The sequence below is a fragment of the Paracoccus gahaiensis genome (genome assembly GCF_005048225.1).
Classification (GTDB): domain Bacteria; phylum Pseudomonadota; class Alphaproteobacteria; order Rhodobacterales; family Rhodobacteraceae; genus Paracoccus; species Paracoccus gahaiensis.
Genome location: NZ_SUNI01000019.1, coordinates 1 through 57,671 on the forward strand (window position 1 = coordinate 1; position 57,671 = coordinate 57,671).

51 protein-coding genes (1 of these 51 running past the window's edge) are annotated in these 57,671 nt (G+C 63.6%); 21 read left to right on the plus strand and 30 right to left on the minus strand.

The annotated features are described in order from the left end of the window. Positions 1–803: 803 nt before the first annotated feature. A complete protein-coding gene (locus tag FA743_RS16085; protein ID WP_136887123.1) occupies positions 804–1,847 on the minus strand; it encodes an IS5 family transposase in 1,044 nt (347 codons plus the stop codon). 83 nt (positions 1,848–1,930) lie between these two features. After that, the gene (locus FA743_RS16090; RefSeq protein ID WP_169308919.1) at positions 1,931–3,064 is read right to left on the minus strand and encodes a helix-turn-helix transcriptional regulator; all 1,134 of its coding nucleotides are present in this window, start codon (positions 3,062–3,064) and stop codon (positions 1,931–1,933) included. Positions 3,065–3,529: 465 nt separating this feature from the next. Between FA743_RS16090 and FA743_RS16100 the strand changes: the two genes are divergently transcribed. Then, the gene (locus FA743_RS16100) at positions 3,530–4,138 is read left to right on the plus strand and encodes a LysE family translocator (protein WP_136887126.1); all 609 of its coding nucleotides are present in this window, start codon (positions 3,530–3,532) and stop codon (positions 4,136–4,138) included. Between the two features lie 291 nt (positions 4,139–4,429). On the opposite strand, the gene FA743_RS16105 is transcribed toward FA743_RS16100, so the two are convergent. Together FA743_RS16105 and FA743_RS16110 are read right to left on the minus strand one after the other, a co-directional pair. Next, the gene (locus tag FA743_RS16105) at positions 4,430–5,719 is read right to left on the minus strand and encodes a PQQ-dependent sugar dehydrogenase (RefSeq protein WP_136887127.1); all 1,290 of its coding nucleotides are present in this window, start codon (positions 5,717–5,719) and stop codon (positions 4,430–4,432) included. A 177-nt stretch (positions 5,720–5,896) separates the two neighbouring features. Then, positions 5,897–6,760, minus strand: coding sequence for a CHRD domain-containing protein (locus FA743_RS16110; protein ID WP_169308920.1), 864 nt, complete (start codon positions 6,758–6,760; stop codon positions 5,897–5,899). 77 nt (positions 6,761–6,837) lie between these two features. Between FA743_RS16110 and FA743_RS20855 the strand changes: the two genes are divergently transcribed. After that, positions 6,838–7,473, plus strand: coding sequence for an ATP-binding protein (locus tag FA743_RS20855; RefSeq protein ID WP_211242300.1), 636 nt, complete (start codon positions 6,838–6,840; stop codon positions 7,471–7,473). On the opposite strand, the gene FA743_RS16120 is transcribed toward FA743_RS20855, so the two are convergent. The 4 genes from FA743_RS16120 to FA743_RS16135 all read right to left on the minus strand — a co-directional run bounded on the left by FA743_RS16120 (position 7,470) and on the right by FA743_RS16135 (position 12,647). Continuing rightward, positions 7,470–8,282, minus strand: a complete 813-nt coding sequence (locus FA743_RS16120) for an inositol monophosphatase family protein (protein WP_136887129.1) — start codon at positions 8,280–8,282, stop codon at positions 7,470–7,472. The two genes, FA743_RS20855 and FA743_RS16120, sit on opposite strands and share 4 nt — an antisense overlap. An 8-nt stretch (positions 8,283–8,290) precedes the next feature. Beyond that, a complete protein-coding gene (locus FA743_RS16125) occupies positions 8,291–9,346 on the minus strand; it encodes an ABC transporter ATP-binding protein (protein ID WP_136887130.1) in 1,056 nt (351 codons plus the stop codon). Then, a complete protein-coding gene (locus FA743_RS16130) occupies positions 9,343–11,538 on the minus strand; it encodes an ABC transporter permease (RefSeq protein ID WP_169308921.1) in 2,196 nt (731 codons plus the stop codon). The genes FA743_RS16125 and FA743_RS16130 overlap by 4 nt, the downstream gene beginning before the upstream one ends. A gap of 86 nt (positions 11,539–11,624) precedes the next feature. Beyond that, positions 11,625–12,647, minus strand: coding sequence for an ABC transporter substrate-binding protein (locus tag FA743_RS16135; protein WP_136887131.1), 1,023 nt, complete (start codon positions 12,645–12,647; stop codon positions 11,625–11,627). A gap of 197 nt (positions 12,648–12,844) precedes the next feature. Between FA743_RS16135 and FA743_RS16140 the strand changes: the two genes are divergently transcribed. Beyond that, positions 12,845–13,867 carry a LacI family DNA-binding transcriptional regulator gene (locus tag FA743_RS16140; protein WP_136887132.1) on the plus strand — a complete coding sequence of 341 codons (1,023 nt, stop codon included), beginning with the start codon at positions 12,845–12,847 and terminating at the stop codon, positions 13,865–13,867. Between the two features lie 17 nt (positions 13,868–13,884). On the opposite strand, the gene FA743_RS16145 is transcribed toward FA743_RS16140, so the two are convergent. Continuing rightward, positions 13,885–14,514: a TenA family protein gene (locus FA743_RS16145; protein WP_136887133.1), complete on the minus strand. Its 630-nt coding sequence runs from the start codon at positions 14,512–14,514 to the stop codon at positions 13,885–13,887. Positions 14,515–14,537: 23 nt separating this feature from the next. Beyond that, complete coding sequence (locus tag FA743_RS16150) at positions 14,538–15,374, minus strand: BtpA/SgcQ family protein (RefSeq protein ID WP_136887134.1); 837 nt, start codon at positions 15,372–15,374, stop codon at positions 14,538–14,540. A gap of 44 nt (positions 15,375–15,418) precedes the next feature. On the opposite strand from FA743_RS16150, the gene FA743_RS16155 reads away from it, so the two are divergent. Further along, a complete protein-coding gene (locus FA743_RS16155) occupies positions 15,419–16,288 on the plus strand; it encodes a PfkB family carbohydrate kinase (protein WP_246055001.1) in 870 nt (289 codons plus the stop codon). An 8-nt stretch (positions 16,289–16,296) separates the two neighbouring features. On the opposite strand, the gene FA743_RS16160 is transcribed toward FA743_RS16155, so the two are convergent. The 12 genes from FA743_RS16160 to FA743_RS16215 form a co-directional block, all read right to left on the minus strand. After that, positions 16,297–17,058 (minus strand): glutamine amidotransferase, encoded by a 762-nt coding sequence (locus tag FA743_RS16160; RefSeq protein ID WP_136887136.1) that lies wholly within the window; start codon positions 17,056–17,058, stop codon positions 16,297–16,299. Between the two features lie 21 nt (positions 17,059–17,079). Continuing rightward, positions 17,080–18,144 carry a phosphotriesterase family protein gene (locus tag FA743_RS16165; RefSeq protein WP_136887137.1) on the minus strand — a complete coding sequence of 355 codons (1,065 nt, stop codon included), beginning with the start codon at positions 18,142–18,144 and terminating at the stop codon, positions 17,080–17,082. Beyond that, positions 18,141–19,142, minus strand: a complete 1,002-nt coding sequence (locus tag FA743_RS16170) for an ABC transporter permease (RefSeq protein WP_136887138.1) — start codon at positions 19,140–19,142, stop codon at positions 18,141–18,143. The genes FA743_RS16165 and FA743_RS16170 overlap by 4 nt, the downstream gene beginning before the upstream one ends. After that, entirely contained in the window at positions 19,142–19,897 is a 756-nt protein-coding gene (locus FA743_RS16175) for an ATP-binding cassette domain-containing protein (protein ID WP_228461853.1), read from the minus strand. The genes FA743_RS16170 and FA743_RS16175 overlap by 1 nt, the downstream gene beginning before the upstream one ends. A gap of 14 nt (positions 19,898–19,911) precedes the next feature. Then, the gene (locus tag FA743_RS16180; protein ID WP_136887140.1) at positions 19,912–20,841 is read right to left on the minus strand and encodes a substrate-binding domain-containing protein; all 930 of its coding nucleotides are present in this window, start codon (positions 20,839–20,841) and stop codon (positions 19,912–19,914) included. 2 nt (positions 20,842–20,843) lie between these two features. After that, the gene (locus FA743_RS16185; protein ID WP_136887141.1) at positions 20,844–21,887 is read right to left on the minus strand and encodes a LacI family DNA-binding transcriptional regulator; all 1,044 of its coding nucleotides are present in this window, start codon (positions 21,885–21,887) and stop codon (positions 20,844–20,846) included. 291 nt (positions 21,888–22,178) lie between these two features. Then, on the minus strand, positions 22,179–22,859 hold the full coding sequence (locus FA743_RS16190; protein WP_136887142.1) for an RraA family protein: 681 nt from the start codon (positions 22,857–22,859) through the stop codon (positions 22,179–22,181). Continuing rightward, entirely contained in the window at positions 22,852–24,483 is a 1,632-nt protein-coding gene (locus tag FA743_RS16195) for an ABC transporter ATP-binding protein (protein ID WP_136887143.1), read from the minus strand. The genes FA743_RS16190 and FA743_RS16195 overlap by 8 nt, the downstream gene beginning before the upstream one ends. Then, a complete protein-coding gene (locus FA743_RS16200) occupies positions 24,480–25,295 on the minus strand; it encodes a creatininase family protein (RefSeq protein WP_136887144.1) in 816 nt (271 codons plus the stop codon). Before FA743_RS16200 ends, FA743_RS16195 begins: the two co-directional genes overlap by 4 nt. 17 nt (positions 25,296–25,312) lie before the next feature. Further along, positions 25,313–26,899, minus strand: a complete 1,587-nt coding sequence (locus tag FA743_RS16205; protein WP_136887145.1) for an ABC transporter substrate-binding protein — start codon at positions 26,897–26,899, stop codon at positions 25,313–25,315. A gap of 25 nt (positions 26,900–26,924) precedes the next feature. Further along, positions 26,925–27,770, minus strand: coding sequence for an ABC transporter permease (locus FA743_RS16210; protein WP_246055002.1), 846 nt, complete (start codon positions 27,768–27,770; stop codon positions 26,925–26,927). Next, positions 27,767–28,690 (minus strand): ABC transporter permease, encoded by a 924-nt coding sequence (locus tag FA743_RS16215; RefSeq protein ID WP_136887146.1) that lies wholly within the window; start codon positions 28,688–28,690, stop codon positions 27,767–27,769. The genes FA743_RS16210 and FA743_RS16215 overlap by 4 nt, the downstream gene beginning before the upstream one ends. Positions 28,691–28,780: 90 nt before the next feature. Between FA743_RS16215 and FA743_RS16220 the strand changes: the two genes are divergently transcribed. Continuing rightward, positions 28,781–29,716 (plus strand): LysR substrate-binding domain-containing protein, encoded by a 936-nt coding sequence (locus tag FA743_RS16220; protein ID WP_136887147.1) that lies wholly within the window; start codon positions 28,781–28,783, stop codon positions 29,714–29,716. Here FA743_RS16220 and FA743_RS16225 read toward each other — a convergent pair. From FA743_RS16225 to FA743_RS16235, 3 genes are all read right to left on the minus strand, one after another. Next, positions 29,713–30,672: a 2-hydroxyacid dehydrogenase gene (locus FA743_RS16225; RefSeq protein ID WP_136887148.1), complete on the minus strand. Its 960-nt coding sequence runs from the start codon at positions 30,670–30,672 to the stop codon at positions 29,713–29,715. The genes FA743_RS16220 and FA743_RS16225 overlap by 4 nt on opposite strands. A gap of 14 nt (positions 30,673–30,686) precedes the next feature. After that, the gene (gene ggt, locus FA743_RS16230; protein ID WP_136887149.1) at positions 30,687–32,351 is read right to left on the minus strand and encodes a gamma-glutamyltransferase; all 1,665 of its coding nucleotides are present in this window, start codon (positions 32,349–32,351) and stop codon (positions 30,687–30,689) included. A 460-nt stretch (positions 32,352–32,811) separates the two neighbouring features. Beyond that, positions 32,812–33,723, minus strand: coding sequence for a LysR family transcriptional regulator (locus tag FA743_RS16235; RefSeq protein ID WP_136887150.1), 912 nt, complete (start codon positions 33,721–33,723; stop codon positions 32,812–32,814). A 61-nt stretch (positions 33,724–33,784) separates the two neighbouring features. Here FA743_RS16235 and FA743_RS16240 point away from each other — a divergent pair, with 61 nt between their 5' ends. Further along, a complete protein-coding gene (locus FA743_RS16240) occupies positions 33,785–36,604 on the plus strand; it encodes an FAD-binding and (Fe-S)-binding domain-containing protein (RefSeq protein WP_136887151.1) in 2,820 nt (939 codons plus the stop codon). 6 nt (positions 36,605–36,610) lie between these two features. Here FA743_RS16240 and FA743_RS16245 read toward each other — a convergent pair whose 3' ends face one another. Next, entirely contained in the window at positions 36,611–37,288 is a 678-nt protein-coding gene (locus tag FA743_RS16245) for a GntR family transcriptional regulator (protein WP_136887152.1), read from the minus strand. Between the two features lie 190 nt (positions 37,289–37,478). On the opposite strand from FA743_RS16245, the gene FA743_RS16250 reads away from it, so the two are divergent. The 11 genes from FA743_RS16250 to FA743_RS16300 are packed head-to-tail and all read left to right on the plus strand — an operon-like array spanning position 37,479 to position 50,564. Beyond that, positions 37,479–38,456, plus strand: a complete 978-nt coding sequence (locus tag FA743_RS16250; RefSeq protein ID WP_246055003.1) for a zinc-dependent alcohol dehydrogenase — start codon at positions 37,479–37,481, stop codon at positions 38,454–38,456. A 5-nt stretch (positions 38,457–38,461) separates the two neighbouring features. Further along, positions 38,462–39,463 carry an NAD(P)H-quinone oxidoreductase gene (locus FA743_RS16255; RefSeq protein WP_342774409.1) on the plus strand — a complete coding sequence of 334 codons (1,002 nt, stop codon included), beginning with the start codon at positions 38,462–38,464 and terminating at the stop codon, positions 39,461–39,463. Between the two features lie 4 nt (positions 39,464–39,467). Further along, positions 39,468–41,174 (plus strand): acetolactate synthase catalytic subunit, encoded by a 1,707-nt coding sequence (locus FA743_RS16260; protein ID WP_136887155.1) that lies wholly within the window; start codon positions 39,468–39,470, stop codon positions 41,172–41,174. Positions 41,175–41,198: 24 nt separating this feature from the next. Continuing rightward, positions 41,199–42,398, plus strand: a complete 1,200-nt coding sequence (locus tag FA743_RS16265) for an ABC transporter substrate-binding protein (RefSeq protein WP_136887156.1) — start codon at positions 41,199–41,201, stop codon at positions 42,396–42,398. A 51-nt stretch (positions 42,399–42,449) separates the two neighbouring features. Beyond that, a complete protein-coding gene (locus FA743_RS16270) occupies positions 42,450–43,334 on the plus strand; it encodes a branched-chain amino acid ABC transporter permease (RefSeq protein ID WP_136887157.1) in 885 nt (294 codons plus the stop codon). 10 nt (positions 43,335–43,344) lie between these two features. Continuing rightward, the gene (locus tag FA743_RS16275) at positions 43,345–45,177 is read left to right on the plus strand and encodes a branched-chain amino acid ABC transporter ATP-binding protein/permease (RefSeq protein WP_136887158.1); all 1,833 of its coding nucleotides are present in this window, start codon (positions 43,345–43,347) and stop codon (positions 45,175–45,177) included. Beyond that, the gene (locus tag FA743_RS16280; RefSeq protein ID WP_136887159.1) at positions 45,164–45,868 is read left to right on the plus strand and encodes an ABC transporter ATP-binding protein; all 705 of its coding nucleotides are present in this window, start codon (positions 45,164–45,166) and stop codon (positions 45,866–45,868) included. Before FA743_RS16275 ends, FA743_RS16280 begins: the two co-directional genes overlap by 14 nt. Before the next feature lie 3 nt (positions 45,869–45,871). Further along, a complete protein-coding gene (fabG, locus tag FA743_RS16285; protein WP_136887160.1) occupies positions 45,872–46,669 on the plus strand; it encodes a 3-oxoacyl-ACP reductase FabG in 798 nt (265 codons plus the stop codon). A gap of 7 nt (positions 46,670–46,676) precedes the next feature. Next, on the plus strand, positions 46,677–47,486 hold the full coding sequence (locus FA743_RS16290; protein WP_136887161.1) for a shikimate dehydrogenase family protein: 810 nt from the start codon (positions 46,677–46,679) through the stop codon (positions 47,484–47,486). Between the two features lie 2 nt (positions 47,487–47,488). Beyond that, positions 47,489–49,105 carry a GMC family oxidoreductase gene (locus FA743_RS16295; RefSeq protein ID WP_136887162.1) on the plus strand — a complete coding sequence of 539 codons (1,617 nt, stop codon included), beginning with the start codon at positions 47,489–47,491 and terminating at the stop codon, positions 49,103–49,105. Beyond that, on the plus strand, positions 49,095–50,564 hold the full coding sequence (locus tag FA743_RS16300; RefSeq protein ID WP_246055004.1) for an NAD-dependent succinate-semialdehyde dehydrogenase: 1,470 nt from the start codon (positions 49,095–49,097) through the stop codon (positions 50,562–50,564). The genes FA743_RS16295 and FA743_RS16300 overlap by 11 nt, the downstream gene beginning before the upstream one ends. Positions 50,565–50,620: 56 nt before the next feature. Here the strand turns inward: FA743_RS16300 and FA743_RS20860 are convergent, their stop codons facing one another. Further along, positions 50,621–50,932 carry an MOFRL family protein gene (locus FA743_RS20860; RefSeq protein WP_342774410.1) on the minus strand — a complete coding sequence of 104 codons (312 nt, stop codon included), beginning with the start codon at positions 50,930–50,932 and terminating at the stop codon, positions 50,621–50,623. 373 nt (positions 50,933–51,305) lie between these two features. Here FA743_RS20860 and FA743_RS16310 point away from each other — a divergent pair, with 373 nt between their 5' ends. The 4 genes from FA743_RS16310 to FA743_RS16325 are packed head-to-tail and all read left to right on the plus strand — an operon-like array spanning position 51,306 to position 55,386. Continuing rightward, positions 51,306–52,514, plus strand: a complete 1,209-nt coding sequence (locus tag FA743_RS16310; RefSeq protein WP_136887163.1) for a carbohydrate kinase family protein — start codon at positions 51,306–51,308, stop codon at positions 52,512–52,514. Then, on the plus strand, positions 52,507–53,430 hold the full coding sequence (locus tag FA743_RS16315; RefSeq protein ID WP_136887164.1) for a carbohydrate kinase family protein: 924 nt from the start codon (positions 52,507–52,509) through the stop codon (positions 53,428–53,430). Before FA743_RS16310 ends, FA743_RS16315 begins: the two co-directional genes overlap by 8 nt. Beyond that, positions 53,423–54,388 (plus strand): eIF2B alpha/beta/delta subunit family protein, encoded by a 966-nt coding sequence (locus FA743_RS16320; protein WP_169308922.1) that lies wholly within the window; start codon positions 53,423–53,425, stop codon positions 54,386–54,388. The genes FA743_RS16315 and FA743_RS16320 overlap by 8 nt, the downstream gene beginning before the upstream one ends. Next, complete coding sequence (locus FA743_RS16325; RefSeq protein WP_136887166.1) at positions 54,385–55,386, plus strand: SIS domain-containing protein; 1,002 nt, start codon at positions 54,385–54,387, stop codon at positions 55,384–55,386. The genes FA743_RS16320 and FA743_RS16325 overlap by 4 nt, the downstream gene beginning before the upstream one ends. A gap of 26 nt (positions 55,387–55,412) precedes the next feature. Here FA743_RS16325 and FA743_RS16330 read toward each other — a convergent pair whose 3' ends face one another. The 3 genes in view from FA743_RS16330 to FA743_RS16340 are tightly spaced (each overlapping or abutting the next) and all read right to left on the minus strand, a layout consistent with a single transcriptional unit that may run on beyond the window. After that, a complete protein-coding gene (locus tag FA743_RS16330; protein WP_136887167.1) occupies positions 55,413–56,381 on the minus strand; it encodes an ABC transporter permease in 969 nt (322 codons plus the stop codon). Continuing rightward, on the minus strand, positions 56,378–57,367 hold the full coding sequence (locus FA743_RS16335; RefSeq protein WP_136887168.1) for an ABC transporter permease: 990 nt from the start codon (positions 57,365–57,367) through the stop codon (positions 56,378–56,380). Before FA743_RS16335 ends, FA743_RS16330 begins: the two co-directional genes overlap by 4 nt. Beyond that, positions 57,345–57,671 carry the end of an autoinducer 2 ABC transporter substrate-binding protein gene (locus tag FA743_RS16340; RefSeq protein ID WP_136887169.1) on the minus strand. Its footprint extends 657 nt past the window's final position, so the window shows 327 of its 984 coding nt (coding positions 658–984); its start codon lies off the right edge, out of view — the gene reads right to left on this strand; its stop codon occupies positions 57,345–57,347. Before FA743_RS16340 ends, FA743_RS16335 begins: the two co-directional genes overlap by 23 nt.

Below are 57,671 nucleotides of genomic sequence, written 5' to 3' on the forward strand. Positions count from 1 at the left end.
GCCGACGACGGCCAACCTCATCGGCGGCGAAAATCTCGATTGGTGAAACAACTGAAGCGTATGACATAAGGCAATGCCTTAAGACTATTTGCTCAATCAGAGCAGACGGCCCTCACCGCAGGCTTACGTTGTCCATGAACAGGGTTTGGAATAAGTATTCGGACAACTTGATTATTGGATGAGTTTGTGGACATTTGCAGCAGCAAGGCATCCAAAACTACACTGTTCGGGGAAATGCGATGTCACTCGTAGGGTAAGCGCGGGTCTCGGCCTTCGAACATTTATTACCCGACGATACCTGTTGTCCTGCCAGGATCGGCACTTCGTAGGTTCAAGAGCCTGTCCGCAACAGGCTTGCCGCGTCACGATGATGTCGATGTCAGCAACCTTGGTCTCATAATGACCATGCAGCACCATTGCTGCACCCCCGAACACCGTCCAGCGGATACCCTCCTGATTTAGGCAAGTGGCCGCACGTTCAAGGACAGCTTCCGGTTCAAGACAATCTCAGCTGCGACAGCCCGCAAGAGAAGGGAGGATAGTCACGCCTTGACTACTGAATGACCCCGAAATCATAATTAAATGTCGGTCAGTTCTCGGTGGAAAACCTGGGTAGGTTCTGGGTAGAAATCAACATGAGGGCACCTCGATTTTTGCGCTTTCCGGCCTCGAATAACAGGTTGGGCGGCTTGAGACAGGGATGATGTCACCCGTCGGCGTCCTTGCGTGCTGTGTGGTCTTCGGTGCTGCGCCTGCCACGCGCGGCGTTTCCTGCCTCTTGGCCTGATTGCCGTGCCCTGGGGTCAGGCCGGGCACGGGTTCAGGCGGCGCAACTGACCAAGGCGCCGCATGTTGTAAGCCAGGTTCTTCATCCCGATCTTGGCCTTTGCCCGCACCATGCCGATCGTGCGCACCAGCGTGCCGCCCATGTCGTTGGCTTGCGCGCCAAAGATATGCTCGACCCGCGCACGCACCGAGGATTTGGTCCGATTGCTCCCCTTAGCCTGTTCGGTCAACGGCTTGCCGCGCTTGCCCTTGCGGTGGATGTGGCTCTTCAGCTTCAAGGCGCGCAGCTTGGCCTCCATCTCCTCGGACCGATAGGCGGGATCAGCCCAGACCCCCGCGCCGGTATTGCCCCGCATCAGCAGGTGGTCCACCGCTTGGCTATCGTGCAGGGCCGCATCGCTGACATAGTAACGCCGCACCAGCTTGTGCTTGCTGTCCATGTTCACATGGTTTTTGTAGCCGTAATGGGATTTCCCGTGCTTCTTGGTCCAACGCGCATCAACGTCCTTCTGTGACCGCTTGGCGGGCTTGTCGGCCCAGTCTTCGGGCACCTCACCGTTCTTGATCGCCTTGTTTTCATCACGCGTATTATGGTTGCGCGGCACCGGGACAATAGAGGCATCGAGGATCTGCCCGCCCCGCGCGATGTAACCCTGTCGCGCCAGATAGCTGTCGAACTGCTTGAACAGCGTTTCCACCAGGCCTGCCTGCGCCAACGCCTCGCGATAAAGCCAGACTGTCTTGGCATCGGGCACCCGGTCCTCGAGCCCCAGGCCCAGAAACCGCATGAACGACAGACGGTCGCGCACCTGATACTCGATCTGGTCGTCGGACAGGTTGTAAAGCGCGCCCAGCACCAGTGTTTTGAACATCAGCACGGCATCCATGGGTTTGCGCCCGGCACGTGACTTGCGCTCTGCATCCGGCTTGCGCCAGACACGCTCCAGCGTCGGGCGGAACTCATCCCACGGCACGACAACGTCGATCTCGACCAGTGGGTCCCTATTGGCGTCCAGGCTCGCGTAGCGGTCCGAAAGATCAAAAAAACCCAACTGCGCCATCGTCAAAATCCAAGCCGCCGATAACCCTCACTCATACCGCAGCAAGACGGGTCAGGCAATTTTTCGAGGTGCCCATGAGTAGATCAAAACACTACTTTAGTGCCCATCACTACGGCAACATGTCGCATAATATCGGCTTGCCTGCTGCAGCCGGTCTTCCTGTATATGTTCTTGATCTGTGTCTTGACCGTGTCTGGTGAGGTCCCACGTTCCGCGGCAATTTGCTCCAAGGTAAGGCCATCAACCATGCGTGCCACAATTCCCGTCTCTGCCGATGATAAACGATGCATGGCCCCGAACCTGCGCGCGCCGTCGCGAAGAGAGGTACTGGGACATTCCAACCGGATAAAGCAGTCGGCGGAACCCACATACGCGCTACCTGCACGCCCGGGACGATAGATACACACACGCAGCGGCAACGTGTCGTCCCTCCGCTTGATATAGGCATAATGCACCGCCGGGTTCGCCGGTCCTTCACGGCCAGACGCGAGCACGTGCTGAATCATCCGCAAGATGTCGGTATCTGCGCAAGCAAGTCGTCCGAAAGGACCAACAGAAAAACCTTCGGCCCCCTGTATCAACTCGAGCGCACCGCCGTCAGCCGAAACCACCCTCAAACTGCTATCGATCCGCAAAGTTCCTGACAGACGCCCTTCCGTCGTGGCAGCTTTTAGGACGCCAGACGCCCGTGTCAGATGCGGCACGATGGAGGAAATCGTTCGTTTCGCGTTCTCGATCAGATCTGAGTCCGCGTTCGAGCAGACAATACTGAAAAAGAAGTGACGATCCTCGTCACGGCTGAGTGTCACACCAAGGCCTGTAATGATGTCCTGGGGGCGCAGGTACTCGCGGTAGAAGTCGGTCTGCAGAAGATGGTTACGGGGGAGCATCTCGTCCGCTTGCATGACCCGCCCGAGCGGCCGGACCGTGGCGTGGTCCATCCACGGGTTTACGGCGTGATATTTGTGGTTATACCTATCCACCATCCCCTGATCCAAGCCGCTAGCCATGGAAAAGGCGCCTCGTTGGGAAGCCTTGTCATGATAGAAGAGGACTGTCTGGCCATTAGGTAGCAGGTTGCGGCTGTGATCCATGAAAGCCTGCCATGGCGCCTCGCCAAACATGGCGGCGTAAACGTGATCGATCAGTTCACTCGTTAGTTGCGAGTCATTCGGAGCGTGCATCGGCAACTCTCCATCGTCGTATTCGCCAACCATACCCTGTCCGGGGTATTCATGCACGATTATCTATACGTTATTTTTAAACAAGCGTTTTCTTACACAGATTAATCGCTGCCGCGAAAGCGCGAAAGGGCCTGCCTTTGCCGCCTACACCGCGCAAAGGCATGAACTGTTTTGTGTCGTGTAAATGGAGTGCTTATTATGATCGAACTGTTAATCAGCGCCTGCACGCTTTCGACCCAGCTATCTCACCCCCTCCCTCAGTGTCGCGAGTTCAGCCTTTTGTACGACGCCCGAGAGGTTAGCGTCATGACTTGCATGGTCCATGGACAGCCTCAGGTCGCCCTATGGAAGGAAGCGCATCCAGCATGGGACGTGGAGCGTTGGCAGTGCCGCACGCGCGATTTTCGCGAAAGCCGCGTCTGAGGACTTCGCTGGAGCCGACATCAGAGATATGTGCGCTTGTTATGCTTCAAAAGGCTCGTGGCGCGGGAGGAGATCATGGAATCGACCTCACTTTTGACCTACATGACAACCTTGGTAGCGCTTACCCTTACGCCAGGACCACTTGTCGCCGTGCTGGCCGCGCGATCTGCCAGTAGGGACCGGCAGGGCGCCTGCGCTTTAGCAATTGGCATTTGCGCAGGCGACGTTCTAGTTATTTTAGCCATCTGCGCCGGTTTCGGACTTTGGCTTCAGGCGCATCCCGAGGTTTTCGCCGCTGCAAAATATATCGGCGTCGGATTGCTTCTGTGGCTTGCTCTTCGAATGTGGACCACACCGACAGTGACAGCGGATCATCCAGCGCAAACTGGAGGTGTTATAGCCTCAGCCTTGCTAGGCTTCACTATTTGTCTTAGTAGCCCACAGACCGTCATGATGTATCTTGTGCTTCTGCCGCGAGTTGCCGACCTGACCCTTATCCGTGCACAGGAAACGATTCTTTTGGTCGCTGCCACGACTGCAGCACTGCTTAGTGTGTTTCTTTTGGTCATCCTTTTCGCCGGGGCGACGCAAAAGATCCTGAACTCTTCTGCTGGCGTCGTCGTGTGGGCACGTGGGATGTCTCTCACCATAACTGCGTCGGCGGTGTGCGTTTTATTCTATTGACGGCTCCACTCAGGCTTGCTGCCATCATCTTCGCACGTGCGTCGCACTGGCGGCAGTTATGCGGGCCTCAGCGGACATTCACATCGAAATTTATCCGCCGGCATCAAGGCAGCATCTCTCGCGCAGGACAACATCGTGACATAGATAAGCAAGGCCAAGCGGGCGCTCATCGGGTAATTTTCAAACGTTTCGGCTGCTGACGTCCCGCCCACGAAGACGCTCGAAGTGAAAAAAGACCCCCGCAGCACTGGGCGCTGCGGGGGTCTTCAGTTGAGGAGCTGCAGAGGTTCGTCAAGGCGTAAGCTTGTGGATCATTCCCTCATCAATGGTGGCATACAGGCTGCCATCTGGGCCAAGCACCAGAGACCGGAAGCGTCCCGACTCCATCGGCAGCGTCATCTCTGTCACATCGACTACCGACGTGCCGTCTTCGTCGAACTCAACAACGTCGATGCGCTGCCCGAGCGGGGTGCCGCCGAAGCCGATGCCCATGATCCCGACGACCATGTGGCCGTTCCAGTCCCCCCACTGCTCTCCAGTCAGGAACTCACCCGATGACGAGCCCTGTGACCAGCCGTTGTTGTTCCAGACCGGAGGCATGGCGTCGGGATAGGTCGCGAAATCGGTCATCGGCATCGAGGCCGCCCGCTCGAAGCGATTCATCCCTTCATTCTCGTTAGGGCTGTAACCGCAATAGTTGTCAGTGCATTCGCCCCGGCCGGCCATGTTCGGCCGCGGGTCCCAGCCACCGTTGCCGCCGTTCTCGAGAACCGTGATCTCGTCGGAATGCCAAGGACCGTGCTCGACGACGATCGGCGTGTTCGTCTCAGGATGGAAGGCGATCCCCTGCACGTTCCGGTGGCCATAGGTGTAGGTGCGCGGGTCGAAGCCCTCGGGCGGCGCGTTTTCGGGAGCGGCATTGCCGTCGGTGTCGATGCGGATGACTTTGCTTCCCATAAGGGTAGGGCTCTGCGGGATCTCGGAATTGTGGTTGTCGCCCGTGGTCAGGTAAAGGTAGCCGTCTCCGGGGTTGAACCGCACGCGACCGCCGTTATGGGCGCCCGGTCCGCCGAAGGGGTGATCGGTGGCCTCCATTTTGTAGGGCACGTCGTCCACAATGTCGGTGCGGTCGGCTACATCTGTGAAATCATCGTTTACCGACAGGCGCAGCAGGCGGTTTGTGTGCGGGTCCGACATGTTTGACGTTGAGTAAACGTAGATGCGCCGGTTCTCCGAGAAGTTTGGATCGACCGCGACACCCATCATGCCCCCCTGCCCTTCGCAGAAGAGGTCGTCGGCCGTGCTGGCAAAGCCTTCGGTGCCCGTCATCCCAAGAAGCGCGTTGACGTCACCCGAGGGCATGCGAACCGATAGGCCCCTGCATTTTTCGGTGAAGAACATTGTCCCGTCTTCAAGGAATGCCATGTCCCAGGGGTTATCGAGATCGTCCAGCACGACTTCATGGTTCATACTGGTCGTGTTCATCCCAGTCTGGGCCAGGGCACCTGTCGATAGCGCCGCGGTCGACACGGCTGCCGTGAGGCAGGCAAGCGCGCTGCGGCCGAAAATCGTGGTTCTCATGAAGCATCTCCTCCCAAAAGATCGACGGCCCGCATTCAGCCTGCCATCACGGGTTTCGTCCCGCTCATCAAAGGTAAGGCCGATCCCCTTCGTTCTTCAATGGGAATTCCGGCCGTCAAAGAGCACGCTCAGGCAGACCCCGGGCAGTCTACCCGGAGTTCTTGGGCTGGTCAGCTCTCAGTTGAAGGCCGATGCGATGTAGGCCGAGACATCTCTCATCTCAACTTCCGAGAGATCTTTGGCCACCGGGATCATCAGCGCGGAGCCGGGGCCGACCTTCTCGCCAGCGTGATACTGCTGAAGCCGGCCGAGAAGGTAGTCGGCCTCACGTCCGTCCAGTGGCGGGAAGCTTGCCATCCCCTGCGCTCGTGGACCGTGGCAGCTGCGGCAGCTCTGCGTGAAGATCTGCTCGCCCGCATCTAAGTCTGCATCCGCAAACGCGGTTGCGGAGTCGGCCGAGCCCTCAAGGGCCGCCGAGTCCGAACTCGCCTCTCCCTCGACAACTTGGCCGCGGATCTCGCCGTCGGGATGTGCCTCGGTGTGAATGTTGACGTAGTAGCGACCGGCCTGAAGATCGGCCAGCTGCTCCTCGGGCACCTCGATCGTGCCTTCCATTATGTTCGGGGCCATGTCGTCGCCGTCAGCCGCGTCGGTACTGGCCTCGGCTTCGGCATCGGAACCAGTATCGGCTTGGGCGTCCGCATTCTCGTCATCCTCCACCTCGCGGGTGGCCCCATAGGCTCCGTCGCCCATGTCGATCAGGGGCGGGGCATTTTCATCCGGCGAGGCGGGGCCATGGAAGTGACCCGCGATGGGCGTGCCGGACAGGCCTTCATGGGTAATGCGCCAAGTCAGCGTCATCGTCTCGGTATCAACGGTGATGTCTGCCATTCCCCGAGCCTCGGTCTCTACCGGTGGGACCTGGGCCTCTCCGGTGAGCTTGGCCATGTACTTCACCTCTTCCGCCGCAGCTGGAAGCGTGAAGATGCTCAACGCGGCAAGTGCCACGGCTGCGGGGCGGGCTGTGCCATAGAATGTCATGAGGGTTTCCCTGTCAGAATGGACCGTGTGGATCACAGTTTCGGAGTGCATCAAGCCTGAACCGGAACGAGCCCGGAATGTTCCTCCGGGCCCGCTCCTCTCGGTCTCATGCGGGCTGCCGGGGCGACAGGTACGTGCGCGACATTGCCGGGTTCGACTTCGACGCTCAGCCTTCCATCGACAAAGCACAGGTCCGGGAGCTTTCGACCGGCAGGTTCGTGGCCAACAGAGAGGCTGTCTTGTTGCCTGGCCCACCCGGGGTCGGAAAAACACACCTTGCCACAGCTATCGGACGGGAAGTCATCGTTGTCGGATATACCGAGCTGTTCGTTCCCGCTACGACGCTGGTCGCAATCCGAAGCGACCACTGGCAGCCCGTGAGTGTCAAGCAAAAACGTCATTTTGACTTTTTGTCGGACCAAAAGGTCAAACTGCTTTCGCAGGCGGGCAGACCCATCCACATACGGCAGTTCCAAAGCTGCAACGCGGATCAACGAATGCCCGCCTCCCCGGCCCCTTTCTCGAAGTGTCCAAAACCGATCATTGATGCAGCAGTGCCAAACGTGTTGCAAAATCCGTCAAATGAGCGAGTTTTGCGACATGCCCACTATAGGGCGACTTATGTATCAAATATTGCTAGAACACGCGAAGGCTTCGGTCGATCTGACCTACTCTTGCAGGTCTGCAGGCAACAAGAGCCACCGTGCCGCTAACCCTCCCAATAGACAATATCATCCACCCGGGTCAGGCGCAGCACCTCGTCGAAGGTGCCAGGACGCGCGCCCGCCACGGGGGCTGGCCGGGTGATCGCCTCGTCAAGCGGAAAGGCCAGAACCTGCCCGCCCGCCTGTTCGATTAGGCAATAGGCGGCCATGCAGTCCCATGCGCTCATCCTTGGTTCAACATAGCCGACCAGCCGACCGGCAGCGACCCAGGCTAGCATCAGCGCGCCAGAGCCATAGCGGGTCCAGTTTGCGCCAGCAGCCATCAGATCGCTCAGCATCAAGCCCACCTTGGGCGCAGGAACCCGGTCATTCGCTCCGATCCCCACAAGTCCGGTAGTCAAGTCCAGCCGGTCAGCCACCCGCACCTCGATCCCGTTCAGCCGGGTGGGCACGCCGCGGGCCGCCGTGAAGGTTTCGTCCAGAACCGGTGCCACGATCACGCCGATCACCGGACCATCCGCATCGCAGGCGCCGATGGACACGCACCACCCGGGCAGGCCCGCAAGAAAGGGGGCGGTGCCGTCGATCGGGTCGATCACCCAGGTCAGGCCCGAGGTTCCGGGACTGATCCCATGTTCCTCGCCCAGCAGCGCGTCGTCGGGAAAGGCGGCGGACAGGGCGTCGCGGATCAAAGTCTCGACCTCTCGATCGGCCTCGGACACCATGTCCTGCAGGGTGCGCTTGGCCTCGATATGCAGGCTGTCGCGGTCGTGGAAATAGCGCAGGGCCAGCGCGCCCGCGCGGGCGGCGATCGTCTCGGCGACCGCGAGACGGCGGGTGAGTTCGGTGATCTGCATGATGTCCTTTAGGCGATAAGGGCAAGGCCGCGCGGGCGAAAGCTAAGCGTGACGGGGGTGCCGGGCGACAAGGGGGCGTCACCTTCGGCGTCGACGGCGAAAAGCGGACCGATCGCGGTCTCGATCTCGTATTCCAGATGATCGCCCAGATAGGCCGAAGTGGCGATGCGGCCCATGAACGGCCCCTGCCCCGTCTGCACCGTGATCGCATTGGCGCGGACCGATAACCGCGCCGGTCCCAGCACGGCATGGCGCGCGGGCACCTGCTGCACAAGACCGCCGACACGGACCGTTGCGGCACCTTCGCTCAAGCCTTCCACGGTGCAGGGCACGACATTAGATTCTCCGATAAAATCGGCAATGAAATCCGAGGCGGGCTGTTCATACAGTTCCCGGGGCGGGCCCTGCTGAGCGATGCGCCCGTTCTGCATCACCACGATCCGGTCGGATACGGCCAGCGCCTCTTCCTGATCATGGGTCACATAGACGGCGGTAAAGCCAAGCCGCTGCTGCAATTCGCGGATCTCCGTCCGAACCCGGCGGCGCAGCCGGGCATCCAGATTGGACAAGGGCTCGTCCAGCAACAGAACCTGTGGCTCCAGCACCAGCGCGCGGGCGACGGCCACCCGCTGCTGCTGACCGCCCGACAGTTCCGATGGCAGCCGCGCGCCCATGCCGCCCAGACCTACCAGATCCAGCCCCGTTTCAACGGCGTCGCGCACGGCGCCGCCCTTCATGCCGCCGGACTCCAGACCATAGGCCACGTTCTGCGCCACGCTCATATGCGGAAACAGGGCGTAGGACTGAAAGACCATCGACACATCGCGCCGGTTTGCTGGCAGGCGCGTCACATCCTCGCCGCCAATCAGGATCCGGCCCGCGGTCGGCGTCTCCAGCCCCGCCAGCATCCGCAAGGTGGTCGTCTTGCCGCAGCCCGACGGGCCCAGCAGGGTGACAAGTTCGCCCGGCTCGATCCGCAGGGTCAGATCAGGGATGGCGGTGAAGGCGCCGAAATCCTTGCGCACCTGCTCGAATGCGACGGCGCCGCGTGTCTGAGTCGTCATGCGGGGGTCTCCTGACAGTTGATCCTTGGGGCGGGCTGGACGGGGGCACGCAGACGGCGCTCGCCCACCAGCAGCTGGAAAGTGCCGATGATGCTGATCATCACCACGATCAGGACCGAAGAATAGGCGATGGCGACGCCGTATTCCCCGTTCTCTACAAGGCCCACGATATAGGCCGTCGCCATGTTGTATTTGGCCGAGACAAGAAAGATCACCGCCGATATCGAGGTGATCGCCCGGACGAAGGAATAGACCAGCGCCGCCAGAATCGCCGGGCGCAGCAGCGGCAGGATGATCTTGCGCAGGGTCCGGGGCGACGACGCGCCCAGGGTCAGCGACGCCTCGTCCAGCGAACCGTCCAGCTGAGCCATCGCCGCGACCCCGCCGCGCACGCCGACCGGCATGTTGCGGAACACGAAACAGAAGACCAGGATCAGCGCGGTTCCGGTCATCTGCACCGGCGGCAGGTTGAAGGCCATGATATAGCTGATGCCGATGACCGTGCCGGGGATCGCAAAGCTCATCATCAGGGCGAACTCAAAGATCCCTCGCCCGGGAAACCGCTGCCGCACGATCAGCCATGCGGTTAGCAGCCCGACGATGGCCGTCAGGGGCGCCGCGATCATCGCGATCGTCATCGTCGTCCAGAAGCTGTTCCAGGCGACGCCTGTCCAGACGAACCCGCGATCGAAGCCCACCGAAAAGGCGCGGGCGTAATGCGCGAGGGTCAGCGAATGATCCAGCCCCCAAGTCTTCACGAAGCCGCCGAACAGGATCATCCCATAGACGAAGACCGTGAACCCTGCCCAGAGAAAGGCGATACAGGCCACCGGCCCGGCCACCCGGCGCGGCAGGGCGGCATGCCTGCCGCCATCGCCCTTGCCCGACACGGTCGCGAAATTGCGTCGCCCCAGCCACAGCCGCTGCGCCAGAAAGGCCGACAGCGTGAACCCCAGAAGCACCGTAGCCAGAACGGCCGCGCGGGACGGATCATGCTGCGCGCCAACGACCGCAAAGAAGATCTCGGTCGACAGGACGCCGCCATTGCCGCCCAACACCAGAGGATTGCCAAAATCCGCCATCGATTCGATGAAGCCGATCAGGAACGCATTAGCGATGCCTGGCGCCATCAGCGGCAGGGACACCTTGCGGAACGTCCGCCAGCGAGAGGCGCGCATGGTCTGGCTGGCTTCTTCCATCGACGGGCTGACGCCTTCGACCACCCCGATCAGGACCAGGAAGGCGATCGGCGTAAAGGACAGCATCTGCGCGATCCAGATCCCGGTCAGGCCATACAGCCACCGGCCCAGTTCCCATCCGGTAATGTCCTCGATGAATTCGGTCACGAAACCCGCGCGGCCCAGCATCAGGGTCAGCGCAAGCCCGATGACAAAGGGTGGGGTGATGATCGGCAGGACCGTCAACAGACGCAGCCCCTTTTTGAAGGGCAGGCGCATCCGCGTCGCCACCAGTGCAAAGGCCAGACCCAGCAAGGTCGTTCCGGTGGCAGTGCAGATCGCCAGAAAGAAGGTTCGCCACGCCACGCCGCAGCCCCCTGACCCGGTCAGGCAGCCAAGACTCCAGATATTGGGGTCGCCGATATTGCGTGCGACGCCCTCGGCGGTGAACGAGCCGTCAAAATCCTGAAAGGCGCCGGTGAACATCGACACCAGCGGATAAAAGACGAACAGCGCCACCAGCAGGATCAACAGCGTGATCGCGCTCAGAACGAAGGCATCGCCTTTCAGCGCGCCGCGTTCCGCCAGACCAAAGGCGATCATCGCGGCGAAACACAGCAGCATGAAGATGGCCCCGGCGCCGAAGGCCTGCTGGCCGCCCACCTCGCCCAAAGCCTCCAGCGCACCCCAGTTCCAACCGCGCAGGCCCACCGACAGGCCCTGCGTCATCATCCAGACGATCCCCGCAGCGCCGATCACCGCCAGCCAGCCACCCCGCCGCGAGGGCGGCAGAGTCAGACGCAACCCCGCCGCCAGCAGGACCAGAGCCGGTACCGGCCACAACCACCATTGCCCCAGCTGCGCCACGCCCGGCCAGATGCGATCATCGCCAAGGTAATCCCCAACCCAGCCCAGCCCGAAAAAGCCGCCGCGCAGCCGATACCACGGCACCAGTAGGAATGAGATCGACGCAGCAAGCAGCAGAAAGTTCAGACGACGGTTGTCCCGCATCATGTCGGTCGGTCCTTTTGGCTAGTCCCGTTGTCGTCACAGCCCGGGGGCATCACGGCACGGGGGCGTCGCCGCCCCCGACCAGAGCCCTATTGGGCGGCGACGCCCCCGATCTCCGCGCCCCACCGGGCCAGCAGTTCTGACCGCCGCTCGGCGCTGCCATATTCGGCGAAATCATAATCGATCAGCGTGATATCGGCGAGATCGGGTGCCGCTTCTGGCGCCTTGGCCGCCTTGTTCGACGGGATCTGGAACGATCCGGCCTCGGGCATGATCGACTGGACCTCGGCGCTCAGGACCCAGTCATAAAAGACTGTCGCCTCGTCGGGGTTCTGGGCGCCTTCGATCATCGACATCGATCCGATCTCATAGCCGGTGCCCTCGCAGGGGGCGACCACGGCGATTGGAAATCCCTCTTCCGCTTGTGCCACGGCATCATGCATGAAGACGATGCCCAGGCCCGCCTCGGCCCGCGCCGCAGCCTTGACTGGCGCCGATCCCGATTTGGTATATTGAGAGACATTGGCATTGAGCCCCTTGAAATAGGCAAAAGCCTCATCCTCGCCCATCAGCTGCACAAGGGTGGCAATCGCCGTATAGGCAGTCCCCGAAGAGTTCGGATCGGCCAGCTGAATCTCTCCCGCCAGTTCGGGATCAAGCAGATCGGCCCAGCAGGCGGGCGGCGTCAGGCCGCGTCTTTCAAAGATCTCGGTATTATAGCCCCAGCCAAGCGCACCGGAATAGACGCCGACGGTGCGATATCCGGACGTCTCGGCCTGCGCGACCGCCCAGGGCTGCAATTCGGCCAGCATGGGCGATTCGTATTCCGATGTCAGCCCGTCCGCCGCCGCCTGCAGATGCGGATCGCCGGTGCCGCCCCACCACAGATCGGTCTGCGGATTGCGCCCCTCGGCGCGGACCTTGGCATAGGCCTCGCCCGAGGACAGGCGCACCATGTTTACGTCGATCTCGTGGCTGCCCTCGAATTCCTGAACCAGCCTTTCGCAGATCACGACATCGGCGGAACAGATCAGGTTCAGTTCCTGCGCCGCCGCCCCAGTGCCTGCCGTCGCCGCAATACCACCCAGCAGGGCGATCACAACTTTCGTCATTTCGGGTCTCCTCCCATAAGCCGTGCCTCGCCTCCCCGACATTGCACAGGCGTGCATTAGCGTCGTCCTCGACAGGCTCTCTTGTCAAGAAACAATTGGGTAGGATAAGTCTGGTGGATTAGCGGCATCCCGATTTCAGTTGCACAGCCGTGCAACAAAGGAACGTGCCGGTGGCAGAGCTGCAGGAGATATAAGCGATGCAGAAGACAGCCGTCAGTGCTCGGGACGTCGCTGAGGCAGCCGGCGTATCCCGCACCGCTGTTAGCCGCACTTTCACTCCCGGAGCCAGCGTTGCACCAGCGACGCGCGCCAAAGTGGTCGCAGCGGCCGAGGCGCTTGGCTATCAAGTCAACAGTCTTGCCCGAGGCTTGACCCGCGCCGAGAGTGGCCTTGTCGCGCTGATCGTGGCCGAATTGGACACGCCATACCGGTCCTGGCTAGTTAGCGCCCTGACCGAGCGGCTGCAGGTTGCCGGTAAGCTGGCCATGATCATCAACACCGACCGGTCAGATGCAAGCGTTAAGGCCGCCCTGCGGCAGGCCATCGGATATCGCACCGATGCGGCGATCGTCCTGTCGGGCATGCCCGATCCCGCGCTGGCCGACCTGTGCCTGCGCAACGGGTTGCGGCTGGTCTTGATCAACCGAGACGAAGCATTGCCCGGCACAACCCGAATCCGTCTGGATGATGAAGATGCGGGAGCGGCAGCGGCGCGTACTCTGTTGCGGGCAGGCTGCACCCGTCTTGCGCTGGTGACCTCGGCCCCGGCCACCACCAGCCTCGCCGCCCGGGCCAGCGGCTTTTTGGCGGCCCTGCAGGAAGAGGGGATCACGCCGATCATCGCGGCGCAGGGTCCGACCCATTACAATACCGGTCTTGCTCTGGGGACACAGCTACTGACCCGCGCCGATCGACCGGACGGGGTGTTCTGCGTTACCGACCTGCTGGCCTTCGGTGTAATGGATGCCGCGCGCCACCGCTTTGGGCTGCGGATCCCGCAGGATCTGTCGGTGATTGGGTTCGACGACATCCCACAAGCCGGGTGGGAAGCTTATGGCCTGACCACCTTCGCCCAGCCCGTCAGCGGCATCGTCGACGCTTGCGTCGCCTGGCTGTCATGCCCGACCGAGGGAGACACTGCAGAGACAGTGCATCTATCGGCGCAGATGATCTGGCGCCAATCGGTGCGCGCGCCGGCCCCCATCAGTAATCCGGCTTGACCCCTTGCCGTGGCGTGTCAGGCCGCCCCGGACCACGCGGCATCGTGAAACGAAAACTCCAGCCGCTGGACATGGCCGAACAGCGCGACCAGCTCGGTCTGGCGTTCATTGGGCAGGGTCGCGCCCATCAGGTCCAACCGGTCGCGCAGCCAGCGGGCCTGCGCCTGGAAGTCCGGCGCAGCATGCAGGCGGATCCAGCTCTGGCGCATCGGGTCGACCAACTGCGCATCGCGATGCGCGTCGCACCAGGTCCAGTACATCCATTCGGCCGCGAACATTGCGGTCAGAATATCGGCGAAATCGCCGTCTCGGGCGATGGCCAGCATGCCGTCGCGAAACGCGGCAACTCGCGGGTCAGCCTGCAATTCCGGGTCCGGGGCCAGACGCCGTCGGGCATAAGCATCGCGGAAATAATCCATCTGCGCATGCGCAAGCCCGTCCAGCGAGGCGATCAGCTTGCGCCGGTCGTCCAGATCGGACGCCTTTGCGACCGCATAACCGAAGATAGCGATGGCGGTCTCGACGAAGGCTCCTTCGATCAGCAGGTAGCGGTTGAAGGCGGTCTCTGGCAGCCTGTCCGCCACCAGATCCCGCACGAAGGGATGTGCGACCATCGCCTCGAAGGCTGCCGCCTGATCGGACAGCATTCGGTCGCTGAGGCTACCTGCCGTCACAATCCGGCCTGTGCGGCATCCACGAACCGGCGGACGCGCTCGGGTTCGACCGGGTTCCACCAGACCCCGCCCTCCTTCAGCGACGAGGCCACGATCACGCCATTAGTGCGTGACAGAATGGCCACGATATTTGCCTCGGTCACACCGGAGCCCACGAGCAGAGGCAGGTGGGTCGCGCCGCCGATCTCATCGATCTCGCCCATGCTGGCGCTGTCGCCGGTGCGCTGGCCGGTGGCAATGATACAGTCGCTGTCGAAGAAGCCCAGATCGCGGGTTAGTTCCGGGATGGATCGGTCGGCCACGATGGCGTGGCTGCCGTGCTTGACATGCGCATCGGTGAACACCCGCACATGTTCGGCCCGCAGCAGAGAGCGGTATCTCAGGGCTTGAGCAGCGCGGCCCTCCATGAAGCCTTCATTGGCGACATAGGCATTGGCCCATTGGTTCACGCGGATGAAGGCGGCGCCCCCTGCCACGGCGGTGGCCAGCGCGGGCAAGGGCGCATTGGCCAGCACGTTGATGCCAATGGGCAGACCGAAGGCGCGCTTGATCCGGTCGGTGACGACGGACAGGAAGGCGGGGGTCTCGGGGCCGATCTCGTCGGGTTTGGAAAAGGGGATGTCGCCGTGGTTCTCCACGATCAACCCGTGCATGCCCCCTTGCACCAGACGTTCCGCATCGCGCATGCAGGTGTCGTAGATGTCGTCCATCGACGCCCCGCGATAGCGCGGCGCACCGGGAAAGGCGGGGCAGTGGATCATCCCGATCAGCGCCTTGTCACGTCCGAAGATGTCGCGGATGGCGCCTGCGGGTCGGTCGGAAATCAATGTCATGGGCTGCCCTTTCGAAGAAGCGGAGATTGGCAATGAAGGCTTTTGTGATCGGAAATGCAGCCATTGACGAGACCGTGTCGGTCGAGGATTTCCCCCGGCCCGGCGCCTCGATCTTTGGCCGCGCACTGTCGCAGGATCTTGGCGGCAAGGGCGTCAATCAGGCGGTGGCCATTGCCCGCACTGGGCTGGCCTGCCATCTGGTCGCGGCTGTGGGTCAGGATCCGCGCGGGCGCGAGATCGCCGCCAGGCTGGCGGCCGAGCCGGTGATGGCCCAGTTGATCGCGCTGCCCGGCGTGGCGACCGACAATTCGATCATCCTGATGGCGGGACATGGCGAGAATGCCGTCATCACCACCCGCGCCGCCGCAGGCGCGATGACCCCCGACCATGCCTCCGTCGCGTTGGACAAGGCCGCCTCTGGCGATCTGCTGGTGCTGCAGGGCAATCTGGGCGCGGCGACGACCGCGGCGGCCCTGCAAGCGGCCCGGGCAAGGGGGATGCGGACCGTGCTGAACCCCTCGCCCCTGCAAGCTTATGTGGCCGATCTGTGGCCATTGATTGACTGCGCTTTTCTGAACGAGGACGAGGCCGCGATCCTCGGCGGCGACGCGCGCCTGCTGTCCCATGGCGTGGCCGAGGTCGTGCTGACCATTGGCGCGCGCGGCGCGGCGCTGGTGCGGCCCGACGCGCGGATCGAGGTTCCCGCAACCCCCTGCACGGTGGTGGACACGACCGGGGCGGGCGATTGCTTCATGGCGGTCGCGCTGGCCTCGGCGGCCCTGCGCGGGGTGGCCCTGGATGCCCGCGCCCTGCGCCATGCGGCGGTGGCGGCCGCATGGACGGTAGGCCAGGCGGGCACGGTCAGCGCCTTTCCCGACGCGGACCGGATGCGCGCGATCCTGGCAAAGGGATAGTCCGGGGATCACCGGGCGACCAGCCAGCCGAACAGGTTCTTCCACAGCGTCGGATACCCCTCCCACGCGCAGAATTCCGGCGACAGCCAATGCGGCCCCACATCCGACGTCCATGCCGCCGTTCGCCCCTGCCCATAGGTTCCCAGCACCAAGAGCGGATGGCCGCCCTGATCCTCGGGCAGGCGAGCCACCACGGTCGCGCCGTCGCGGACCATCACCTCGTTCACACCCAGAATGGGCGGCCATGCGGCGGGCATGCCCGTCATGGTCGGGTGGTCGGTCAGCACTATCTCGGCCTGCGCGCCCTCGGGGATCTCGACCCGGTCGTCCCACGGATGGCAGGTGACGGGCAGCGTGTCCTCGACCGCGGTGTTGCGCCACCGCGCCTTCCCGTCGATGCCTTGGAACGAGAAGTAGCCCCCGATCATCAGCAGGTTGCCCCCCTGCCCCACCCAGTCCCGCAGCATGCGTAGCCGGTTCGGTACCGTCTTCGACCGAAGCCAGACATCGGGCGGCAGCAAGAAGGTGTTCGCGCCAATATCAGACAGGATCACAATGTCATAATCAGCCAGCCCGTCGACATCGAACGGGAACCCCTCTGCAGCGTCGTGGGCGGTCATGTAGTCGATCTGGAACGCGCTGTCCTTCATCGCCTCCAGCAGGGGCGTCGCGCCGGTATGGAAGCGGACAGAGCCGAACTGATCGAAGCCCTTGTAATGCGTTTCCGAGGTGGTCCAGCTTTCGCCCACCAGAAGCACGCGGGTTGTCATGGGAAGATCCTTTCGACTGTCTCAGAAGGTCGCGTCGAAGACGCGGCGCGGGTTGGTGACCATCAGCCGGTCGCAATCGGCGGCAGACAGGCCGTGCCGCATTAGGCGCGGCAGGAAATGGCGGGTGACGAAGGCGTATCCGTTGCCGCCGTAGCGGGTCAGCATCATCTTGATGAACACGTCTTGCGACAGCAAGATGCGGTCCAGAAAGCCCTGTTCCGCCAGCCCCATAACCGCGCGGGCCACGTCATCATCGGGCGGGCACTGCACGCCTTGGTCGGCGTAGAAAAAATCCATGCCGATCATGTCGAATTCGACGAAGGCGCCCCGCTGCGCCAGCGTCGCCTGATAGACCGGATCACCGTGCGAGGGGTTCATGTGGCACAGCACCGTGTGGCGCAGATCGGCGCCTTCGGATTCCACGATATCCAGCACCAGGTGGCCAAGCCGGAACCAGCCCGGCAGATGCACCATCAGCGGCAGGCCCGTGCGGGCCTGCGCCCGGGCAGCGCCGCGCAGGGATTTTTCCTCCTCGGGCGTGAAATCCGACGACACGCCGATCTCGCCGATCAGGCCGATGCGCGCGTCGGTGCCGTCGGTGCCGGTCAGCGCCTCGACCACGATCTCATCGGCGATGTTGTCTATGGACAGATGCGCCACCTGATCGGGCATCGAGCTGGCCAGATAGTAACCCGCGCCCATGACGATGTTCAGCCCTGTGTCCCTCGCGATGCGGCGCAGGGTTGTGGGATTGCGCCCGATGCCGCGACAAGTCGGGTCCACCACGCTGCGCCCGCCTGCGGCGGTGAAGGCGTGCAGCTCCTCGATGGCCAGATCCGGGTCGTCCAGCGCGATGTTGTGGCGATTTACGAAGGGATCCTGGCGCAGCTCTGACAGGATCTCGATGCTGATGGGACGGTCGGCCAGATGCTGACGCGCGGGGTCGGTCGGCGCGTTCCACCAGCAGCGGCAGTCGTTCTGCAGATGCTCGTGCATCAGGGTATGGCCCAGATCGGCGGATGGAATGGGACCGGTGACGGTCATCACCTGACCCGACCGGACGTGGCAGGGGGACAGGTCGCTCATGTCCGGGCCCTTCCGAAGCGAAAGCCCCGGTCGAACAGCTTGGTGTTCAGCCAGATGGCGATCAGGATGATCGCGCCCGTGACGATCTGCGTGAAGAAGGGCGAGATATGCAGCAGGATCAGTCCGTTGCCGATCACAGCGATGGTCATGGTGCCCAAGACCGTGCCCAGCATCGATGCCTTGCCGCCCATCAGCGACGTACCGCCCAGCACCACGGCTGCGATGACCTGCAATTCGAACCCCTGCGCGGCATTCGACGACCCCGACCCAAGCCGCGCCGCGATCAGCATCCCTGCCACGGCCGAGGCCAGCCCGGCCACCACATAGACCGAGGCCAGCACGCGCTTGGCGGGCATGCCTACGCGGCGCGCGGCCTCCATGTTGGACCCGACGGCGATGACCTGCCGGCCATATTGCGTGCGCAGCATGACGACGAAACCAAGCGCCGCGATCAGCAGCGCGATCAGCGCCGGGACCGGAAAGCCCGCCAGCGTGCCGCGCCCCAGCCAGAAGAAGCCCGGAACCCCGGTGATGGGGATCGAATAGCCCTCGGTCAGGTACAGCGCAAAGCCGCGTAGGATCGACAGGCCAGCCAGCGTGACGATGAACGCGGGGATGCCCTGATAGGAAATGAACCACCCCTGAGCCGCTCCCACGGCCGCGCCAAGTGCCAGCATCAGCACCACGACCACCGGCCACGGCAGACCCGCAGCGATGGCGATGGCGCAGACGGCATTGACCAGCGCCACCTGCGATCCGACTGACAGGTCGATGCCTGCGGTGGTGATCACCAGTGTCATCGCCACCGCCACAATTAGTATCGGCGCCGCCTGCCGCAGCACATTGAGCAGGTTGCCCGTGGTGAAGAATGTCGAACTGCTCAGCCCGAAGATGGTCATGCACAGCAGAAAGAACATCGCGATCGACAGGACCTGCGCGTGCTCGCCGATGAAATCAGCTAGTGCGGACCCCGCCTTGCGTTCGGTATAGACAGCCATCAGTGGCCTCCCTTGCCGACGATCAGGTCGACCAGTTCCTGCAGATTGGTGTCAGGCGTCAGTCGCTCGGCGACCTTGGTGCCCTCGTACATGACGGCGATGCGGTCGCAGACGCGGAACAGATCCTGCATCCGGTGCGTGACCAGCACCACCGCCACGCCGCGCGCCTTGACGCGGTTGATCAGGGCTAGCACCGCCTCGACCTCGGCCACGGCCAGTGCCGAAGTGGGTTCGTCCATGATCAGCACTTTTGGATCGAAGCTGGCGGCGCGGGCGATGGCGATGGCCTGGCGCTGGCCGCCCGACAGCTTTTCGACCTTGGCGGTCAGACGGGGAATCCGGATTTCAAGCGCGGCCAGCATCTTTTCGGCTTCGGCCAGCATGCGGGGCTGGTCGAGAAAGGGGCCCCGTTTCAGCTCGCGCCCCAGAAACAGGTTGCCGACGACATCGACGTGATCGCACAGCGACAGATCCTGATAGACCATCTCGATCTTCTGGGCGCGCGCTTCGGAGGGGGTCGAGAACCGCACCGGACGGCCGTCCAGCAGGATCTGCCCGCCATCGGGGACATAGGTTCCCGACATAACCTTTGACAGGGTTGATTTTCCGGCGGCATTGTCGCCAATTAGGCCGATGCATTCGCCCGCGCGGATATCCAGATCAACGCCGCGCAGCGCCTGGTGCGAACCGAAGGTCTTGGTGATGCCGCGCAGTGATAAGATGGCGGGGGGATGATCCCCCCGCGCCGCTGTCATGGGGGCGGCCTGCATCACTCGAAGGCCGCGCGGAAATCGTCCACGTTTTCGGAGGTGACGATGGTCACGGGGACCGAGATCTCGGCCTCGACCGTGCCGCCATCGGACAGCGTGCCAAGAGCATCTACCGCAGCGGCGCCCATTCCCGCCGGGTCCTGCTGGATCACCGCCTTGACGTAGCCCGCATCGATCCCGGCAATCGCCTGCGCGGTCAGATCCCAGCCATAGACGGCCAGATCGGCCTGCCGCCCCTGGCTTTCCACCGCCGCGACCGCACCCAGCAGAGCAGGCTCGCCTGTGGCATAGATCGCGGTCAGGCCGGGATTGGCGGTCATCAGGTTTTCCGCCGCCCCCAGGGCGGTGTCCTGCACGTTCTGGCCGTCGACCGTGCCCGCGACCGAGACCTTGGCGCCGTCCAGCGCCGCCTCGAACCCGTCCTTGCGCACGTTCTGGATGAACGAGTTCAGCGCGCCCACGATGCCCAGGGTCGAGCCCTCGGCCAGGCTTTCATTCACCACGGCGGCCAGATCGGCCCCGGCCTGCGCGTTGTCCACGCCGATCTGCGCCGACTGAGGGCCTTCGGGCAGGGTCGCGTCGATCGCCACGACCGGGATGCCCGCATCCACGGCCTGCTGCACGGCGGGCATGATGCCGTTCACGTCGATGGCCACGACCGCGATGCCGTCCACGCCTTCCTGGATATAGGTCTCGATGGCGCTGTTCTGGGCCGCCGGATCGTTGTTCGCGTTGAAGATCAGCAGGGTAGCGCCCGCGGCATCCGCAGCCTCTTGCGCGCCGCGGTTCATGTCGTTGAAGAACAGCGCCTGCTGGTTGATCTGGACCAACGCAAAGGTCTTGCCCTCCTGCGCCAGCGCGGGGAGGGCCGCGGCGATCAGGCCGGTGGTCATCAGCGCACCCAAGGTGCGGCGGGTCAGGGTGGTCATGGTCAGTCCTCGCTGTTGGGGTTGCGGTGGAAAGGGCGGATCGGCGGCGCAACAGAATTCCGTTCGATCAGCGTGACATCCAGGAGCTCCTCTGACGGGGGCTTGTCCGGATCGGTCCCGTCCATGGCCAGCAACCGCCGTAGCGCGCGCTGGCCTAGTTCGCGGACAGGCTGACGCACCGCGGTCAAGGCGGGTGCGAACAGGTGCAGAGGCCCGACATCGTCGAAACCGATGACCGAAACCTGATGGGGGATGGCGATGCCCGCTTCGGAAAGGATCTCGTAAAGACCGATCAGCAGTTCATCCGAGGTGGCAAAGATCGCCGTGGGCCGAGAGGCCGGATCCCGGGCGACAAAGGCATGCCCCGCGTTGCGGCCGGCCTCGACGGTATAAGGGCCGCAGGTTCGTTCGATCCTGTAGTCTGGCCCTGCGACCTCGTTCATCGCAGAGGCGAACCCCGCGAAACGATGAGCTCCGCTGACCATTTGATCCACTCCGCCAATGAACAGCACGTGTCGATGACCGGTCTGGGCCAGATGGCGCCCCGCCAGCCAGCCACCTTGCCGGTTGTTGCAGAATATTTTGGGGACATGCGTGCCGACCACGTTTTCGTCCACGACCACGCAGCGGGGCAGCCGATTTATCTTGGCGGCCAACATGTCAGTGCCGGCATGGTTCGTGATGAAGATCAGGCCGTCGGCATGCCCCGTGCGCACGAGGTCCAGATAGGACAGCTCTCGGTCCGGACGGTTCAGCGTCGCATAGAGCGCCAGTGCCAGCCCCATATCGCTGGCCTCTGCTTCGACCGCAGCTACAAGCGCCGCGAAAAAGGGGCTCGAGATATTGGGAACGATCAGCGCGATGGTATCCGAGCGCCCCAGGCTGAGACGCCGGGCATGGGGGTTGGGGGTATAATCCAAGTCAATGATCGCGGCATCGATCAGCTTTGCGGTCCTGTCCGGAAGCTCCAAAGATCTGTTCAGGTAACGCGATACAGTCGCCTTGGAGACGCCGGCAGCAGTGGCAACATCCTGCAAATTGGCCAAGCAATCTTTCCCCAACGCTCAATAAAGCGGTTTAGTAAACTGGTTTATAAGAGAACGATGAGGGGAGAGGCAGCGCCTGTAAAGAAAAATTTCACCGGCAGGATGGCCACTGCTCGTTTTCTCAGCTGCGAAGACAGTGAAGGAATGATTGAAACAGTCGGTAGAGTTCCTTTTAACGGCGGCGGCAAACAGTCGCAGAAACGTCAGCTATAAGGAGTCCACCTTGGTGGCAACGTCGGCTCGGCCTGAGTGCTGCAACTACCTACATTGCATTCTGCTTCATATGCGTCCTTATTCAGCGATATTAAGAGAATGCTCAACCAGACGGGAGGCACCCGAAAGGTCACCCAGTTTCTCCCCCGCAGCGATGCGGGCCCTGTTGCGGTTGGCGCGCGCTTGCCGGGCTGCTCCTTCATCGAGCACCTCCTGCGCCTCGTCCAATGGAAGAATCAGAATCCCACAGCCATCAAGCAGCACCAGATCACCGGGGATGACCGGAACGCCGCCGCAGCTGATGGGAAGGTTCAGGGCGCCGCCCAAATCATTTAGCCGTGTCGTAATGGGCGACACGCCGGTGCAAAAGACCGGCAGCCCGACCTCGACAATCTCGTCAGGGTCCGTGCAAGGACCGTCAAGCACCACGGCAATCGCGCCTGCCGTCTTTGCAGCAAAGGCCACCCCACCACCAAGGCAGGCATGGCGCACGTCGCCCAAGCGATCAATGACAACCACATCGCCGGGCCGCACGACCGACATTGCGTGATGCAGCATCGTGGAATCAGTACCTGGGATCGCCACGGTGATCGCCGTGCCCGCCAACGTTCCCAAGACGGGCGCCAGTGGGCGCAGATTGCTTCGGACAAAGCCCCGATGACGAAAGTGGCCGATGGTCGCAATCTCGATGGTCGTAAATCTCTCAGTTAGCACAGAATCGACGGGGGTGGGCACTGGCCCGATTTTATATTTATCCATCGGCTGGTTCCTTATGGCGCGGGCCGTCCCGCCAGTCCCTTCCGGGGACAGCGGCCAGCAGGTCGCGGGTATAGGGGTCTTTCGGATCGGCAAACAACGTCTGCGTGGCCTGTTCCTCGACGATGCGGCCGCGGCGCATGACCGCGATCCGGTCGCAGATGCGCGAGGCGACGCGCAGGTCGTGGGTGATGAACAGCATGCCGAACTGAAACTGCTGCTGCATCTCGGCCAGCAGTTCCAAGACCTGCAGTTGCACCGACACATCCAGCGCCGAGACGCTTTCATCGGCGATCAGCAGATCCGGACGGACCGCCAAGGCCCGGGCGATGCAAACCCTCTGCCGCTGGCCACCCGAGAATTCATGCGGAAAGCGCTTGGCCGAGGCGGGGTCCAGCCCCACCGCCGCGATCAGATCCAGCGCCCGGGCCCAGGCCTCTGCGCGGGGCAGGCCGTGGATCAGCGGCCCCTCGGCCACGGCGCGACCGATGGGCTGGCGGGGATCAAGCGCGGTATAGGGGTCCTGAAAGACAATTTGCACCCGGCGACGCGCCTCGCGCAGGGCACGGCCCCGCAGGCCGGTGAACGTGCCGCCGTCGATCACTACATCGCCCTTGTCGGGCTGGACCAGCCGGATCACGCATTGCGCCAGCGTTGACTTGCCGCTTCCGCTTTCGCCGACCAGCCCCAAGGTCTCACCCCGCCGCAACGAGATGTCCACCTTGCTCAGCGCCTCGACCCGGCGCGAGGCGCCGAACAACGTGCGGGTGTGATAGGTCTTGGTCAGCCCCGTCGCTGCCAGAACCGCTGCACCGAAGCTGCGGCCCGGCGGTCTGGGGTCCAAGCGGGGCACCGCCGCGATCAGCTGACGGGTGTAATCAGCCTGCGGATCGCGCAGGATCTGCGCGGCGGGCCCGATCTCGACCAACTGGCCATGGCGCATGACGGCGACCCGGTCGGCAATCTCGGCCACGACGCCGAAATCATGGGTGATGAACAGGATGCCTGTGCCGTGCTGGCGGCGCAGGTCCAGCATCAGCTGCAGGATCTGCGCCTGCGTGGTCACGTCCAGCGCCGTCGTCGGCTCGTCCGCGATCAGCAGCGCGGGGTCCATGGCCAGCGCGGTCGCGATCATGACCCGCTGGCACTGGCCGCCCGACAGCTGATGGGGATAGGCGCGCATTAACGCCTGCGGATCGGGCAGGCGCACCTCGGTGAACAGGTCCAGCACGCGCTGGCGGATCTGCGCGGCGCTCAGGTCCGAATGCAGGCCGATGACCTCGGCCACCTGATCGCCCACGCGATAGACCGGGTTAAGCGAGGCGATGGGCTCTTGAAAGACCATCGCAAGCCGCCGGCCCGACAGGTGCATCCGTTCCGCCTCGGGGATCTGCAGCAGGTCGGTGCCTTCGAACGCGATGCGCCCGGTCGCGCGGGGCAGGTTCTTGGGCAAAAGCCCCATGGCGGCCAGCGCTGTCAGCGACTTGCCCGATCCGGTCTCGCCCACGATGCAAAGGATCTCGCTACGGTTCAGGGTCAGGGACAGATCCTGAACCGCAAAGGGACGATCGGCGCCCTTGGGCAGCGGCACCGACAGGTTGTCGATCTGCAACAGCGATCCGGTCATGGCGCGCCCCCCTGTTCCGGCATCGGTTCTGATATGGGCCCGGACATCGGCTGGCAGGGATCGCAGCGGCTCAGATGGCGGGCCACCGCTGCGCAATGCCCGGCAAGATGATTGAAAATCGCCTGCCCCGCCGCCGCCGAGGCGAGGGCGGCGTCGCCGCCCAGCATGCCGTCGCCGTTCACCTCATGCGCGTCCAGCGGCAGGTTGACGGGCAGGCCGTCCATCCGCACGCCCCCGACCCCGGCCACGGGCAGGCCCATCGCCGTCGCGGGCCGCGCGTGCCGGATCAGGTCGGGTCGCATCATGTCGGGCCGCAGATACATCGAGACCGAGGTGACCGGATCGCCGCCATGCCCGCGCGCCCGCGCGGCGTCCGCCCCATAGATCTGCGTCCACAGCGCGTCCGGGATCGACCGCCATAGATCGACCGAGGCGACCGCGACGCCCCGCTGCCGCCGCAATCCCCGCGCCACCTCGTCGATCAGGGGCGCGTTGGTCGAATGCCCGTTTAGGATCAGGATGCGCGGCAAGCCATGATCCAGAAACGCCTCGATCATGTCGGTCAGGACGGCGCGGAAGGTCGGTGCGCGCAGCTGGATGCCGCCCGGAAAGCCCCGGAAGAAATCCGCATGTCCGAAGGGCAGGCAGGGCGCCGCCACCGCGCCGGACAGCTCGGCCGCGCGCAGGGCGATCGCTTCGGCCAGCAGGTAGTCGCCCATGGGCGCGTGCGGGCCCTGTTCCTCATGGCTGCCCAAGGGCAACAGGATCACCGGCTCCTCCGCCAGACGGTCGCGGAATTCCGCAACCGTCATGTCTTTCAGCGCATGTTTCACGAAAACAGCGCCAGGTAATCGCCGAACATCCGCATTTCACCATCCGGGCGCGGCACGAAGGTGATGTTGGACCGGTGTGCCCAGTTGTAGACGCTTTTCCACATGTAATAGCCCGGCGTCACGTCCTGCCATGCCTGCGACAGCTTGAGATAGGCCGCCTTGCGGGTTTCGAAATCCGTCGCCTGCTCGAACTCTTCCCCTGCTGCCAGATATTCGGGCGAGGGGTCCCAGGTTTTCCAATGCGCGGTCGAGCGGCTTGCCGTCGGGCCCCAGTCCAGCCACAGCGGCTGATAGGGATCGCCGGGGATGAAATCGGTCGACATCGACATGTTCATCAGGTGATAGGGCCGCTGATAGACCAGTTCGAAATTGTCCAGAATGACCGCTTGCACATTGACGCCGACCTGCCGCCACATCTCAATCATGATCTCGGCGGCGGCCTCGTAATTGGGATAGAACTGGCGGGTGATGTGCCAGCGCAGGGGCTGCCCGTCATAGCCCGAGGCCTCGACCAGCGCCTGCGCCGCGGCCGGATCATAGGGCAGCGGGTTGACCATGTCGGGGTCGTAGAAATCGCCGTATTCGGGAAAGTTGAACGGCACGGCGGGGTGGAAGGTCGTGTCCCCGAACAGGGCCTGCACGATCGCATCCATGTCGATGGCCTGCACCATGGCCTTGCGGAGGTTCACGTCGACCAGCGGATTGTCCTCGGGGTCGGGGCGGGTGTTGAAGGCGAAGGCCGGATAGTTGCCCGCCAGGGCCCGCGCGACCGTCACCCCGTCATAAGAGGCCATCTGAGCCTCCTGATCGGTGGGGATGTTGGCCATAAACTCGAATTCGCCCGACACCAGCCCGGCCATGCGCCCGGCGAATTCCGGCACGATCTGCCATGTCAGTTTGGCGGCGGGCGGCGGGCCGTCCCAATAGTCGTCGAACGCCTCCATCTCCAGCACGTCGCCGGACCGGAACAGGGTTACGCGATAGGGGCCGGTGCCGATGGGGGCCTGCCCAAAGGCGTCCACGCCCATCTCGAGATAGGCGGCCTTGGGGACGACGAAGCCGATATAGCCGGTCAACTTGCCGGGAATATAGGGATCCTCTCGCTCGGTCTCGATCTCGACGGTCAGATCGTCGATGGCCTCGACCCGGACGAAACCGGCGGTAAAGGTCTTGCCGCGCGGCTCGAACGGGTTTTCACCCCACAGCCGTTCCGCGCCGAGGGTAAAGGCCACATCCTCGGCGGTCATCACCTCGCCATTGTGGAACCGCACCCCTTCGCGCAGCTTCAGCGTCCAGACATTGCCGTTCTGGGTCCATTCGGTCGCCAGCCCGGGCACCAGCGACAGCCCCTGTTCATCGGCGATATAGTCCCGTTCCACTAGATGGCTGTAGATGTTGGGAAAGAACCGCCGCGTCGTGGTCGAGATGCCGTTGATGGTGTTCAGGTTGGCCCACAGGTTGTCGACCGCGATCGTCACCTCTGGTCGGTTGGCGCCCTGCGCCATGGCCCGACTATAAGGCATCAGTAGGGTCGCGGCCCCCGTGCCGATCGAATACTTCGCGAATGTACGTCTGGTGATCATCTGCGGCGCTCCCGTATGAAAAATGTCAGCTCGTGCGTGTCTTCAGCATCGGGTCCAGCCGGTCGCGCAGGGCGTCGCCCAGGATCGACATGGACAGGGTGATCAGGAAAATAAGCAGCCCCGGCCAGACCGAGATCCACCAGGCGGTGGACAGATAGTCCCGCCCGTCGCCAAGAATTTGGCCCAGACTGATGTTGGGCGGCTGGATGCCCAGTCCCAGAAAGGACAGCGAGGTTTCCAACAGGATGATCTGCGGAAATGTCAGGGTCACCTGAACGATCAGCGCCGAGGCAATGTTGGGCAGGATATGCAGCCCGTAAAGGCGGCCCGGCCCGGCACCCAAAGCCTCGACCGCCTTGGCATAGGGCTGGGCGCGGGCCGACAGCACCACGCCGCGCGCCAGACGGGCATAAGTTTCCCACCCAAACATGCCCATCAGGATGACGAACAGCACCATCGAATTGCCAAAGAAAGCCAGCAGCGTCAGGGCGATCAGGATGAACGGCAGGGAGGCCTGAAAGTCGACCAGCATCATCAGCGCCTCTTCGACCAGCCCGCGGAAATGCGCGGCGGCAAAGCCCACCAGCGTGCCAAAGACCGCGCCGATCAGGGTGCCCATCAGCGCCACCGACAGCGACATCTGCAGACCCGCGACCAGCCGGGTGACCATGTCGCGCCCAATCCGGTCGGTACCCAGGGGAAATTCTGCCTGCCCGCCCATGAAGGCGGGCGGTTGCAGGCGGCTGAGCAGCGCTTGATCGGTCACCGCATGGGGGGTAAAGACGTTGCCCACCAGCGCCACGAGAACCGAGGCGAACAGGATGGCCCCCGCAAACAGGACCGGCAGGCCGGGGCGTTGCATGCTCTTCATCGTGCGGCCTCACGGATGCGCGGGTCCAGAACCCCATACAGCAGATCGACCATCAGGTTGGCCAGGACCATGGTCACGGCGATCACTAGCACCAGCCCTTGTACGACCGCCAGATCGCGCTGCGACACGGCGATGACCAGTAACCGCCCAATGCCGGGCCATGCAAAGACTGTTTCGACGACGATGGCGCCCGCGACCAGTTGGCCCAGGTTGAGGCCGATTACCGTCACGATGGGGATTGCCGCATTGGGCAGCGCATGTAGCAAGACGCGCTTCCACGCGGGTACGCCCTTGGCCGCCGCTGCGCGCATATAGGGGCGCTCCAGCACCTCCAGCATAGCCGAGCGCGTGAACCGCGCCAGCGTCCCTGCGGTGAATGTCGCCAGTGTCACGGCGGGCATGATTAGATGCCGGAACGTGCCGCTACCGGACGAGGGAAGGATCTGCCAGGTCAGCGAGAACAGCAGGATCAGCAGGATGCCCAGAAAGAAATTCGGCAGCGCGAAGCCGAAGACCGCCAGCGCCATGATCGCGCGGTCCAGCCAGCCGCCCCGGCGCAGCGCCGCAAGGATGCCCGCCGGAATGCCCACCAGCGCCGCCAACGCAAAGGCTGCCAGCCCCAACTGCACCGTGGCTGGCAGCCGTTCCAGAATGATGTCCATGACGGGCCGACTGTCGCGCAGCGACACACCGAACTGGCCGGTGGCCATCTGCCCGATATAGCTGAGGTATTGCACGAACAACGGCTGATCGAGGCCCCAAAGTTCGCGGAAATGCTCGATCTCGTCGGGCATGGCATCGGCGCCCAGCAGCGCAACCACCGGATCACCCGAGGTGCGCAGCACCACAAAGGCGAAGGTGACGACGAACCATAAGGTTAGCACCGTGCGAGCGAATTTGATCAGCCAGAACCTCGTCATGCAGGCTTTCCCTAGGATAAGCCCTGACCGAACCACGTGATTCTATCCGAATCAAATCCCAATTAACCTATTAATTGATATGTTCTGCATATGAATGCTGGGATCGACCTGCGTCAGCTGCGCTATTTCGTCTGTTTGGCCGAAGAGCTCCATTTCGGCCGTGCGGCGGAACGCCTAGGAATTGCGCAGGCGCCTCTCAGCCAGCAGATCCGCGCGATGGAGGAACGGCTTGGCGTGGCGCTGTTTCACCGCACCACCCGGCGCACCCGACTGACGGCGGCGGGTGAGACGCTGCTGCGCCACGCCCGCACCTTGCTGGATGGCATGGAACGTGCGCTGGCCCATACCCGCGCCATGGCCAGCGAGACCACCGGGCGGATCGTGGTCGCGGGGGTCAATATGGCGATGACCCATGTGATCCCGCCGATCCTGTCCGAATTCCGCAAGGCGTGGCCCGCGGTGATCGTGGATGTCGTGCATCTGGGCACCTCGGAACAGTTGCGGGTGCTGGAGACAGGCGACATCAACATCGCCTTTATCCGCCCCACCCATCAGGCCGCCCATATGCAGGTCGAGCCGCTGCTGCGCGAGGGGTTCGTCGCCGCCCTGCCCCGCAACCATCGGCTGGTCGCCAAGACCGAGCTAGCGTTGCGCGATTTTGAGGGCGAGGCGATGATCGGCTACGCCCCGATCTTGGGCGCGAACTATTCGACCATCCTGATGGGCGAATTGCGTCGCGCCGGTCTGCAGGCGCGCATCGTGCAGGAATGCACGCATACGCTGACCATGGCGACGCAGGTGGCCTCCGGGCTGGGGATCGCGATTATGCCGGCATGGATCCAAAACATCCACTCACCCTATCTGGCGTTCCGCCCGGTGCCGGAACTGCCCCGCGCAGTCGAGCTGTCGGTGGCCTGGCCTGCGGGCGAGGCATCGCCCCTCGTGCTGGATTTCATCGCGATTGCGCGGCGCATTGCCCGTACGATCGCATCGGACGAGAGTCTGGATCTGCCGGATCCCGCCTAGACCAAAATATCGCCTTCTCGCGGGGGATGGCCCGTGGCGACGGCCTGTAGGTTGTCCATCATCCGCTGCAGGGTTGGCGCGAAACCGTCCGCTGAAATGGCCGCCAGATGCGGGGTCAGGATGACATTTTCAAGCCCCAACAAAGGATTGTCGGGGGTGATCGGCTCGACTGAGAACACGTCCACACCGGCGCCGCGCAACCGGCCTGCGCGGATTGCGTCGGCCAGATCGGCCTCGACCATCACCCCGCCGCGGGCGGCATTGACCAGAATCGCGTCGGGCTTCATCAAGGCCAGCCGGTCGGCGTCGATCATGTTGCGGGTGGTCTCGTTCAGCTCGCAGTTCAGCGTCACCACGTCCGAGGTCGCCAGCAGATCGGGCAGGCTGGCAAAGCGGGCGCCGGTCTCGGCCTCTTCCCCGGGCGGCAGGGGGGTGCGCTTGGTGTAAAGGATCTCGCAGCCGAACCCCGTCAGCAGCCGCGCCAGCGCCTTGCCGATATGACCCATGCCGACGATGCCCACCGTCCGCCCCGACAGCCGCATCGAGATGGCACCCAGCTGCGATTTGGGCCACTCGCCGCGCTGCACCGCCAGATGGCCGCGCGCGATGTTGCGGTTGACCGCCAGGATCAGGCCGAGGGTGGTTTCTGCCACCGTCACCGCGTTCGATCCGGTGGTCCGCATCACCCGGACCCCGTGCTGGGACGCGGCGTCCAGATCGATCCCGTCAAAGCCCACGCCCCATTTGTGTACCGCGCGCAGCCCCGGCACGGCCATCATCGCGGCGGTCACCGGTACATCGCCGGTGATCGCGAAACCGGCGCCCTGCAGCGCCGCGATCTGGTCGTCCGGGTTGCGCGAAAGCGCGGTCGTCAGATCCCAGCTTTGCGGCAGAAAGGGCCGGATGCGGTCCAGCCGGGCCGGGTCCGAGGGGTCCAGAAGGACGATGCGGGGCATGAAATCTCCTATGGTCAGATCTTGAAGCGGACGCCGGGTCGGGCCAGACCGCCGCCATGGGCGATGACCGTGCCATCGGCCCGCCAGCATGCGGCGCCGGTCATCATGCCGTCGGGTGCAAAGCCCACTGCATTCATGCCGCCGCCGATCGTCTTGGGCAGGCGCACCTCGTATCCCATCACCCGAAGGACGGGGGCCATGGGCGCATAGGCGGGCTCTAGCTCCAGATGCTGGCCTTGGGTCCAGAGGCGCGGCGCCTCTACCGCCTGTTGCAGGCTCATCCCATGGTCGATCAGGTTGACGATCGCCTGGAGCGCTGAGGGGAAGATACGCACCCCGCCCGGCAGGCCAAGCGCGAACCGGGGCCGCCCGTCGCGCAGCACGATCATCGGCGCCATCGAGGTCGGCACCCGCTTGCCCGGCAGGATCGATAGCGCCCGCCCGGGATGAGGGTCATAGTTCAGCATATAGTTGTTGGGGATGATCCCCGTCCCCGGCACCATGAAGCGCGCCCCGAACAGCCCGTTCAGCGTATGGGTGGCGGTGACGATGTTGCCGTCGCGGTCGGCCACGGTGACATGGGTGGTGTCGCGGCTTTCATGCCCGCCCGGCGGCAGGGCCCCGGTGTGCATATGCATGCGGCCCTGACAGGCGGCGGCGTAATCCTTGGAGGTGAAACGCCCGACCGGCACATCGACAAAGGCAGGATCACCCGAGGCGGCGCGGCGGTCCTCGAACCCCACGCGCATTACCTCGGCCAGCAGCGCCAGCGTCTCCGGCGTGCCAAAGCCCATGGCGCGGATGTCATGCATCTCCAGCATGTTCAGCATCTGTGCAATATGCACGCCCGACGAGGCGGGCGGCGGCGGACCAACGATCTGGTGGCCGCGATAGGTGCCAGTAATAGCCTCGCGCTCGATCGCGCGATAGGCGCTCAGATCGGCCAGCGTGACATGGCCCGCATCGGCGCCGCCCGTGGCCAGCCGGTCGGCAAGCGCCCGGCCCAGATCGCCGCCATGCAGCGCCGCGTCGCCCTGCACCTGCACCAGCCGCAGGCTGTCGGCGTAATCGCCCATGACCATCCGGCTGCCCACCGCAGCCGGGGTCCGATCGGGCATCAGCAGGCCCGCAATCACCGGATCGGCCAGCAGATCGGCGCCATGTTCGCCAAGCGCGCCGTTCAGGTAAGGGCTGACCTGGAAGCCGCGCGCGGCCGCCTGGATCGCGGGCTCCACCACATCGGACCAAGGCAGTCGGCCATAGCGGCGCTGCATCAGGCACCAGCCGCGCAGGTTACCCGGCACGGCCACTGCCGAAGGGCCCACCAGGTTGCGTCGGTTGATCGTGTCCATGTCATGGGGCGGTTCATCCGAGACGGGCGTGAACATGTCGGGCCGCGCCCCTTGCCCGGCCACTGACAGCGCATCGACGACCACATGGCGCCCGTCCGACAGCCGCAGATGGCTGATCCCGCCCCCGGCGATGCCAACCATCATCGGCTCGACCACCGTCAGCGTCAGAAGGGCCGCGACTGCTGCATCGACGGCATTGCCGCCCGCCGCCAGTATCGCGGACCCCGCCATTGAGCCCAGGGGCGAGTTGGTCGCCACCACCCCCAGATCCCCGGTGACCGAGCGCTTGTCGCAGGTGAAAGGCAGAGCTAAAACAGGGTCAGTCATTGACTGCATCTCATTTGTCGCCGCGTCCCCATGGCGGGTAAAAAAAGAACTTAGGCGCATTTAACGTCGTGGGCAACTGAGGCCCGGCGTCCGATCACCCGCAAGTAGTTTACCGCTGCAACTGCATTAGAGCGTCGTTGCCTGATCGTTGCGTGAAAATCGGGCGAAACAACTCACCTACGCCCCCGCAGCCTACATGATCCCGCCCAATGTCAGATCCGCTTCTGTTGCACGATCATGGAGCCTTTACCTAGCGCGTCGGAACTGGGCTCGGCAGCATCATCGGGCGCCGCGCTGGCGCTGCAGCTGTAAAGGGGCTGCTCGGGTGCGCCCCGATAGGACAGCCTCGCCCGCAAGCTATTAAAGACCCATGTGAGAGGTATGACAGCATCGTCTGCGCTGATGATTGTGGGATCATCTCTCGGCACGCTCGCGACATAGGTTACACATTGAAGCTCATTCAAGACACGGACCTCTGCCAAATTTCGATGAACCGGGTGGTGATATGTGACATCGCCCGGCGCGCGGGCCAGATCAGCGAAATCGTACGTGCCAAACTTAGTCCCTTGATGGGTAGAAAGACGATGTTGGGATCGTCGAACAAGAGCACTGCTTTGCGCGGTAACAGCCCTATCCCCACTCCCGAACGGATCAGGCACAGCTGGCCAAAGGTCGATTGTACCCGCACCGGCCCGGTCCTGAATGTCTCGGGCAAGTCAGCATAGCTCGCCAGCAGTCTCGAAGTGCCGGTCATACCCTCCAAATGGATCAGGGTATCTGGGTCAATATCTTCTAGCCCCGGTGCACGCTCGAGCTGCGTTAGTGGATGCCCCTGCGGCACCGCTAGGCCAAACGGGTCCTGTGTGATGGGGCGGTAATGCAGTAGGGGCGTGTCACCCGAATGGCCCGCAATCGCCAGATCTAACACGCCTTCAGCCACTTCTTGGGCCAGTTGGTCGGCAGGGCCGTCATGCACGATCAGTTCGACCCCCGGATGATCGCAGCGAAAGACCCGCAGCGCCGGGGCCAGCAGATCGCGGATGGCCGAGGGCGAGGCCCCGATGCTCAGCCGCCCCGATCCCAACCGCGCCCGGTCCTGCATCCGCGCCATTGCCCGCGCCATGTCCTGCAGCACCGGCGCGGTCTCGACCAAAAAATCGCGGCCGGCAGGTGTGATCTGGGGCGGCCGCATGCGGCGGTCGAACAGGGGCAGGCCTGCGGCCTCTTCTAGTTGGCGGATGGTTTCCGACAGGGCCGAGGGCACGACGCCCAGGCGCTCGGCAGCGCGGGCGAACGACCCCTCGTCCCGCACCGCGTGCACGGCGCGCAGATGGCGCAGGCCGATATTCGTATTTTGTGAACCTGTCGTCATTTTATTCCATTTTTACGAAGTAGTGTTTTGTGCTTCAAGGGGGAAACCGCCCGGAGGCCCCATGCGCGATCTGATCTTTCCCGACACCCTGACCGGCGATCTGACCGCCGCCCTCAGGACCGCAGGCTTTACTGGTCAGATCGAGGCCGACCATGCCCTGCGCGCGGCCATGTCCACTGATAATTCGGTCTATCAGATCACCCCCGACCTGATTGCCGCGCCACGCGATGCGGATGATGTGGTGCGCGCGCTGCGGGTTCTGGACGATCCGGCCTTTGCCGACGTCGCCCTGACCGCACGGGGCGGCGGCACCGGCACCAACGGTCAAAGTCTTAATCAGGGACTTGTTCTGGACATGCGCCGCCACATGACCCGCATTCTGCAGATCGATGCTAATGCAGGCTGGGCCGATGTCGAACCGGGGGTCGTTCTGGACGCACTGAACGATGCGCTTCGCCCGCACGGCTGGTTCTTTGCGCCCGAAACCTCGACCTCGACGCGCTGCACGATCGGGGGGATGGTGTCCACCGATGCCTCGGGGAAGGGGTCGCGGATCTATGGCAAGACCTCGGACAACGTGCTCGGGCTGGAGATTGCGCGGCCCGAAGGGCTGCTGTCCAGCCTGTCGCCCGCGCCGGACTGGGCGCGGCCCCTGCTGGCCGCCGTCGAGCTGGGTGCGCGCGACGGGCGCGCGGCGTTTATTGCAGCGACCCCCAAGCTGAACCGGCGCTTTACTGGATACGATCTGGAACGCGCCTGCCCCGAGGGGGGCGGTTTCGAATGGTGGCGGCTGTTTCTGGGGGCCGAGGGCACGCTTGGCCCGATCTCCCGCATCCGCGTCAAGCTGCGCCGGATCGAGCCGGAAAAGCGTCTGATCGTCGCGGGTTTCGACAGTTTCCGCAACGCGCTGGCGGCGGCGACGCCCCTCTTGGCCGATGATCCGACCGCGATCGAGGTGATGGATGAATGGGTCCAGCAGATCGCCGAGGGCGCGGGCATCCTGACGCGCCTGCCCGTCGCGCTGCGCCCGGCAGGCCATGTGGCCTATGTGTTTATCGAATTTAATGGCCATGATGCGGGCGCGATCGAGACACGGATCGCTACCTGCATGGCCCGACTGGCCACCCTGCCAGGCCTGACCGCCCTGCATCAGGCCCGCGACAGCGCCGAGATTGCCGATTTGTGGGCGATCCGCTCGGCGGGGGTGGGGCTTTTAGGCAAGGTGGATGGGCCAAGCCGCCCGGTGGCCTTCGTTGAGGATTGCGTCGTCCCGCCCGAGACCCTGCCCGCCTTCATCGACGAATTTCTAGCAATTCTGCGCGCCCATGGGCTGGGTTTCGGCATTTATGGCCATGTCGATGTGGGCTGCCTGCATATCCGCCCGGCGCTGAACATCGATCTGGCGCAGGACCGGGACCGGCTGGTGGCGGTGTCCGATGCAATCTTCGATCTGGTAGAGCGGCACGGCGGCATTTTCTGGGGCGAACATGGCAAGGGCGTACGCGGCGCCTATCTTCCGCAATTTTTGGGCCCCGAGGCCTACGCCGCCCTACAGCAGGTCAAGGCGGCCTTCGACCCACAGGAGCGTTTCAATCCTGGCAAGTTGGTCACCTTGACGCGCGACCGGATGGGTATCGCTACCACCCCATTCCGCGCCTTCAACGCCGCACTCGGCGATCCGCTCGAGAAAGCCTTTCGCTGCAACGGCAACGCGCAATGCCTCAGCTACAAGGCGACAGTGCCGATGTGCCCGTCCTTCAAGGCGACTGGCGATCTGCGCCATTCGCCTAAAGGCCGTGCCGATGCATTGCGGGCGTGGCGTACCGGGCGCGATGGAGGCAGCATGCAGGCAAGGGCTGATTTGCTAGGCGTGTTAGACACCTGTCTGGGCTGCAAAGCCTGCGCCTCTACTTGCCCGGTGCAGGTTGACATTCCCACTATGCGCGCGGCCTTTTATGCCGATCATTATGCCCACCGCCGCCGCCCCCTGCCCGACTGGCTGGTGCTGCTGGCCGAGCGGGCCAGCCCGCTGGCCCTGCGCCTTTCGCCGTCGCTGCGACCGGTCTGGCCCATGGCGCGGCGGGTGGCCGAGCGGGTGCTGGGCGTCGTGGACCTGCCTGAGGTGCTGGCGAGGAGGATCGAGAACCGCTATCGGATCGCGCTTAAGGAATTGGGGGGACCGCTGCCCGAGGGCACGGTGCTTCTGTGGCAGGACTGGTTCACGGCCCTTTTCGACGAGGCCGTCGCCCGCGATGCCATCGGCGGGCTGGAGGCGCTTGGCTATCGCCCGCTGTTGGTGGACATGCAGCCCGCCGGGAAGGCTGCGCAAAATCTGGGTGCCCGGCGGGGTTTCGACGACATGGCCGCCCGGCTGGTTGCGGCGCTGCAAAAGGGCGCGGCCTCGGACGTGCCGATGATCGGGCTGGATCCGGCCTTCGTGATGATGCTGCGGCAGGATTACCCCAAGGCCGGCCACCGCGCGCCGCCCGTGCTGCTGGCGCAAGAGTTTCTGGCACGCGAGTTGGCACAGGGCCGAAGCTTTCCGCAGGCCCGCCACGCCCCGCCCGTCCGGATCATGTCCCATTGCACCGAAAGCGCCGCCGATCCCGGCAGCGGGGCCGCGTGGGCGGGCGTCCTGTCGGCGCTTGGGATGACAGCTCAAGCTCAGGCCAGCGGCTGCTGCGGCATGGCGGGTCTGTTCGGGCATCAGACGCGTCACCAGACGGTCTCTCGTCGCCTTTACGACATGTCATGGCGCGCGGTGGTCGAGGGCGACGTCACCGTCGCCGCGACGGGGTTTTCCTGCCGCTGTCAGGCCGAACGCCTCAGCGGGATCGCCCCACGCCATCCCCTTGGGCTGATCGCGGATGCGCTGGCTTAAGCGCCCTCAGTCGCGGACATGAGCCAGGAGGCCCGCGCCGCCGCCGTCGATATCCATGTTCAGCGCGTCATAGGCCGCATCCGGGTCACGCGCGCGGATGGCGGTGACGATGCGGACATGGGGATGGGGGTCCCAGTTCGGCGGTAGCCCGCCATCATACAGATGCGACAGCAGAGGGCCGCAGCGCACCCACAGGTTGGAAACGACCTCATAGGACACGGGCAGGCGTGCGATTTCGCACAGCTTGAGGTGAAAGGAGGTGTTCAGCCCAATGGCACGTTCGAAATCGCCGCCATCCTGCGCGGCGGCCAGATCGGCATGAATCCGTTCCAGCGCGTCCACAGCCTCGGGGGGGGCGGTTAGGGCGGCCTGCCGCGCGGCGTTGCCTTCTAGAAAGCCGCGCACGGTGCGGATCTCGACCAGCGTCGCCCGGGTCAGATGCGGGACCGAGATGCGGCCTTTGCCGTCGATGTCCAGCGCGCGCTCGGTCACCAGACGCAGCAGCGCCTCGCGCATCGGCGTCGCACTGATACCAAAGCTTTTGGAAATAGGCCGCAGCGGCAGGTCGTCGCCAGGCTTCATCCGCCCCTCCATCAGCGCGCGGCGCAGATTGGTATAGGCCAGCTCGCTCAGGTTCTGACGCTGAATCGGCTTTATCCAACCGTTTTCAAAGGGTTCGTTCATTCTATAGGTCCTCTGACTGCCAAGTCGGCAGATTTTGGTTGACTGAGTGTTATAACAAGTTACATATAACATCAATGCGGCGCATGATGCGGTTGAGGAGCCAAATGCGCCATCGGGGGATCTTATGCTAGCCTTACGCAAAATCACCCCCGCTGCGGGGATCGATCTGACCGATCAACCGGCACCTGCCATGCCACAACCGGGCTGGATCGTCGTCACGGTCCATGCCGCCGGGATTTGTGGCAGCGACCTGCATGCGGATGCCTGGGACGCGTCCTATAACTTCATGGCATCCAGCCTGCCGCTAACATTGGGTCATGAATTCGCAGGTATCGTGGACAGCGTGGGTGCAGACGTCACGGATCTCGCACCCGGCGACCCGGTCGTTTGCAAGCCCACCATAACCTGCGGCGCCTGCCCGGCCTGCCGGGCGGACGATCCGCAGGGGTGCACCGCTCGGCGCATCATCGGGCTGCATCTAGATGGCGGCTTTGCGCCACTGGTCGCGATCCCTGCGGACAATGCGCGCGCCCTGCCCCGCGATCTGCCGCTTGATGTCGCCGCGCTGGCCGAGCCTCTGGCGGTTTCGGTCACGGCGGTAGATGTGGCCGTTGTTCAACCTGGCCATCGCGTGGCGGTGCTGGGCCCCGGCCCCATCGGGCTGGGCATCGCGCTGGTGGCGCAGGCGCGCGGCGCCCATGTGTTGCTGGTGGGGCTGAACGACACGCTCCGGCTGGACCGAGCCCGCGCCATGGGGGTCGATGCTTGTGCCGATCTGCGCGACAGCGCCCTGCCCCAGGCTATCGCCCGCCATCTGGGCGCCGCGCCCGATATCGTAATCGAGGCAACCGGCCATCCGAGCAGCGTCATCGAAGCGCTGCAAGCAGTGCGCTCGGGCGGCGTCGTCACCGTCGCAGGCATCCATGGCGCTGCGCTGTCGCTTGATCTGAATCTGCTGGTGCGCGGCAAGAAGCAACTGCGCGGCACACATGACTCCACCCGCCAAGCCTTTGCCGAGGCGATCGCCCGGCTGGCGGCGGACCCCGGACGCTACGCGGGCATGATCTCACACCGCCTGCCCTTGTCGCAGGCGCGGCAAGGCTTTGACCTGGCCCGCAGCCGCGCCGCCCAGAAAGTGATGCTGTTCCCGCAGGAGACACCAGAATGACAGACATGCAGATTCCCTCAGTCGTGGCAACGCGACCCGGCGGTCCCGAGGTGCTGGACATCGTCACCCGTACGTTGCCGACTCTGAAACACGGCGAGATGCATGTCCGCGTCCATGCCGCCGGCGTGAACCGCCCCGACGCCATGCAGCGCGAAGGGGCCTATCCCCCGCCCGCCGGGGTCACCGATGTCCTTGGCCTGGAACTGTCGGGCGAGGTCATGGCCACGTCCCCCGATGTCACCCGCTTTCGTCCGGGCGACCGGATCATGGCGCTGGTCGCGGGCGGGGCCTATGCGCACGAGGCCGTCGTGCAGGCCGATGTCTGCCTGCCCATCCCCGATGGCCTGTCCATGATCGAGGCCGCCGGTATCCCCGAGACTTATTTCACGGTCTGGAGCAACCTGTTCCAGCGCGCTGGCTTGACCGCAGGGGAAACCGTCTTGATCCATGGCGGCACATCGGGCATCGGCGTCACCGCGACGCTGCTGGCCCGCGCCTTGGGCGCACGTGTCATCACCACCTGCGGCAGCGATGACAAATGCCGCGCATCCGAACGGATCGGGGCCAGCGCATCGCTCAACTACCGCACGGGCGATTTCGTGGCCGAGGCGCGCGCCCTGACCGGGGGCCGCGGCCCCGAGGTGATCCTCGACATGGTCGGCGGCCCCTATATGCAGCGCAATCTGGATCTGGTGGCCGAGGACGGGCGCATCGCCCAGATCGCCTTTCAGCAGGGTTCGCAGGCGCAGATGAATATGGGGCCGCTGCTGTTCAAGCGACTGACCCTGACCGGATCGACCCTGCGCGCGCGTCCCGTGGCTATGAAGGCCGTGCTGGCCCGCGCGGTCGAGGATCAGGTCCTGCCGCTGATCATGACGGGGGGCGCGCACCCGCTGATCGATTCCACCTTCGATCTGGGCGACGTGCGCGCGGCCCATGCCCGGCTGGAGGCCTCGGCCCATGCCGGCAAGATCATCCTAACAACCCCCGCCTGCACCAAGGAGTGACGGAATGAAGGACGCCCATACACCCACCCGGACAGGGGCGCAGATCGTGGCCCGCGCATTGCAACGCCACGGGGTCACCCAGGTCTTCGGCCAGTCGATCCCCTCGGCCCTGTTTCTGGCGGCCCCGAATTTCGGGATCACGCAGGTCGGCTATCGCACCGAAAACGCGGGCGCCGCGATGGCCGATGCCTATGCGCGCCTGTCGGGCCGTGTGGCTGTGGTGACAGCGCAGAACGGCCCCGCCGCGACCCTGCTGGTGCCCGGTCTGGCCGAGGCGCTGAAGGCTTCGATCCCCATCGTCGCCATCGTGCAGGACGTGCATCGTCTAAACACCGACCGCAATGCGTTTCAGGAACTGGACCATCTGGCGCTGTTCCAAGGGGTCGCCAAATGGGTGCGCCGCGTGTCCGAGATCTCGCGGCTGGAAGATTACATCGACATGGCCTTTGTTGCGGCCGCCACGGGCCGGGCGGGTCCGGCGGTGCTAATGGTCCCGGTCGATCTGTTCGACGAGGAAACGGCTGCCCCCAATACCGAGCGCGAGGGGTTTGGGCATTATCCGCTTGATCCCACAGCTCCCGATCCGGCGCGTCTGGCTGAGGCGGCGCAGCTGCTTGCCGGAGCGCAGCGCCCACTGATCGTCGCGGGCGGCGGCGTGCATTCGGCAGGCGCCCATGCAGCACTGGCCCGGCTGCAGGACCTGGGATTCCCCGTCGCCACCACCGTCATGGGCAAGGGGTCGGTGGACGAGACTCATCCCCTGTCCCTTGGCGTCGTGAGCTATTTCATGGGACCCGGCGCGCGGGCCGAGGGGCTTGCGCAGATGGTGGGTGACGCCGATGTCATCGTGCTGGCGGGCACGCGCACCAACCAGAACGGCACCGACAGTTGGAGCCTGTATCCCCGCACCGCCCGCTATATCCATCTGGACATTGACGGGGCCGAGGTCGGGCGCAACTATCCCGCCCTGCGTCTGGTCGGTGATGCGCGCCTTGGGCTGGAGGGACTGACCGCCGCCCTGTCCGCCCATGACCTTGCCCCCCGCCAGTCTGCCCGCCCTGTGACCGAAGGCCGGATCCGCGAGGCGCTGGCCACTGCGTCCCGCATGCAAGCCGCGTCCGAAGCCTCGCCCCTGCGCCCCGAGCGGGTGGTGGCCGAGATCGACCGCTTGATCACGCCCGACACGGTGGTGGTGGCCGACGCATCCTATTCCTCGATCTGGGTGGCGGATGGCATCACCATCCGCAGGCCCGGTCAGCGCGTGCTGACCCCGCGCGGACTGGCGGGGCTGGGCTGGGGGCTGCCCTATGCCATCGGCGCCAAGGCAGCGCGTCCCGATGCCCCGGTAATCTGCCTGACCGGCGACGGCGGGTTCGCTCATGTCTGGGCCGAGATCGAGACCGCGCGCCGCATGAGGTTGCCGGTCGTGGTGGTGGTGCTGAACAACCAGATCCTCGGCTATCAGAAACATGCCGAGCTAAGCCTGTTCGGAAGCCATACCGACGTCGTGCATTTCGACCCCGTCGATCATGCCGCCATCGCACGCGCCTGCGGCGTCACCGGGGTCCGCATCGATCATGTCGATCAGTTGGCCCCGGCACTGCGCGATGCGCTGGCCTCGGACGAGGTGACCGTCATCGACGTCGTCACCGACGAACGTGCCTATCCGCCTGTCACCAGCTTCACCGGCAAACAGGCACTGAATTACTGACCACATATCTGGGAGGATATCATCATGACCATCAAGACCTATCTGACAGGCACCGCCCTTGCGCTGGCTCTTGCCTCGCCCGCCCTCGCCGAGGTCAAGTTCGGCTCTCTCTATCCGATCAGCGGCCCGCTGGCCCTGCTGGGCGAGGAGAGCGCCCGCGGGCTGGAGATCGCCGTCGATGAAATTAACGCCGCAGGCGGCCTGCAGGGCGAACAGATTGTGCTGGAACGCGGCGATGCGGTCGACAACAATCAGGCCACCGGCGAGGCGCGCCGGCTGATTTCCTTTGTCGGCGTCAAGGGCATCTTTGGCAGCTATTCGTCGGCCCGCGCCATCGCGGCCTCGCAGGTCAGCGAACTGGCGGGGGTCCCCTATTTCGAATTGGGCGCCGTGGCCGACGAGGTGACGGGGCGCGGTCTGGAATACCTGTTCCGCACCAACCCCACCGCCGCCCATATGGGCGCCGACTCCATCACCCTGCTGGTAGATAGCATCGCGCCGGGTTTGGGCAAGTCGCCCGAAGAACTGACGCTTGGCATCATCTATGAGGATTCGTCCTATGGCACCTCGGTCGCGGGCCATCAGGAAACCCACGCGAAAGAGGCCGGGCTAAATGTCGCAGTCAAGGCGCATTACGCTGCCAACAGCGTGGACATGTCGTCCATCGTGCTGAGCCTGCGCGAAGCGGGCGTGGATGTGGTCCTGCAGACCTCGTACCAGAATGACTCCGTGCTGTTCCTGCAGCAGGCGAACGAGGCTGGCTACGAGCCGCTGGCGATCATCGGCGGCGGTGGCGGCTATTCGATGCAGCCCACCGCCGATGCGGTCGGCCATGACGTGATCGACGGGGTCTTCGACGTCGATTTCACCCAGTTTGCCGTTAATACCGAGGCCACCCCGGGGCTGGAGGAATTCATCACCGCCTATGAAGAAAAATACGGCACCGCCCCGCGTTCGGGACACTCGCTGGCCAATTATGTCGGCGCCAAGGTGATCCTGGAGGCTATCGCTGCCGGCGAAGGGTTCGAACCCGATCAGATCGTCGCCGCCATGCAGGCCGTGGACGTTCCTCAGGGCGCGACCGCCGCAGGCTATGGCGTGAAGTTTGGGGAAAACAACCAGAACGAACGGGCCACGATGATGGGCATGCAGTGGCAGGACGGGCGTTTGGTGACGATCTTCCCCGAGGACGCCGCCGTCGCCGAGATCCGCTTCAACAACTGATCCTGCCGGGGCGGCCGGCGTGCCGCCCCCCCTTTTCCGGGGACGCCAGACATGACAACATTTCTTCAAATCATCACGAACGGTCTGATGCTGGGGGGTCTGTTCGCGATCGTCGCCATCGGGCTGACGCTGATCTTCGGGATCGTCAAGGTCGTGAACTTTGCCCATGGCGAGTTCCTGATGGTCGGCATGTTCCTGACCTGGATGATCACCACGCGCATGGGGCTGCACCCCTTTGCCTCGGTCATTCTGGTCGTCCCGGCCATGTTCGTGCTGGGCGCCCTGACGCAGCGCCTGCTGATCCAGCCGCTAATGGGGGCCGAGGATGACCATGTCCAGATCTTCGCCACCGTCGGCCTGTCCACTGCGCTGATGAACCTGGCGCTGCTGACCTATGGCGCCGATATCGCCAATACCCCGACCTTCGGCCTGCGCGCGCCCATCGAGCTGGGGCCGGTGCGCATCCTGACCGGGCAGCTGTACATCTTTCTGGCCGCCATCGCGCTGGTCATCGCCCTGCAACTGTTTCTCAAGAACAGCCAGACCGGACGCGCCATCCGCGCCGTGGCCCAGCACCGGGTCGCCGCCGAGTTGATGGGCGTGAACGTGCCGCGCATCTATATCCTCAGCTTCGGTCTAGGCGCTGCCTGTGTCGGGTTGGCCGCCGTGCTGATCGCACCGCTTTATCCAACCTCGTCCAATATCGGCACCTATTTCGTGCTGACCGCCTTTGTGGTGGTGGTGCTGGGCGGTCTGGGGTCGATCCCCGGCGCCTTCTTCGGCGCGATGGTCATCGGCATCGTCGACAGCGCCGCCGGATATTACATCGGGTCCGGCCTGCGCGAAGCCGTCGTCTTCGGCCTTTTCCTCGTCATCCTAATCCTGCGGCCCTCTGGGCTGTTCGGCAAGCGGATGACCCTGTCGCACCTGTCCTGAGGACCCCGTCATGAGCCATTCAGACATCTCCGCCGGGCCGGACACGTCCCCCGGCCAGGCCCACTCGCGCCGCGGCGCCATCGCACTGGCGGGCCTGCTGGCCGCCCTTCTGGTCATCCCGCTGGTCATCGACAACGCCTTCGTGTCGCATATTTTCATTACCATCTGCCTATTCGCGGCCCTGTCTACTGCCTGGAACATCGTTGGCGGCTTTGCCGGGCAGATGTCGCTTGGCCATGCGATGTTCTACGGCATCGGCGCTTATGTCGGCATGATCCTGTTCCAAATAGGCATCTCGCCCTGGCTGGGCATGTTCGCGGGGGCCGCCGTGGCCGCCTTGGTGGGCATGGTGATTTCCTATCCATGTTTCCGGCTGAAGGGGCCGTTCTTTACACTGGCCTCGATCGCCTTTCTCGAGGTGATGCGCGTGCTGGCGCTGCAATTCACCAGTGTCACCGGTGGCGCCACGGGCATGATGATCGACCTGCGGCTTGGCTGGACATGGATGGTCTTTCGCGAACGCTGGCCGTCGCTGTTGATCGTCTTCGGCATGCTGCTGATCACGCTGGCCGTGGCCTGGGCGATCCGCCGGTCGCGCCTCGGCTTTCATCTGGTGGCCACGCGGGAACGCGAATCCGCTGCCAAGGCCGCTGGCGTGCGCACCGTGCGCGTCCGGCTGATCGCGGTCGCCATCTCATCCGCGCTCTGTGCGATGCTGGGCACGTTCCATGCCATGTATCTGACCTTCATCGAGCCTGCGGCCATGTTTTCGCTGGTCTTCTCGATCCAGATCGCGATGTTCGCGCTGATCGGCGGCATCGGGACGGTCACCGGCCCGCTGCTGGGTGCGGTGCTGCTGGTCCCGATCACCGAATGGGCGCGGGCCTCGCTTGGCTCGTCCGCTCTCGGGCTGCATGGATTTGTCTATGGCATGGTGCTGATCATGTTCGTACTGTTCATGCCCAACGGCATCATGAGTGTCATCAAGCGCTTCATCACCCCAAAGCCCCCCACCGACGAGCCGACGACGACCGAGACCGGCCCGATCAGTGCACCTGCAAAGGCGGCCGAGGCCCCTTCGCCCGACCGGGCAGGCATCGGGTCCGACATCCTGCGGGTCGAAGGGCTGAACAAGAATTTCGGCGGACTGGCCGTGACCCGCGACGTCAACTTTACTCTGCGCGAGGGCGAAATTCTGGGCATGATCGGTCCCAACGGGGCGGGCAAGACCACCGTGTTCAACATGATCTCGGGCTTTTTGGCCCAGGATTCGGGTACGGTGTCGCTTCGCGGCCCGGACGGGCAGTTCCACCAGCCCAACAACCCCGCCGATTTCGCAGCCCTCGGTCTGGGCCGTACTTTCCAGATCGTGCAACCCTTCGCTGCCATGTCGGTAGAGGAAAACATCATGGTCGGCGCCTTCCACCGCCACCATGATGAAAAGAACGCCCGCGAGGCTGCGCGCCAGACGGCGTGGAAGATGGGTCTTGGCCCGCTGCTTCAAGCAGAGGCACGGGGCCTGACCATCGGCGGCCTGAAGCGGCTGGAGGTCGCCCGCGTCATGGCAATGGAGCCGCGCGTCTTGCTGCTGGACGAGGTGATGGCGGGCATCAACCAGACCGATGTGCGCCGAGCCATCGACCTGATGCTGTCGATCCGCGACGGCGGCGTGTCCATCATCGCCATCGAACATGTCATGCAGGCGGTCATGTCGCTGTCCGACCGGGTGATCGTGCTGGCCTCGGGCGAGGTGATCGCCCAAGGGCGCCCGCAGGATGTTGTGCGCGATCCGCAGGTGATCGAGGCCTATCTTGGCAAGGAGTTTGCCGATGCTCACGCTTAAAAACATCGATGCGGGCTATGGCCCGACCACCATCCTGCAGGATGTCAGCCTTGACGTTAAGGCCGGGGAGATCGTCACCATCGTCGGCGCCAACGGTGCGGGCAAGACGACGACGCTGCGCACCATCGTGGGCCAGATCCTGCCGCGCCGGGGAAAGATCACCTTTCAGGGTGAAGATATCACCCGCCTGCACGCCCATGATGTCGTGGACCGGGGCATCATTCTGGTCCCCGAGGGGCGCCAGCTGTTTCCCGACATGACGGTGCGCGAAAATCTGCAGATGGGCACCTATCGCAAATCCGCCCGCAGCGATCAGGAAAGCCGGCTGGAAGAGGTTCTGACCCTCTTCCCCCGCGTCCGAGAAAGGCTGGACCAGAACGCCGCATCCCTGTCGGGCGGCGAACAGCAGATGGTCGCCATCGCGCGCGGCATGATGGCAAAGCCGACGCTTCTGATGTTCGACGAACCCTCCTTGGGACTGGCCCCGATCATCGTGTCGCAGGTCTTCGACGTGGTGCGTCAGATCGCAGCCACGGGCACCACGGTGCTGATCGTGGAACAGAACGTCTTCACCACGCTGAAGGTCGCCGACCGGGGCTATGTGCTGGAAAACGGCAGCATCGTGCTGGCCGACACCGCGCCCGCGCTGCTGAAGAACGACCACATCCGCCGCGCCTACTTGGGGATCTGAACCATGAAGATGGCCGAAATTACCCCCGATGCAATCCGCCTGCGCCCCTCTCATATGGGGCGCACGGTGCTGGTCACCGGGGCCGCGCGCGGCATTGGGCGGGCCATCGCCCGAGCCTTCGTCGAACGCCACGCGACCGTTGCAATCTGCGATCTGGACCCGGCGGCGGTAACTGACACCTGCACGCAGCTGAACGCCAATGGGCCGGGGCGTGCCGTGCCTTTGCCCTGCGATGTCAGCGATTATGACGGGCTGGAGGCAGCGCTGCGCGCCTCGGGTCTAGACTTTGATACCATCGTGAATAATGCGGGCATCTCGCCCAAGACCGACGGGGTCGCGCTGAAGGTCTGGCAGATGCCGCCAGATGAATGGCGCCGTGTTGTGGATGTGAACCTGACCGGCAGCTTTAACACCATCCGAGCGCTGTCGCCTGCCATGGTACAGGCGCAGAAAGGCTGGATCGTGAACACCTCTTCGGTGGCAGGCAAGACCTATTCACCGGTTGTGGCCTGTCATTATGCCGCGACCAAATCGGCGATCATCGGGTTCACCAAGCATCTAGCCGCCGAACTGGGCCCCTATTCTATCCGTGTGAATGCCATGGCACCGGGCAGGATCGAGACACCTATGGTCGCGGGCGTCGCACCTGAAGTGAATGCCGAACAGGTCCGCCTGACCCCCATGGGCCGTTTGGGCGCATCAGCCGAGGTCGCGGATGTGGCACTGTGGCTGACCTCGACCGAATCCAGTTTCGTCACCGGCCAGACCATCGACGTGGCTGGCGGCTTGTACATGACCTGAGGCTCAGATGATCACCGGCCATACCCGCATCTACGGCATCGTCGCCGACCCCATCCATCACGTCAAAACCCCCGAGGAGATGAATGTCCATTTTGCGGCCATGGGCCATGACGGCGTGCTGGTCCCCTTTCACGTCCGCCCGCCCGAACTGGCAGGCTTCATGGACTCACTGCGTGGGATGCAGAACTTTGCTGGGCTGATCGCAACCGTGCCGCACAAGACAGCAATGCTGGCGATTTGCGATGAGGTCGTGGGTGACGCCGCCCGCATCGGCGCCGTCAATGCCGTGCGCCGCGATCCCGATGGTCGCCTGATCGGCGCCATGCTTGACGGACGTGGTTTTGTCAGCGGCTTGCAGGCCGAGGGCGTGAGCTTGACCGACATGGATGCCTGCCTGCTGGGCGCGGGTGGGGCGGGCGCCGCCATCGCCTTCGCACTGGCCGAGGCGGGAGTGGCGCGGCTGACCATCGTGAACCGTTCCATCGACAAGGCCCGCGATCTGGCCCGCCGCGTCAAGGACACCTATCCCGCGACCCGCGTGGATGCGGGCCTGCCCGATACCCCGCGCCGCGACCTGATCGTCAATGCGACCTCGCTTGGCCTGCGGGCGGATGATGCGCTGCCGCTGGACGACCACGCCTTCCGCGCGGGCCAGATCGTCGCAGAGGCGATCATGGAGCCGGAACTGACCCCCCTGCTAGCGCTGGCCTACGACCGGGGTGCGCGTATCCATTTCGGGCGCCCGATGCTTCGCCATCAGATCCGCCTGATGGCGCAGCATATGGGCGCCCTCCCCCCCTCTGATGAAAGCGCCTGATCATGGCACAGAATATTCCCGACCACGCGCAATATGACGTGGTGATCGTTGGCGGCGGCACGGCGGGTTGCATTCTGGCCGAGGCGCTGACCCGCTCGGGCCGTCAGCGGGTGCTGCTGTGCGAGGCGGGCGGCGAGGCGCGATCCCCTTGGGTGCGCATCCCGGCGGGGTTCTACAAGCTGCTGGTGAACAAACGCTATAACTGGAGCTTCTGGAGCGCCGAGGAAGAGGCCACGAATTTCCGCCGCATCGCCATCCCGCGCGGCAAGGGTCTGGGCGGATCGACACTGATCAACGGCATGATCTATGTGCGCGGCCAGCCGCAGGATTACGACCTGTGGCAGGATCGCGGCGCGACTGGCTGGGACTGGGCAGGCGTGCTGCCCTGGTTCAAGGCGATCGAGCGGTGGGATCTGCCCGATCCCGACGACATGCGCGGCCATGACGGCCCCCTACCCATCACCGAGGTGATCGAGAAGAGCCCCATCGGCGCCGCCTTCATCGAGGCGGCCAAGGCGCAGGGCCAGCGCTTTAACCCCGATTACAACGGGCGCACGCAAGAGGGCGTCGGCTGGTATCAGGTCAACCAGTCGGGCGGCGAACGCTTTTCCGCCGACCGCGCTTGGCTAAAACCGGCGCGGGGGCGGGCGAACCTGACCGTGCTGACCGATGCCCGCGTGACCCGCATCCTTCTGGAGGGCAAGCGCGCCACTGGCATCACCCTGACGCGCAAGGGCCGCGCCCATACCGTTCTGGCAAACCGCATTGTCATGGCGGCAGGCGCGGTGCAGACGCCGCATCTGCTGGAACTGTCGGGCATCGGGGATCCGGCGCGGCTGGCTGCCGCCGGGATCGCGCCGCTGCATGACCTGCCCGGCGTGGGCGAGAATTATCTGGACCATTTCTGCACCCGTCTGAACTGGCGCGTCTCGCAAAAGGTCACGCTGAACGAGCTCACGCGCGGCCCTCGCCTATTGGGCGAGGTGCTGAAATACGCTCTGACGCGCAAGGGCGTGCTGACCTATGGCACTGGCCTGAATCATGCGTTCCTGCGCACGCGTGCCGATCTGGACCGGCCCGATGTGCAGTTCTTCTTCATGCATGCGAGTTACGCCAATGCTGCCGAACGCAAGCTGCATTCATTTCCCGGCATGACGCTTGGGGTGACGCAGCTGCGCCCGCAATCGCGCGGCTCAATCCATGCAGTGACGCCTGATCTGAACGACCAGCCCGCCATCGTGCCGAATTTTTTGGCCGAGGATATCGACCGCCAGACGATGGTCGACGGCATGAAGCTGGCTCGCGACATCATCGGGCAGGCGCCTATGGATACCTTTCGTGTGGCCGAACTGAACCCGGGCCCCGATTGCACCAGCGATGCCGACTGGCTGGCCTTTGCGCGGGCCAATGGCCAGACGATCTATCACGCGGCGGGCACCTGCCGGATGGGCACCGATCCGATGGCGGTCGTGGACCCGTCGCTGAAGGTGCACGGGCTGGACGGGCTGTTCGTCATCGACGCCTCGGTCATGCCCGAGATGGTGTCGGGCAACACGCAGGCCGCCGTGATGATGCTGGCCGCCAAGGGCGCCGACATGATGCTGAACAATGACCGCTGACATGCAATCCCTGCAGGAGACTCCGATGTATCCCGACCTGACCTTGATCGTGGGCGGCCAAGACCGCCGCGATGGCACCGCTGGAACCCTTACCCTGACCGATCCCTCGGACGGATCGTTGTTGACTACCGCGCCGCGCGCCGGCCGGGCCGAGGCCGAAGAGGCCGTGATCGCCGCCGAAGAAGGCAGCGCCGAATGGGCCGCCTTGTCGGCCTTCGAGCGCGCCAAGATCATGCGCCGTGCCGCCGATATCATGCGCGAGCGCGCTGATGAGGCCGCCCGGATCATGTCGCAGGAACAGGGCAAGCCCTTGACCGAGGCGCGCGGCGAATGGATGGGGTCTGCCGATCTGCTGGACTGGTTCGCCGAGGAAGGGCGCCGCGTTTATGGCCGGGTCGTCCCCTCGCGCGCGCCCGACATCCAGATACAGGTGCTGCGTCATCCCATCGGCCCGGTCGCGGCCTTCACGCCGTGGAACTTCCCGGCATGGAACACAATGCAAAAGGTGGCGCCCGCCCTTGGCGCGGGCTGCGCGGTGGTGGTCAAGCCCGCATCCGACACGCCGGGCACGGCATGGCTGATCGGCAAATGCCTGCTCCAGGCGGGGCTGCCCCCGCGCGCCATCTCGGTCCTGTGGGGGGCGACCTCGGATCTGTCGGACGCGCTGATCGCGGCGCCGCAGATCCGCAAGGTCTCGCTGACCGGATCGGCACGGGTGGGGCGCATCGTGGCCGCCAGCGCGGGCGCGCATCTGAAGAAGGTGACGATGGAGCTGGGCGGCCACGGCCCGGTGATCGTGGCCGAGGATGCCGATTTGGACCAGCTGATCCCGCTGGCCGTGCAATGGAAATTCCGCAATTGCGGTCAGGTCTGCGTCTCGCCCACCCGCTTCATCGTCGATGCCAGCATCCATGACGAGTTCGTCCGCCGCTTTGCCGAGGCCGCCGCCGCTCTGAAGGTGGGCCGGGGGGTGGACGAGGGTGTTCAGATGGGACCGCTGACCTCGGCCAGCCAATTGGGCACCGTGTCGGACATGGTCGAGGATGCTGTGGCCAAGGGCGCCCGGATCGAGACCGGCGGCCATCGCATCGGCGAGACGGGCAATTTCTATGCCCCCACAATCCTGTCGGGCATGTCCGACACCATGCTGGCCATGACCGAGGAACCCTTCGGCCCGCTCGCGCTGGTCATCCGGGTGCCCGATCTGGACGCCGCGATTGCCGAGGCGAACCGACTGCCGGTGGGTCTGGGCGCTTATCTCTTCACGGGGCGGCTGGCAACGTTGCATCAGGTGCAAAGCCGCGTGCAGACAGGCATGCTGGGCGTCAACCATTTCGCGCTGGCCCTGCCGGAAACCCCCTTTGGCGGGGTGCGCGACTCAGGCTTCGGGTCCGAGGGCGGGTCCGAGGGGATCGAGGCTTATCTGACCAGCATGACCGTCACCGCCCGGATGATCTGACGCCAAACGGTTGGGGGCCGCGGTGAATGCCCCCGACCGCCGCGCCTTGGCCACGGTTAGCGTAGCAGGATCGCGCGGAAATCGTTCACGTTGGTGCCGGTGGGACCGGGGCTGAACAGATCGCCAAGCGCGTCGAAACCCGTCCAACTGTCATGGCCCCGCAGCATGGCGCGCGGGTCTAGCCCGGCCTGCCGCAGCCGCGCGCAGGTGGTGCCGTCAGCAAAGGCGCCGGCATTCGCCTCGGTCCCGTCAATGCCATCGGTATCAGCGGCCAGCGCGTCGAACCGCATCCCCTCGGACGCCAGCGCAAGCGACAAAAGGAACTCGCAGTTGCGCCCGCCACGCCCCCCCTTGCCCGTCAGGGTCACGGTCGCCTTTCCGCCCGACAGGATCAGGATGGCGCGCGCGAAGGGGCGGTCGCGCAGCGCGACCTCGCGCAGGATCGCGCCATCACGCGGCCCAAATCGGCAGTCTCGCCCTCGATGCTGTCGGACAGGATCGCGACGTGCATGGCTGCGATTCTAAGTGCCGCCTCCAGCGAGATGCGGGCCGACGCCACACCGCGATGCTTGAAACCGTCGAAGCCTAGGTCCCCCTCAAGCTACGATGAAAATTTCAAGCTTCATGACTGCTTCACGCCCGTTGACAGAGCACTCGATTTTTGGTGAAACGTTTCAATCGAAATCCGCATATCTCGCGTGATCTCGATATTTCGAGTATAGTGGGGCTTGTAGCCGGATCATGGTGAATGCGGGAACAGGCAAACATCGCCGACGGGCGACAATCCGAGAAGTCGCGCAATTGGCGGGCGTCTCTGTAGGCACAGTGTCGCATGTACTGACTAGTTCAAAGGCTGTTTCAGAGTCCTCGCGCGCAGCAGTCTTAAAGGCCGTTGAAAAGCTGAACTATCAGCCAAATAGCTTGGCCCGTTCGTTGATTGCGAGGAGGTCAAGGGTTCAGCGCGAGGATCAGACCGAACGACCTCGTTTGGTTACCGTGGGATATCTTTCAATCGACTACATGGTGCACCTTGATCACGCTCCCCAATCTGGCGACCGCGTAACTTCGAAATCGATCGAAAAAATGTTGGGTGGCCCGGCTGCAAATGTCGCCGCATTCGCGGCAGGGCTGGGCAAGCCCTTCGAACTAAATGTCGAGATTGTCACCCATTTTGGAAGTGATGCCGACAGTCTGTGGGCTCTGGAGGAATTGGAGCGCCAGAAGATCGACACCAGCAGCGCTCGCCAGCAGCCTAATGAGCGACTGTCGCGTTGCATTGTGTTGGTCGAGGGCGACGGTCAGCGCACGATCATTAACGAACCTTTAACGGTTCCCGTGGAGTTTCTGGCACGCCACCTCGAAGGGCGAGTAACCGGCCTTGCACCGGTTTGCGTTCATTTCGACGGGTTTCATAAAGATGTCGCGTTTCGCGTAAAGAATGCACTGCAAGCAGAAGGATATTTGTTGTCGATCCACGCCGCAGGTCTGCCAGCAAGCAGTCAAAGCATCGAAGGCGCCGCCGAATTAATTCAGTCCTTTGATCTGGTTTTCTTGGACAGCAGGTGCTTCTCGCAGATTTGCGCCACATCACCCGAATTGTCGCAACAGCCGGAGCACATCTTTAATTCTGCCAGCTCGCCCCGATGTCGTGCAGTGATTGTAACGCGCGGAGCAAAAGGGGCGATGCTCTTACGCCCGGGCCATGCGCCACTGATCTTACACGCACAAGCGACCAAAGTCATCGACGCCACCGGTGCCGGAGACGCCTTTGTCGGTCTTTTTCTGGGCAGCTGGCTTGCCCAAGATGATCTCGAGGCAGCACTTGGTCATGCCGTACGGGGTGCCAGCCTGTCCTTGATGGCTTTGGGTGCCCAAGGGCGGCTTGCGGTCGCCGCCGATGTAATGACCCCCTTTGAAAGGGGCATGGCGGGGACGGCTTCCCGTGATTGATTCGTCACATCCCCTGCTTCTCTGCGTCGGTGATATTGATATGGACCTGATCATCAAGGTTCCGCGTCCGCCGGGGCGAGACCAGAAAGTTGACGGAAGCAGGATCGCACAGACACCCGGCGGAATGGCCGCGAATGTCGCCGTTGCCGCCCGTAGATTAGGCACTGCAACCCGAATTCTAGGTGCTGTGGGTGACGATGCGATGGGGTATGAGGCAATTTCTGCCCTGAGACTTGAAGGGGTGGACTTCGCCCATATCGCCACCCGTAAGGATACGGCCACGTTTTTCTGCATCATCATGGTGGATGCCGGAGGCGAAAAAGCTTTGGTCAAGGCGCTTAGCCCGGCCTACTTGCCGCAGCTTGCAGATCTGACACCCGCCGCATTCCGCGGCATCCGCCACGCGCATCTAACTTTTACCGAACCGGGCTTGTCGCAAAAGGCAATTGGAATGGCGCGAGACGTGGGCGCGTCGATATCCCTCGATCTAGAGGCCGCCGACGTACCCGACGATGGTCGGGCTGTGCAGCAGCTGGCTCACGCGGTCGATATTTTGTTTACCAGTCAGCACAGCCGCACTGAGATCGAGGCGCGGATCGGTCCCCTGACCACGCGGCCCGACCAGATCATCGTCACAACGCGCGGAGATGCGGGAGCGCGTGTCGAACGCGGGTCCTTCGTACACGAGGTTTCGGGACACGCTGTCAGCGTCACCGATACTTCCGGCGCAGGAGATGCCTTTGCGGCAGCCTTCCTTCATGCCCACCTGGGGGGCGCGGACGATGCCGACGCCTTACGCTTTGCCAACGCAGCAGCCGCGCTATCGACGCGAGCGTACGGCGCACAGACTGGATCGGCTACGAAGAGCGAGGTCGAGCAATTTCTCGCAGAAAAGAACGGGGGTCATCATGGCTGAAAAGCGGTTCGACTTTGCACAGGCGATGCTTGATCGCGGCCTGCCTGTGCCGGATGGGATCACCATGCAGGGCCTGCATGATATCGTCGATGAAGGAGTTCTTGGAGCCTCAAACCATGTGGCACTGGCGCTGCCGTTGGTTGCACGTCTGGCCGAAGCTGACCGCCCGTCGGCCCGGGACGAAGCACTAGCACTGGCTAGTTTCATCGCTGGCACGCGGGGGCTGGGCGCTCCAATCGTAGCCAATGCATTGTCTTGGCAAACATCGGGCATTGCGGATCTGCCCCTTGCTGAGGGCATAGCGACCCTCCGGACGCGCGCAGCGGAATGGGACGCGGCTGCGACCGGCCGACGGCGCGCGCTTATCACGGGTGGGCTTAAAGTTCTAACTGGCTGCCGCAATCCCTTGATCTATGATTACTCAAGCACTGTTGCGGATCTTGTACGAGAGCTGGCGCAGACTGGCGGGCTTGAGCGGATGATAATTCCCGAAAGCCGAGCAATCGACGGGGGCCGCCGCTACATGGATGCCCTACGCGACACTGATGTGCCCATCTTGTTCTTGCCGGACGCGGCGCTGGAATACGCAGTCGCCTTATCTGATGCCGTCTTGCTTGGTGCCGAAAGCCTGACGCGGGATGGTGGGATCAGCAATACCATAGGCTCGACGCTAGCCGCGCGTGCAGCTCAGGCGCATGGCAAGCCAGTCTATGGTGCAGCCGACCTATTTAAAGTGGGCGAGCAATACGCATCCGAGGTGCCGGATCAGCCGCTGCGGGACTATGATTTCCTGCTACGCGATGGAGAATGCTGCGCGACAGATGCTCCAGAACTTGAGATCGTACCACCCCATCTGGTGACCGCTATCCTGACCGAGCTGGGCCCCGTCGCCCCGCAGAATCTGGAAGCAGCGCTCTCAAGACGCGGTACGTGCTTGGCCATCGAGGAAACCACATGACACCCGCCGACAGCCATGCGCTTTTGCTGCGCGAACTTTCAGAACAGGCCGATGTTATTTCAGCGGCAGCGCTGCAGATGAATCCTCCTCAGCTTGACCGGAAAAGGCCGGTCTGGATTGGAGGCTGTGGGGACAGTCTCTTTGCGGCGCAAGCGTTGGCCATACATTTCCAACAGCTAGGCTTGGGCATGCGGCCTTGCAGCGCAGCAGAAATGCTATGGGATGCACCTATCACCGCAGAGGATACGGTCGTGGGCATTTCGATTTCTGGATCGACCCGGCGCACGGTCGAGGCGCTGTCCGCAGCTTCAGCCCATGGCGCGAGGACCATTGCGGTGACACTTGGGCCGCAAAGCCCGCTAGCAAGTGTCGCATCAGAGGTCGTGATCCTGCCCTATAAACCGATTAGCCGGGCAATACCTCATGGCCTTGACTATCAGATTACACTACTTGCGCTCGGGCTGTTAGCTGGTCCCGTTGATAAAGACGCTATTGCAGAGATGCTACGCGAGACTTGGCCGCAAGCCCTGCAGGACGCCCGTGCGGTAATCGCCCAAGTGCCCGCCGGAGCGCGATTTGTGTTTCTAGGAGGGGGCGCGGCACTGGGAACTGCGGGCTACGGTGCGGCCAAGTTGCATGAGGCGGGCGGGCTGACGGCCTTTGCCTTCGAGGCCGAGAATTTTGCTCATGGTGCCCAGTACATGCTGCGCGCCGGCGATCATGTCGTCCTATGTGCCTCGGGTGGGCGGTCTGATCCAAGGACCTTCTCCATGCAGGAAGGCTTGGCGGAAATGGGCGCGACGGTCAGCATGGCAGGCACCTTTGGAGCGGCAGCTTTGGATCAGGACGGTCTGCATAACGCCATGCGGGCCGCATTGGATGTTCAATGCTTGTGTCTTGCATTGGCCGAGGCGCGCAGCCTCGACGTGACGGATCCTGGGCAGGGATCACCAGCTGCTAAGGTGCAGCGGGATTGGTTTAGTTGGCAATCCCCCTGATCTGCTTCACCAGTCAAGCCTCTGGGTTAGGCAGGCACACGCCTGGCCATCGCGCGCAGCCGCGCGTTGACGGCATTGTCAGCCACTACGCTGCCGATCAGCAGCATCCCGATCGCGGCCAGTTGCCATGCCTGCGCGATGTTGGCCAGCTGCAGCGCAACTTGCAGAGTCGTCACGATCAGCACGGCTAAAACCGTTCCCATGACCCGCCCAATACCCCCGAAGATATGCGTCCCGCCAAGGACGGCGACAGTCACCGACAACAGCTCCATTCCCTTGCCGGCATCCGGACGCGCTGCTTGAAACCACGACACTGTTAGAATGGCCGCGACGCCCGCAAGAGCACCGCCGAAGCAATAGAGCGCGAAGCGCAGCCGCCAGACCCTGACCCCCGACAAAAACGCCGCCCGCTCATCGTTTCCTGCGGCGTAGATATGCGTTCCCGTTCTGGTCTGTGACAGCATGACATGCAACAGCACTGCAATTGGCACGAACACCGTCCACATGTGCAGCGGAACCCCCAGAAAGCGCCCTTGGGCAAGCTGACCAAACCAGTTCGGAATGCCGCCGATGGGCGATCCGCCCGTCAAGGCCAGCGCCAGCCCTGAATAGGCAAAGAAAGTTGCCAGCGTCGCCATTAGCGAGGGGATCTTCAGCACACAAACCAACATCGCATTTACCGCGCCCAACAGGCCGCCTAGCCCAACGCCAATCAGGCACGCTAGAAGCAGCGGAGTCCCTATGCCGAACAGCCCGGCAACTGCCAAAGCAACCAACGACATGATCGCACCGATTGAAAGATCAATGCCTGGCCCCCCAGAAAGCATGACCAACATTTGTGCCAACCCTAAAAGCCCCAAAATCGGCACATACTGCAAAAGGTAGCCCAGGGTTGATACCTGTAGGAAGTAGGGCGAAAGCAGTGAGCCGAGAATGCAGGCAGCCACCAACAGTCCAAACAGAAAATAGAGGCGCTGCGTCAGCGGATCTTTCATGCGGTTCTCCGGGTCTCGAATGCGTCTAGGATCAGCACAATGACCAGCAGCCCGCCTATCACCACGGTTTCCCACAAGGATGATACACCGATCAGGACCAGTCCGTTTTGAGTCATTTTGATGAACAAAACGCCCATAAGCGCCCCAATAAGGCTCCCTTTCCCACCGCGAATATTGGCGCCGCCGAGAATAGTGGCGGCAATTGCCTCCATGGCGATGTTCGTGCCGATATTGACCTCGACATTGCGCATTCTTGCGACGTAAAGCACCGCCGCTATGCCAGCGAAAATGCCCAACAGAGCATAGGCTTGGATCTTGGTCCGGTCGACGGGGATCCCAACCAGTCGTGCGGAGCCCTCGTCGCACCCGATAGCCACGACACGCTGTCCCCATGGAGTAAGCCGTAGCAGCAGCCATGATACAAGATAGATAACCCCAATGACGTAGAGGCCAACGGGCAAACCCAGAAAGGAGCCGATCACCAGAAAGGATAAGGTATTGGGTAGCCCGCTGATCCAAACGCCGCCGATGACGAGAAACAAGATCGCCATGAAAATATACATCGTTCCTAGGGTCGCCACGATTGGCGGGACCCGTGTTTTTGTGATGATAGTCCCATTGATCGCGCCTAAAGCAGCCCCGGCAGATAATCCAACAATGATGACCAACCAATCGGGCGCTTCCATCTGGTAGGCACGCCCAATCAACACCGCCACGACGGCGAGGATGCCGCCGACACTTACATCAATGCCGCCTAGAATAATTACGATTGTCATGCCTGCGCAGATCACCGACAGGTCAACGGAGTTGCGCAGGATCGTCGTCATGTTCCGCTCGGACAGGAAGAATTCCGACCGGCTGGCGAAGATGATAGTCAGTACGATCAAGGCCATAGCCAGCAACGTCTCGCGGCTGATATGAAGCCGCCGCGAGGACCCGGATGATGTCAGGGACATGTTCATTTTAGAAGTCAAAATCGTCGACATTCTCCTCGGTAAAGACGGCAGGTGCGCCTAGCACGATCACCTCGGTTTCGGGCAGATACTGAATTGTCCTATTAAGTCCTTCGACCTCGAAATCGCCGCTGATTTGGCCGTCGTTTGCCAGATGGTGTCCTACCCAGACCGTCAGGTAGCCAAGATCAGCAGGGTTCCACAGCACTGAAAAGGGCATTGCACCCGACTTGATATAATCGCGCGCCGTGTTGGGCGAACAAAAGCCGGCCGTCATGACATCCCCAATCGCACCGGCCGCCTCCACAGCCTGAGCAATCCCGGGGCATGTCGTCGA

Coding starts and splice junctions, on each gene's coding strand:
- FA743_RS16215 (WP_136887146.1), bottom strand. CDS start 28,690: ATGACGAGGTTCTGGCTGATCAAATTCGCTCGCACGGTGCTAACCTTA.
- FA743_RS16120 (WP_136887129.1), bottom strand. CDS start 8,282: ATGCAGATCACCGAACTCACCCGCCGTCTCGCGGTCGCCGAGACGATC.
- FA743_RS16330 (WP_136887167.1), bottom strand. CDS start 56,381: ATGAAAGATCCGCTGACGCAGCGCCTCTATTTTCTGTTTGGACTGTTG.
- FA743_RS16280 (WP_136887159.1), top strand. CDS start 45,164: ATGCTCACGCTTAAAAACATCGATGCGGGCTATGGCCCGACCACCATC.
- FA743_RS16145 (WP_136887133.1), bottom strand. CDS start 14,514: ATGCTGTCCGATCAGGCGGCAGCCTTCGAGGCGATGGTCGCACATCCC.
- FA743_RS16320 (WP_169308922.1), top strand. CDS start 53,423: ATGGCTGAAAAGCGGTTCGACTTTGCACAGGCGATGCTTGATCGCGGC.
- FA743_RS16175 (WP_228461853.1), bottom strand. CDS start 19,897: ATGACAGCGGCGCGGGGGGATCATCCCCCCGCCATCTTATCACTGCGC.
- FA743_RS16190 (WP_136887142.1), bottom strand. CDS start 22,859: ATGGATAAATATAAAATCGGGCCAGTGCCCACCCCCGTCGATTCTGTG.
- FA743_RS16250 (WP_246055003.1), top strand. CDS start 37,479: ATGCCACAACCGGGCTGGATCGTCGTCACGGTCCATGCCGCCGGGATT.
- FA743_RS16325 (WP_136887166.1), top strand. CDS start 54,385: ATGACACCCGCCGACAGCCATGCGCTTTTGCTGCGCGAACTTTCAGAA.
- FA743_RS16150 (WP_136887134.1), bottom strand. CDS start 15,374: ATGACATTGATTTCCGACCGACCCGCAGGCGCCATCCGCGACATCTTC.
- fabG (WP_136887160.1), top strand. CDS start 45,872: ATGAAGATGGCCGAAATTACCCCCGATGCAATCCGCCTGCGCCCCTCT.
- FA743_RS16180 (WP_136887140.1), bottom strand. CDS start 20,841: ATGACCACCCTGACCCGCCGCACCTTGGGTGCGCTGATGACCACCGGC.
- FA743_RS16085 (WP_136887123.1), bottom strand. CDS start 1,847: ATGGCGCAGTTGGGTTTTTTTGATCTTTCGGACCGCTACGCGAGCCTG.
- FA743_RS16205 (WP_136887145.1), bottom strand. CDS start 26,899: ATGATCACCAGACGTACATTCGCGAAGTATTCGATCGGCACGGGGGCC.
- FA743_RS16265 (WP_136887156.1), top strand. CDS start 41,199: ATGACCATCAAGACCTATCTGACAGGCACCGCCCTTGCGCTGGCTCTT.
- FA743_RS16235 (WP_136887150.1), bottom strand. CDS start 33,723: ATGACGACAGGTTCACAAAATACGAATATCGGCCTGCGCCATCTGCGC.
- FA743_RS16245 (WP_136887152.1), bottom strand. CDS start 37,288: ATGAACGAACCCTTTGAAAACGGTTGGATAAAGCCGATTCAGCGTCAG.
- FA743_RS16290 (WP_136887161.1), top strand. CDS start 46,677: ATGATCACCGGCCATACCCGCATCTACGGCATCGTCGCCGACCCCATC.
- FA743_RS16130 (WP_169308921.1), bottom strand. CDS start 11,538: ATGATGCGGGACAACCGTCGTCTGAACTTTCTGCTGCTTGCTGCGTCG.
- FA743_RS16275 (WP_136887158.1), top strand. CDS start 43,345: ATGAGCCATTCAGACATCTCCGCCGGGCCGGACACGTCCCCCGGCCAG.
- ggt (WP_136887149.1), bottom strand. CDS start 32,351: ATGACTGACCCTGTTTTAGCTCTGCCTTTCACCTGCGACAAGCGCTCG.
- FA743_RS16160 (WP_136887136.1), bottom strand. CDS start 17,058: ATGACAACCCGCGTGCTTCTGGTGGGCGAAAGCTGGACCACCTCGGAA.
- FA743_RS16140 (WP_136887132.1), top strand. CDS start 12,845: ATGCAGAAGACAGCCGTCAGTGCTCGGGACGTCGCTGAGGCAGCCGGC.
- FA743_RS16200 (WP_136887144.1), bottom strand. CDS start 25,295: ATGACGGTTGCGGAATTCCGCGACCGTCTGGCGGAGGAGCCGGTGATC.
- FA743_RS16310 (WP_136887163.1), top strand. CDS start 51,306: ATGGTGAATGCGGGAACAGGCAAACATCGCCGACGGGCGACAATCCGA.
- FA743_RS16090 (WP_169308919.1), bottom strand. CDS start 3,064: ATGGTTGGCGAATACGACGATGGAGAGTTGCCGATGCACGCTCCGAAT.
- FA743_RS16240 (WP_136887151.1), top strand. CDS start 33,785: ATGCGCGATCTGATCTTTCCCGACACCCTGACCGGCGATCTGACCGCC.
- FA743_RS16125 (WP_136887130.1), bottom strand. CDS start 9,346: ATGACGACTCAGACACGCGGCGCCGTCGCATTCGAGCAGGTGCGCAAG.
- FA743_RS16100 (WP_136887126.1), top strand. CDS start 3,530: ATGGAATCGACCTCACTTTTGACCTACATGACAACCTTGGTAGCGCTT.
- FA743_RS16135 (WP_136887131.1), bottom strand. CDS start 12,647: ATGACGAAAGTTGTGATCGCCCTGCTGGGTGGTATTGCGGCGACGGCA.
- FA743_RS16165 (WP_136887137.1), bottom strand. CDS start 18,144: ATGAGCGACCTGTCCCCCTGCCACGTCCGGTCGGGTCAGGTGATGACC.
- FA743_RS16210 (WP_246055002.1), bottom strand. CDS start 27,770: ATGAAGAGCATGCAACGCCCCGGCCTGCCGGTCCTGTTTGCGGGGGCC.
- FA743_RS16335 (WP_136887168.1), bottom strand. CDS start 57,367: ATGTCGACGATTTTGACTTCTAAAATGAACATGTCCCTGACATCATCC.
- FA743_RS16195 (WP_136887143.1), bottom strand. CDS start 24,483: ATGACCGGATCGCTGTTGCAGATCGACAACCTGTCGGTGCCGCTGCCC.
- FA743_RS16255 (WP_342774409.1), top strand. CDS start 38,462: ATGCAGATTCCCTCAGTCGTGGCAACGCGACCCGGCGGTCCCGAGGTG.
- FA743_RS16300 (WP_246055004.1), top strand. CDS start 49,095: ATGACCGCTGACATGCAATCCCTGCAGGAGACTCCGATGTATCCCGAC.
- FA743_RS16105 (WP_136887127.1), bottom strand. CDS start 5,719: ATGAGAACCACGATTTTCGGCCGCAGCGCGCTTGCCTGCCTCACGGCA.
- FA743_RS20855 (WP_211242300.1), top strand. CDS start 6,838: ATGTTCCTCCGGGCCCGCTCCTCTCGGTCTCATGCGGGCTGCCGGGGC.
- FA743_RS16220 (WP_136887147.1), top strand. CDS start 28,781: ATGAATGCTGGGATCGACCTGCGTCAGCTGCGCTATTTCGTCTGTTTG.
- FA743_RS16295 (WP_136887162.1), top strand. CDS start 47,489: ATGGCACAGAATATTCCCGACCACGCGCAATATGACGTGGTGATCGTT.
- FA743_RS16260 (WP_136887155.1), top strand. CDS start 39,468: ATGAAGGACGCCCATACACCCACCCGGACAGGGGCGCAGATCGTGGCC.
- FA743_RS16110 (WP_169308920.1), bottom strand. CDS start 6,760: ATGACATTCTATGGCACAGCCCGCCCCGCAGCCGTGGCACTTGCCGCG.
- FA743_RS16225 (WP_136887148.1), bottom strand. CDS start 30,672: ATGCCCCGCATCGTCCTTCTGGACCCCTCGGACCCGGCCCGGCTGGAC.
- FA743_RS16270 (WP_136887157.1), top strand. CDS start 42,450: ATGACAACATTTCTTCAAATCATCACGAACGGTCTGATGCTGGGGGGT.
- FA743_RS16170 (WP_136887138.1), bottom strand. CDS start 19,142: ATGGCTGTCTATACCGAACGCAAGGCGGGGTCCGCACTAGCTGATTTC.